Annotated in this window: 50 protein-coding genes and 6 tRNA genes (1 of these 56 running past the window's edge); 43 read left to right on the top strand and 13 right to left on the bottom strand. The window is 63.8% G+C overall.

Annotated elements, in window-relative coordinates:
• On the bottom strand, window positions 1-1,157 hold the 5' portion of the coding sequence (tkt, locus tag F7D09_RS03665) for a transketolase (RefSeq protein ID WP_152234060.1). It extends 946 nt beyond the left edge of the window; 1,157 of the gene's 2,103 nt are visible here — the first part of the coding sequence; its start codon is at window positions 1,155-1,157; its stop codon lies off the left edge, out of view.
• 342 nt (window positions 1,158-1,499) lie between these two features.
• On the opposite strand from tkt, the gene hrcA reads away from it, so the two are divergent.
• Window positions 1,500-2,735, top strand: a complete 1,236-nt coding sequence (gene hrcA, locus F7D09_RS03660; RefSeq protein ID WP_152234059.1) for a heat-inducible transcriptional repressor HrcA — start codon at window positions 1,500-1,502, stop codon at window positions 2,733-2,735.
• A 51-nt stretch (window positions 2,736-2,786) separates the two neighbouring features.
• Window positions 2,787-3,938 carry a molecular chaperone DnaJ gene (gene dnaJ, locus F7D09_RS03655; protein ID WP_152234058.1) on the top strand — a complete coding sequence of 384 codons (1,152 nt, stop codon included), beginning with the start codon at window positions 2,787-2,789 and terminating at the stop codon, window positions 3,936-3,938.
• A 127-nt stretch (window positions 3,939-4,065) separates the two neighbouring features.
• Here dnaJ and F7D09_RS03650 read toward each other — a convergent pair whose 3' ends face one another.
• Window positions 4,066-4,854, bottom strand: coding sequence for a fructosamine kinase family protein (locus F7D09_RS03650; protein ID WP_152234057.1), 789 nt, complete (start codon window positions 4,852-4,854; stop codon window positions 4,066-4,068).
• Window positions 4,855-5,069: 215 nt separating this feature from the next.
• Here F7D09_RS03650 and uppP point away from each other — a divergent pair, with 215 nt between their 5' ends.
• A complete protein-coding gene (gene uppP, locus F7D09_RS03645; RefSeq protein WP_152234056.1) occupies window positions 5,070-5,999 on the top strand; it encodes an undecaprenyl-diphosphatase UppP in 930 nt (309 codons plus the stop codon).
• Window positions 6,000-6,163: 164 nt separating this feature from the next.
• On the opposite strand, the gene F7D09_RS03640 is transcribed toward uppP, so the two are convergent.
• Window positions 6,164-6,997, bottom strand: a complete 834-nt coding sequence (locus tag F7D09_RS03640) for a PAC2 family protein (protein ID WP_193312308.1) — start codon at window positions 6,995-6,997, stop codon at window positions 6,164-6,166.
• 142 nt (window positions 6,998-7,139) lie between these two features.
• Between F7D09_RS03640 and F7D09_RS03635 the strand changes: the two genes are divergently transcribed.
• From F7D09_RS03635 to F7D09_RS03625, 3 genes are all read left to right on the top strand, one after another.
• Window positions 7,140-7,212: transfer RNA gene (locus tag F7D09_RS03635), tRNA-Gly, on the top strand.
• Between the two features lie 29 nt (window positions 7,213-7,241).
• Window positions 7,242-7,312: transfer RNA gene (locus F7D09_RS03630), tRNA-Cys, on the top strand.
• A gap of 62 nt (window positions 7,313-7,374) precedes the next feature.
• A tRNA-Val gene (locus F7D09_RS03625) sits at window positions 7,375-7,446 on the top strand.
• A 53-nt stretch (window positions 7,447-7,499) separates the two neighbouring features.
• Here the strand turns inward: F7D09_RS03625 and F7D09_RS03620 are convergent.
• On the bottom strand, window positions 7,500-9,062 hold the full coding sequence (locus F7D09_RS03620) for a proline-rich domain-containing protein (protein ID WP_226835918.1): 1,563 nt from the start codon (window positions 9,060-9,062) through the stop codon (window positions 7,500-7,502).
• 117 nt (window positions 9,063-9,179) lie between these two features.
• On the opposite strand from F7D09_RS03620, the gene F7D09_RS03615 reads away from it, so the two are divergent.
• The 15 genes from F7D09_RS03615 to F7D09_RS03545 all read left to right on the top strand — a co-directional run bounded on the left by F7D09_RS03615 (window position 9,180) and on the right by F7D09_RS03545 (window position 26,910).
• Window positions 9,180-9,252: transfer RNA gene (locus F7D09_RS03615), tRNA-Val, on the top strand.
• A 31-nt stretch (window positions 9,253-9,283) separates the two neighbouring features.
• Window positions 9,284-9,359 (top strand) — tRNA-Gly (locus F7D09_RS03610).
• A 1,247-nt stretch (window positions 9,360-10,606) separates the two neighbouring features.
• Window positions 10,607-12,652, top strand: a complete 2,046-nt coding sequence (thrS, locus tag F7D09_RS03605) for a threonine--tRNA ligase (RefSeq protein WP_152234055.1) — start codon at window positions 10,607-10,609, stop codon at window positions 12,650-12,652.
• Between the two features lie 335 nt (window positions 12,653-12,987).
• Entirely contained in the window at window positions 12,988-16,587 is a 3,600-nt protein-coding gene (locus F7D09_RS03600) for a family 20 glycosylhydrolase (protein ID WP_226835916.1), read from the top strand.
• 256 nt (window positions 16,588-16,843) lie between these two features.
• Window positions 16,844-17,602 carry a YebC/PmpR family DNA-binding transcriptional regulator gene (locus F7D09_RS03595; protein ID WP_152234053.1) on the top strand — a complete coding sequence of 253 codons (759 nt, stop codon included), beginning with the start codon at window positions 16,844-16,846 and terminating at the stop codon, window positions 17,600-17,602.
• Between the two features lie 5 nt (window positions 17,603-17,607).
• Complete coding sequence (gene ruvC / locus F7D09_RS03590) at window positions 17,608-18,189, top strand: crossover junction endodeoxyribonuclease RuvC (RefSeq protein ID WP_152234052.1); 582 nt, start codon at window positions 17,608-17,610, stop codon at window positions 18,187-18,189.
• Between the two features lie 144 nt (window positions 18,190-18,333).
• Window positions 18,334-18,954, top strand: coding sequence for a Holliday junction branch migration protein RuvA (gene ruvA / locus F7D09_RS03585; RefSeq protein ID WP_152234051.1), 621 nt, complete (start codon window positions 18,334-18,336; stop codon window positions 18,952-18,954).
• A gap of 6 nt (window positions 18,955-18,960) precedes the next feature.
• Window positions 18,961-20,049 carry a Holliday junction branch migration DNA helicase RuvB gene (gene ruvB, locus F7D09_RS03580; RefSeq protein WP_152234050.1) on the top strand — a complete coding sequence of 363 codons (1,089 nt, stop codon included), beginning with the start codon at window positions 18,961-18,963 and terminating at the stop codon, window positions 20,047-20,049.
• Between the two features lie 89 nt (window positions 20,050-20,138).
• Window positions 20,139-20,552, top strand: a complete 414-nt coding sequence (yajC, locus tag F7D09_RS03575; protein ID WP_152234049.1) for a preprotein translocase subunit YajC — start codon at window positions 20,139-20,141, stop codon at window positions 20,550-20,552.
• Between the two features lie 138 nt (window positions 20,553-20,690).
• Entirely contained in the window at window positions 20,691-21,272 is a 582-nt protein-coding gene (locus tag F7D09_RS03570; protein ID WP_152234048.1) for an adenine phosphoribosyltransferase, read from the top strand.
• A 110-nt stretch (window positions 21,273-21,382) separates the two neighbouring features.
• On the top strand, window positions 21,383-22,588 hold the full coding sequence (sucC, locus tag F7D09_RS03565; RefSeq protein WP_152234047.1) for an ADP-forming succinate--CoA ligase subunit beta: 1,206 nt from the start codon (window positions 21,383-21,385) through the stop codon (window positions 22,586-22,588).
• Window positions 22,585-23,514: a succinate--CoA ligase subunit alpha gene (gene sucD, locus F7D09_RS03560; protein ID WP_152234046.1), complete on the top strand. Its 930-nt coding sequence runs from the start codon at window positions 22,585-22,587 to the stop codon at window positions 23,512-23,514. The genes sucC and sucD overlap by 4 nt, the downstream gene beginning before the upstream one ends.
• Window positions 23,511-24,917, top strand: a complete 1,407-nt coding sequence (locus F7D09_RS03555) for a cell division protein PerM (RefSeq protein ID WP_152234045.1) — start codon at window positions 23,511-23,513, stop codon at window positions 24,915-24,917. The genes sucD and F7D09_RS03555 overlap by 4 nt, the downstream gene beginning before the upstream one ends.
• Window positions 24,865-26,496 (top strand): bifunctional phosphoribosylaminoimidazolecarboxamide formyltransferase/IMP cyclohydrolase, encoded by a 1,632-nt coding sequence (gene purH / locus F7D09_RS03550; protein WP_152234098.1) that lies wholly within the window; start codon window positions 24,865-24,867, stop codon window positions 26,494-26,496. The genes F7D09_RS03555 and purH overlap by 53 nt, the downstream gene beginning before the upstream one ends.
• A gap of 117 nt (window positions 26,497-26,613) precedes the next feature.
• A complete protein-coding gene (locus F7D09_RS03545; RefSeq protein ID WP_152234044.1) occupies window positions 26,614-26,910 on the top strand; it encodes a DUF3017 domain-containing protein in 297 nt (98 codons plus the stop codon).
• Between the two features lie 178 nt (window positions 26,911-27,088).
• Here the strand turns inward: F7D09_RS03545 and F7D09_RS03540 are convergent, their stop codons facing one another.
• A complete protein-coding gene (locus tag F7D09_RS03540) occupies window positions 27,089-28,048 on the bottom strand; it encodes an MIP/aquaporin family protein (RefSeq protein WP_152234043.1) in 960 nt (319 codons plus the stop codon).
• Window positions 28,049-28,267: 219 nt separating this feature from the next.
• On the opposite strand from F7D09_RS03540, the gene F7D09_RS03535 reads away from it, so the two are divergent.
• The 15 genes from F7D09_RS03535 (at window position 28,268) to F7D09_RS03465 (ending at window position 42,109) form a co-directional block, all read left to right on the top strand.
• The gene (locus tag F7D09_RS03535; RefSeq protein WP_152234042.1) at window positions 28,268-29,041 is read left to right on the top strand and encodes a pseudouridine synthase; all 774 of its coding nucleotides are present in this window, start codon (window positions 28,268-28,270) and stop codon (window positions 29,039-29,041) included.
• Complete coding sequence (gene der / locus F7D09_RS03530) at window positions 29,038-31,170, top strand: bifunctional cytidylate kinase/GTPase Der (protein ID WP_152234041.1); 2,133 nt, start codon at window positions 29,038-29,040, stop codon at window positions 31,168-31,170. The genes F7D09_RS03535 and der overlap by 4 nt, the downstream gene beginning before the upstream one ends.
• A gap of 161 nt (window positions 31,171-31,331) precedes the next feature.
• Window positions 31,332-33,419 (top strand): bifunctional indole-3-glycerol phosphate synthase/tryptophan synthase subunit beta, encoded by a 2,088-nt coding sequence (locus F7D09_RS03525; protein ID WP_152234040.1) that lies wholly within the window; start codon window positions 31,332-31,334, stop codon window positions 33,417-33,419.
• 35 nt (window positions 33,420-33,454) lie between these two features.
• The gene (gene trpA / locus F7D09_RS03520; RefSeq protein ID WP_152234039.1) at window positions 33,455-34,324 is read left to right on the top strand and encodes a tryptophan synthase subunit alpha; all 870 of its coding nucleotides are present in this window, start codon (window positions 33,455-33,457) and stop codon (window positions 34,322-34,324) included.
• A gap of 122 nt (window positions 34,325-34,446) precedes the next feature.
• A complete protein-coding gene (lgt, locus tag F7D09_RS03515; protein ID WP_152234038.1) occupies window positions 34,447-35,493 on the top strand; it encodes a prolipoprotein diacylglyceryl transferase in 1,047 nt (348 codons plus the stop codon).
• Window positions 35,494-35,564: 71 nt separating this feature from the next.
• A complete protein-coding gene (rpe, locus tag F7D09_RS03510; protein WP_152234037.1) occupies window positions 35,565-36,230 on the top strand; it encodes a ribulose-phosphate 3-epimerase in 666 nt (221 codons plus the stop codon).
• A 223-nt stretch (window positions 36,231-36,453) separates the two neighbouring features.
• Window positions 36,454-36,717 (top strand): phosphoribosyl-ATP diphosphatase, encoded by a 264-nt coding sequence (locus tag F7D09_RS03505; protein WP_152234036.1) that lies wholly within the window; start codon window positions 36,454-36,456, stop codon window positions 36,715-36,717.
• A gap of 90 nt (window positions 36,718-36,807) precedes the next feature.
• Window positions 36,808-37,659, top strand: a complete 852-nt coding sequence (hisG, locus tag F7D09_RS03500) for an ATP phosphoribosyltransferase (protein WP_152234035.1) — start codon at window positions 36,808-36,810, stop codon at window positions 37,657-37,659.
• A gap of 14 nt (window positions 37,660-37,673) precedes the next feature.
• Window positions 37,674-38,330: a CDP-alcohol phosphatidyltransferase family protein gene (locus F7D09_RS03495; protein ID WP_152234097.1), complete on the top strand. Its 657-nt coding sequence runs from the start codon at window positions 37,674-37,676 to the stop codon at window positions 38,328-38,330.
• Window positions 38,331-38,349: 19 nt separating this feature from the next.
• Window positions 38,350-39,333: a DUF881 domain-containing protein gene (locus tag F7D09_RS03490; RefSeq protein WP_152234096.1), complete on the top strand. Its 984-nt coding sequence runs from the start codon at window positions 38,350-38,352 to the stop codon at window positions 39,331-39,333.
• 8 nt (window positions 39,334-39,341) lie between these two features.
• Window positions 39,342-39,674 (top strand): small basic family protein, encoded by a 333-nt coding sequence (locus tag F7D09_RS03485; RefSeq protein WP_152234034.1) that lies wholly within the window; start codon window positions 39,342-39,344, stop codon window positions 39,672-39,674.
• A gap of 3 nt (window positions 39,675-39,677) precedes the next feature.
• A complete protein-coding gene (locus F7D09_RS03480; protein ID WP_152234033.1) occupies window positions 39,678-40,505 on the top strand; it encodes a DUF881 domain-containing protein in 828 nt (275 codons plus the stop codon).
• A 5-nt stretch (window positions 40,506-40,510) separates the two neighbouring features.
• Window positions 40,511-40,948 carry an FHA domain-containing protein gene (locus F7D09_RS03475; RefSeq protein ID WP_152234032.1) on the top strand — a complete coding sequence of 146 codons (438 nt, stop codon included), beginning with the start codon at window positions 40,511-40,513 and terminating at the stop codon, window positions 40,946-40,948.
• A 42-nt stretch (window positions 40,949-40,990) separates the two neighbouring features.
• Complete coding sequence (locus tag F7D09_RS03470; RefSeq protein ID WP_152234031.1) at window positions 40,991-41,701, top strand: MerR family transcriptional regulator; 711 nt, start codon at window positions 40,991-40,993, stop codon at window positions 41,699-41,701.
• Between the two features lie 6 nt (window positions 41,702-41,707).
• On the top strand, window positions 41,708-42,109 hold the full coding sequence (locus tag F7D09_RS03465) for a C4-dicarboxylate ABC transporter (RefSeq protein WP_152234030.1): 402 nt from the start codon (window positions 41,708-41,710) through the stop codon (window positions 42,107-42,109).
• 196 nt (window positions 42,110-42,305) lie between these two features.
• Here the strand turns inward: F7D09_RS03465 and F7D09_RS03460 are convergent, their stop codons facing one another.
• The 6 genes from F7D09_RS03460 to F7D09_RS03435 form a co-directional block, all read right to left on the bottom strand.
• A complete protein-coding gene (locus tag F7D09_RS03460; protein WP_152234029.1) occupies window positions 42,306-43,031 on the bottom strand; it encodes an HAD hydrolase-like protein in 726 nt (241 codons plus the stop codon).
• 71 nt (window positions 43,032-43,102) lie between these two features.
• The gene (locus F7D09_RS03455) at window positions 43,103-43,450 is read right to left on the bottom strand and encodes an RNA polymerase-binding protein RbpA (protein ID WP_152234028.1); all 348 of its coding nucleotides are present in this window, start codon (window positions 43,448-43,450) and stop codon (window positions 43,103-43,105) included.
• Window positions 43,451-43,546: 96 nt separating this feature from the next.
• Window positions 43,547-46,123 (bottom strand): DEAD/DEAH box helicase, encoded by a 2,577-nt coding sequence (locus F7D09_RS03450; protein ID WP_152234027.1) that lies wholly within the window; start codon window positions 46,121-46,123, stop codon window positions 43,547-43,549.
• A gap of 75 nt (window positions 46,124-46,198) precedes the next feature.
• The gene (locus tag F7D09_RS03445) at window positions 46,199-46,519 is read right to left on the bottom strand and encodes a hypothetical protein (RefSeq protein WP_152234026.1); all 321 of its coding nucleotides are present in this window, start codon (window positions 46,517-46,519) and stop codon (window positions 46,199-46,201) included.
• A gap of 5 nt (window positions 46,520-46,524) precedes the next feature.
• Window positions 46,525-48,456 (bottom strand): helix-turn-helix transcriptional regulator, encoded by a 1,932-nt coding sequence (locus F7D09_RS03440; RefSeq protein WP_152234025.1) that lies wholly within the window; start codon window positions 48,454-48,456, stop codon window positions 46,525-46,527.
• A gap of 177 nt (window positions 48,457-48,633) precedes the next feature.
• Window positions 48,634-50,061 (bottom strand): UTP--glucose-1-phosphate uridylyltransferase, encoded by a 1,428-nt coding sequence (locus F7D09_RS03435; RefSeq protein WP_152234024.1) that lies wholly within the window; start codon window positions 50,059-50,061, stop codon window positions 48,634-48,636.
• 909 nt (window positions 50,062-50,970) lie between these two features.
• Here F7D09_RS03435 and F7D09_RS03430 point away from each other — a divergent pair.
• Window positions 50,971-51,044 (top strand) — tRNA-Pro (locus F7D09_RS03430).
• Window positions 51,045-51,289: 245 nt separating this feature from the next.
• Window positions 51,290-51,586 (top strand): hypothetical protein, encoded by a 297-nt coding sequence (locus tag F7D09_RS11090; protein WP_226835913.1) that lies wholly within the window; start codon window positions 51,290-51,292, stop codon window positions 51,584-51,586.
• Window positions 51,587-51,762: 176 nt separating this feature from the next.
• On the opposite strand, the gene F7D09_RS03420 is transcribed toward F7D09_RS11090, so the two are convergent.
• Window positions 51,763-52,779 carry a lipocalin-like domain-containing protein gene (locus tag F7D09_RS03420; protein WP_152234023.1) on the bottom strand — a complete coding sequence of 339 codons (1,017 nt, stop codon included), beginning with the start codon at window positions 52,777-52,779 and terminating at the stop codon, window positions 51,763-51,765.
• 50 nt (window positions 52,780-52,829) lie between these two features.
• The gene (locus F7D09_RS03415; protein WP_152234022.1) at window positions 52,830-54,209 is read right to left on the bottom strand and encodes a DHA2 family efflux MFS transporter permease subunit; all 1,380 of its coding nucleotides are present in this window, start codon (window positions 54,207-54,209) and stop codon (window positions 52,830-52,832) included.
• Between the two features lie 218 nt (window positions 54,210-54,427).
• Between F7D09_RS03415 and F7D09_RS03410 the strand changes: the two genes are divergently transcribed.
• From F7D09_RS03410 to F7D09_RS03395, 5 genes are all read left to right on the top strand, one after another.
• A complete protein-coding gene (locus F7D09_RS03410; protein ID WP_051922767.1) occupies window positions 54,428-54,973 on the top strand; it encodes a TetR/AcrR family transcriptional regulator in 546 nt (181 codons plus the stop codon).
• Between the two features lie 67 nt (window positions 54,974-55,040).
• Complete coding sequence (locus tag F7D09_RS11085) at window positions 55,041-55,214, top strand: hypothetical protein (RefSeq protein ID WP_193312307.1); 174 nt, start codon at window positions 55,041-55,043, stop codon at window positions 55,212-55,214.
• Between the two features lie 15 nt (window positions 55,215-55,229).
• Window positions 55,230-55,610, top strand: a complete 381-nt coding sequence (locus F7D09_RS03405) for an MFS transporter (protein ID WP_152234021.1) — start codon at window positions 55,230-55,232, stop codon at window positions 55,608-55,610.
• Between the two features lie 153 nt (window positions 55,611-55,763).
• Window positions 55,764-56,288: an MFS transporter gene (locus F7D09_RS03400; RefSeq protein WP_152234020.1), complete on the top strand. Its 525-nt coding sequence runs from the start codon at window positions 55,764-55,766 to the stop codon at window positions 56,286-56,288.
• A complete protein-coding gene (locus F7D09_RS03395) occupies window positions 56,285-57,172 on the top strand; it encodes an ABC transporter ATP-binding protein (RefSeq protein WP_226835911.1) in 888 nt (295 codons plus the stop codon). Before F7D09_RS03400 ends, F7D09_RS03395 begins: the two co-directional genes overlap by 4 nt.
• The last annotated feature ends 499 nt before the right edge of the window (window positions 57,173-57,671 follow it).

Genomic DNA, 57,671 nt, shown 5'->3' with positions numbered 1-57,671 from the left:
GCGTTGAGGACGGAGCCGGAGGCGCCACGGGTGGCGACGCCCTTGCCGACCTCGAAGGTGGCCTCGAGATCGTCGAGGGCCTTGTCGAAGCCTTCCGGCAGCTCGCCGGCCTTCAGACGGTCGTACAGGGCGGCCTTGTCCGGGTTGGCCTTGCGCCAGGCCTCGTACTTCTCGTCCCATTCCTTGTGGGCCTCGAGGCCGCGCTCGGCGACCTTGCGGGCGTGGGCGAGGGCTTCCTCATCGATCTGGAAGGACTGCTCCGGGTCGAAGCCCAGGATCTTCTTCAGGCCGGCGACGGCCTCGGCGCCCAGCTTGGAGCCGTGCGAGGACGGGTCGTTGGTCTTGCCCGGGGTCGGCCAAGCGATGAGGGAGTGGATCTTGATGAGCTTCGGCTGGTCCGGAGCGGCCTTCTCGGCCTTCGCGATGACCTCGGCCAGGCCCTCGACGTCCTCCTTGTAGGAGCCGTCGGGCTGGATGAAGCTGAACTCGTCGGTGTACCAGCCGTAGGCCTGGAAGCGCTTGAGCACGTCCTCGGCCAGCACCAGATTGGTGTCGCCCTCGATCTGGATACGGTTGGCGTCGAAGATCACGGTCAGGTTGCCGAGCTTCTGGTTGGCGGCCAGCGAGGCGGCCTCGCCGGAGATGCCTTCCTCGATGTCGCCCTCACCGCAGATCGCCCAGATCTTGTGGTAGAAGGGGGATTCTTCCTTCGGGGTGTCCGGATCGAGCAGGCCGCGCTGGAAACGCTCGCCGTAGGCGAAGCCGATGGCGGAGGCGAAGCCCTGGCCCAGCGGGCCGGTGGTCATCTCGATGCCAGGGGTCAGGCCGTACTCCGGGTGGCCCGGGGTGCGGGTGTCCGCGCCGCCGCGGAAGTGCTTGAGGTCATCGAGGGTAACGCCGTAGCCGGAGAAGTACAGCTGGACGTACTGGGTGAGGGAGGCGTGGCCGCCGGAAAGGATGAAGCGATCGCGGCCTTCCCAGTTGGGATCGTTCGGATCGTGCTTGATGAAATGCTGGTACAGCGTGTAGGCGACGGGCGCCAGGGAGACAGGGGAACCGGGGTGGCCGCTTCCAGCCTTCTCAACCGCATCAGCCGAAAGGACCTTGGCCATCTTGATGGCGCGCTCGTCCAGTTCGGTCTCCTTGAATTCGGTCATGTCTGTAATTTTCCTTCCAATACTTCGGGCACCACGCGCCCGGCTTGTGCCGGGTCATGCATACCCTCACATTGCACTCACCATAGTAATCGCCCGAACCGACGAATCGGTTCGATTTTGGCGTGTTTTGGTAAGTTTTGTTATGGTAGCGCTCACAAAGATGTGCGGCGATGTGCTGTACGCGTGAGGTTCATCCGACGTTCACCTGAAGCGGCGCACATGGCGGGCCGCTCGGCGCTTCCTCTGTGAACGAACGCGTTAGCACTCGTTGCCGATGAGTGCTAAAAATGGATGTCACAGTGGACCATGACCAGACACGAGCACGGCCGGAAGGAGGATGCCATGGTGCAATCCAGAAGGATGATGGTGCTGCGAGCCATAGTAGAGGACTACATTCGCTCGCAGGAGCCCGTCGGGTCGGCCGCGTTGGCGCGCAAGCACGACCTCGGCGTCAGTTCGGCCACCATCCGCAACGACATGGCGGCGCTCGAGGACGAAGGCTATCTCATCCAGCCGCACACGTCGGCGGGACGCGTGCCCACGGAGAAGGGGTACCGGTACTTCGTCGACCGGATTTCCACCGTCGTGCCGTTGTCGGCGGCCCAGAAGCGTGGCATCGAGACCTTCCTCTCCGGTTCGGTCAGCCTGCAGGACACGCTGCAGCGCGCCGCCCGCCTGCTCTCCGGCATCACCGGGCAGGTCGCGGTAGTGGCGTCCCCCTCGCCGGCGCGCGCCAAGGTCAGGCGCATACAGATGGTCCCCGTCTCCACGAACGTGCTGCTGGCGGTCGTCGTCACGGATGCGGGCGGCGTCGCGCAGCACACGATGACCGTGTTCCCCCAGCCCGATGACCGGACCGTCGGCGAGATGACGGAATCCCTCAATGCGGCATGTGTTGGCCTGTCGTTCGCGAAATGCGCGGTCAAGGCGCGTTCGCTGGCGGTCGCAACCGCGCCGGAGACGGTCATGCGCGGGCTGTATGCGGCCATGGCGAACGTGTTCGACGCCATGGGCGACAACGAACGGTCCGGCGAACTGTACATGGCGGGGGCCTCGCATCTTGCGCATCAGCCGGACGTGGCCCAGCTCGCGCCGCTCTTCGACGCGCTTGAGGAGCAGGTGGTGCTGATGCGGCTGATGACGTCGCTGTCCGAGGAGGCCGATGCCAACGGTGTCGGCGTCGCCATCGGCTCGGAGACGCATACGCCGGGGCTGCTTCACGCCTCCGTGGTGACCTCGGGGTACGGCGGCCTGCCATCGAACGCCGAATCCGATGGTGCGAAAGACGCCGGTTCCGGCCAGCGTCAGATCGGTCACAGTCGGTCGCATGACGACCATGCCGGCGTAGCGGATGACAATGTACCGGATGTCGGTGTGCCCGATGTCGGTGTGCCCGGTGACGACGTGCCTGGTGACGACGTCGCAAATACGGACTCGGGCGCGCCGATCGCGTTCGTCGGGTCGATCGGCCCCACGCACATGGATTACGTGACGACCATCGCGGCGGTCCGCGCGGTGGCCCGGTATCTCACCCGGATACTCGCGGGGTCGCCGGGCCCGGCAGACCCGGCGGACTGACAACGCCTTATGGCACAATGACTTGGCAACACCAACAAGAAAGAACAGGCAGTGGCAGATTACTACGAGGTGCTGGGCGTCGAACGATCGGCCAGCGACGAAGAGATCAAAAAGGCGTATCGGAAGATGAGCCGCAAGTATCATCCCGATATCGCCGGCCCCGAATTCGAGGACAAGTTCAAGGAGGTCAACAACGCGTACGCCGTGCTGTCCGACCCTGACAAGCGGCGCATGTACGATTCCGGCGTTGATCCCAACGACCCCAATTCGGCAGGCGGCTTCCCGGGCGGCGCCAGCTTCGGCATGGGCGACGTGTCCGACATCTTCGGACAGTTCTTCGGCGGATCGTTCGGCGGCGGATCGCAGGGTCCCGTGCCGCGTACGCAGCCCGGCCGCGACGCGCTGGCCAACGTCACCATCGACCTCAAGACCGCGGTGTTCGGCGGGACTGCGCACGTCAAGATCAACACCTTCAGCCTGTGCCAGGTGTGCGGCGGCACCGGTGCGGAGCACGGATCCCAGCCGGTCACCTGCCCCGACTGCCATGGGCAGGGATTCCGGCAGAAGGTCGTGCGCACCATGCTCGGCCAGATGATGACCTCCTCGCCGTGCGAACGTTGCGAAGGCCACGGCACCATCATCGAGCACCCCTGCGCCTCATGCATGGGCCACGGCCGCGTGCGCGCGACACGTCAGGTCGGCATTACGGTCCCCGCAGGTCTCAAGGACGACTCGCGGCTCCGCCTCGCCAACCAGGGCGAGGTCGGCGAAGGCGGCGGCGCGGCAGGCGACCTGTATGTGGACGTGCACATCAAGTCGGACAAGCGCTTCACCCGTCAGGGCGACGACCTTCACTGCTGGATTTCGGTGCCGATGAGCTGGGCCGTGCTCGGCCACGACATCGACATCGAGACGTTCGACGGCAAGCGGTCGATCACCATCCCCGCAGGATGCCAGCCCGAGGACACCGTCACCATCAAGGGGCTCGGCGTCGGCAAACTGCGCCAGTCGGGGGAGCGTGGCGACCTCGTCGCGCATATCGCCGTGCATATTCCCACGAAGCTCGACGAGCGGGAACGCGACCTCATGCAGCAGTTCTCCGAGAGCCATGACTCGTCCGCCGCGCATCTGTCGCAAAGCTCGCGTCCGGCCACCCCGAGCCGCAAAGGCTTCTTCTCCAAGCTGAAGGATGCGCTGAGCTGAGCGTGATGACGAAAACGGCCGTTTCGCCTTGCGAGAGCAGGGCGGAGCGGCCGTTTTGATGATGGGGTCCGTTTCCGAGATTTAGGGAAGATCCCGAATTCTGATATTCGGGAGCAATGCAGTCTGGTTACAGCAACGAACGGCACATCGCGCGGAACTCGCTCACATAGCCGCCGCCGAAGAACACACAGTGACCGGCAATCGGGTACAGCTGCCACAGGGTCAGCCGATCCTGCCAGCCGGCCTTCAGCGGGTGGACGCTCTGGTATCCGTCCATGATCTGCGTCAGATAGCTCATGCCGAACAGGTGCAGCATCGCGATGTCCTCCTCCCGGTGCCCGCCGTGTGCCGCAGGGTCGATGAGCACGGCCTGCGCGTGACCGGAATCGGCGGTCCACATCACATTGCCGCTCCACAGGTCGCCATGGACGCGCGCCGGCTTGTCGTCTGCCGCCCGTCCAAGCAGCTCCGGCAACTTGTCCACGATTCGCTGGGCGAGCGTTATGTCATCGGTGTTGAGTTCGCCACGGCGGATTCCCAGCTCCACCGTCGGCAGCAGACGTCCTTCGGCGAAATAGGTCGCCGGACCGGTCCATTCGCCGGTCGCCATCGGTACGGGATCCTGCAACGGCCCGAAATAGCAGGTGCCGTCATAGCCGGCGGGTGCGGAGCCGAAGAACTCGGCGCCTGCGTCATGCATGCGGGCGAGCGCCGCGCCGAAGTCGTACGCGGCCTTCGCAGTGGGGGAGCAGGATTCCACGCGTTCGATGTCGAGATGGTCCTTGCCCCAGTCGTACACGTCGACCACGCGCGGTCCGCCTTGGGCCTGCGCCTCGCCAAGCCATTGCAGGCCGCGTCCCTCGCATTCGAAGAAACCTTCCGGCGCCCACATCCTCGACTTGCGATACTTTGCCATGATTGCCCTCCTTGTGGTCTTCTCATGCGGGCCGCCAGCCTGCAGCCAGACGGCGGGCAGACGGCGGCATCGGCTTGGCCCCATGCGCAACGGCCTGGGCCCTCACCTTTGTATTGTGGGTTTTCTGTACGACAATCAGTCTCTTTGCGCTTTGTTAGAGGGCATTGAGTACCCTTATCCACGGTAACGAGACGACAATCCAATCAAGAGGGATCATGAATTTCTTCCAGGCGATCATTCTCGGCATCGTGCAGGCGCTCACGGAGTATCTTCCCGTGTCCTCCAGCGCCCACATCCGCATCATCGGCGACCTGATGCTCGGTTCGGATCCGGGTGCGGCGTTCACCGCCATCATCCAGATCGGCACCGAGCTGGCGGTCATCCTGTATTTCCGGCATGACATCATCAACATCCTGTCCCACTGGTTCGGCTGCCTGTTCGGCAAGAACGGTGCCGACCTCAAGTCCCGTATGGGCCGTGGCGACAAGTACGCCACGCTCGGCTGGAACATCATCGTCGGCTCCATCCCCATCGTCATCCTCGGCTTCACGCTGCAGAACGTGATCGAGACGAGCCTGCGCAACCTGTGGATCACGGTGAGCGTGCTGTTCTTGTTCGGCATCCTGCTGTGGGTCGTCGACGCCCGCGCCCGTCAGATCCGCACCATGGACGATATGACGAACCGTGACGCCTTCCTGTTCGGCCTCGGCCAGTCGCTGGCGCTGATCCCGGGCGTCTCCCGTTCGGGCGGCACCATCACCGTCGGCCGCGCTCTCGGCTACACCCGCGAGGCAGCCGTGCGCCTGAGTTTCCTCATGGCCATTCCCGCGGTCGTCGGCTCCGGTCTGCTGGAGGCCGTCAAAGCGGTCAAGAACTACAAGGACGATGCGATGTTCCCCGGCTGGGGGCCGACCATCGTCGCCACGATCGTCAGCTTCCTGCTCGGCTACATCGTCATCATCGGATTCCTGAAGTTCGTGTCGACGTTCTCCTACAAGGCGTTCGCCATCTACCGCATCGCGTTGGCCGCGGTGGTGGCCGTGCTGCTCCTGTTCGGCGCGCTCAAGCCGTATGAGGTCGAGTCGGCCAAGTCGGCGAGCGTCGTCGAGCCGGTCAGCGTGGTCATGGTCGTTGACCAGGCGTGACCGCGCTCGTGCCGCGGCGGCAATGCGGCGACACGTAGGCTTATGAGACTGCGGCATGAGAGATACGGATAAGGCCCGTGCGATGAATCAACCGGTTCATCGCACGGGCCTTATCCGTATCCGTCGTTGTTGTGACTGTGCGGCTGGCTGAGAAGCGGCACGGCCTACAGTTCGCCGTGGCGGAGGAACTCCTCGGCCTCGCGCACCAGCTGTTCGGCGGCGGGCGCGCCCAGATGGGCGATCTTGCGTGCCTTGTCGCTCATGTCGTAGTCGTGTTCAAGCCGCTGTACGTATGCCGTCAGCTCGTCGTTGCACTGCATGAGCGCGGTCGCCTTGCGCCGCCATGCATCCGCCCGTTCCAGCAGGTCGCCGCAATCAAGCTCGATGCCGATGATCCGCGAGAGCGCCTGCAGCATTTCGATCGTCGCCTGGGCGCACTCGTCGCCGCCCAGATATTGCGGAATCGACGCCCACATGGATGTCGTGGCGAATCCTTCGTCACAGGCCATGCAGTCGAGGACCGTGGGGATGCCCACCGGACCGCTGTATTCCCGATCCATCTCGCACTGGCATTTGTCGCTGCTGATGTCCAGCGGCAGCGGGCGTGTATGCGGGCAGTCGGCGAACATGGATCCGAGCGTCACGATATGGCGCACGTCAAGCTCCTCGGCGATGCGCATGCTTTCATGACAGTAGTCGCGCCACCGGTAGTTCGGCTCGGGGGCGATCTGCGCGAATACCGTATGCGTGGCGTCGAGCCGGATCTCATAGAACGTGGTCTGCGGCCACAGCAGCCGTCTGCGTCCCGTCACGTTGCACAACATCGGCCGGGCGACCTGATAGTCGTAGTAGCCGTCGCAGCGGATGTGCCGCACCTCGTGGGAGTCGTAATGCGAGACCAGATGGCGGACCACGTTCGTGGCCGCCTGGTTCGCGTCGTTCCATCCCTCGAACGCCGCTATCATCAACGGCTCGGGCGCTGTCGCTTCTTCACTCATACCCACCAATCTACCGGTTCCCGGCCGTCTTCCCGCCCGCTTAAGCCACGGGTGAAGAACAGCCGAAAACCGCGCGACACGCCGGATTTGGCAAAACCGTTCATCTCCCGTATAGTTTCTATTCGTTGCCTGAAAGCAATACGCGGACATAGCTTAGTTGGTAAAGCGCAACCTTGCCAAGGTTGAGACCGCGGGTTCGAGTCCCGTTGTCCGCTCTAAGGTCCGATGAGTTGACGACCTTTGCGGTGGGTTAGCCAAGCGGTTAGGCAGCGGCCTGCAAAGCCGTATAGACGAGTTCGACTCTCGTACCCACCTCGCATGATGACGAATCCCATTCCATTTTGATTTGCGGTGATTCGTCATGTGCACAATGACCCGGGCGGTTGGCGCAGAGGTAGCGCACTTCCCTGACACGGAAGGGGTCACAAGTTCGAATCTTGTATCGCCCACCCTTCATGTTTTGGGCGGATCATCGCCGTATTTCTCTTCTCCCACGTCGGTATCAGTTCGTCTGGCATTGCCCGTTGTGAATGAGGTCGGCGGCGTGATCGGTAAAGGAATCCATGGCGTACTGGTTGTGCCCGTTGGATCGCGCGTAATCGATGCTTTGCTGAATCAGCGTGCGGTCGGCGCCCATGTACCGCACCGCATAGCTGTTGGTCACGCCTTCGGCTCTGTTCACGCCGTTCTGCATGACCACTGACGGTTCGATCGTCCCGCAGCGCACGTGGATCGCATGATGCGATATCTCATGACGTACGCCGGCCGCGGGCGCATACGTCATGTTCCAATCGGCCATGTCGCGGTTGCCGTAGATCACGTTCGGGGTCGACGGGCAGTAGAAGCCGAACGTCTCCGACTTGGCGAGCGCCTTGTTGCTGCCGTTGTCGGTTCCGACGAAACCCGGGCACTGCCGGAACCCCTCGTCGATGTTCCAGCTGAGCGTCATGCCGGCTCGTTCCACGAGTTTCTGCGCGCTGGCGGCGTTCCCGTTGCCCAGGTTGTTCGGCGCGGAGGCGACCTGCTTCTCCCGTTCGTCCCATGAGGGCGCCAGCTGTATCGATTTGCTGCCGTCGACCGCATACTGTTTGCCGTCGTTGCCGGTGACGTCCATCGTCACGCCAAGCGCCTCGCCCTTGTTGAAGCGCGCCTCTATCGTGTCGATGGTCGTGCGGTACCGTTCGATCTTCTCGTCCAGGGACGTCGGGTCTTCGCTGGTTGTGGACGCGTTGTCCTTGATGTCGTTGCTGATGCCGAGGAGTGCGGCCGCGAACCCGGTCATGTAGTCCGAGCCCTCCTGCGTGTCGGGGATGCGATGCCTGATCATGAACATGGTCGGGTCGCCGAGGATATCCTCCTTGTATTGGGCGAGTTTGCCGTCGATGTAGTCGACGAGGGTGTCGTAGCCGGGCCGCTCGTCCATGCGATAGACGGGCGTGGGGTCGGCTTCGTCGGTGTTGTTGCGGTTGTCCGCGCTACCGCCTGTGTCGTCGTCCTGTTGCCGGCGCGGAGTTTGCGTGGAGGTGCCGCTACTGTTCGTGGTCGTGGAGCTGTCGTTGTGCGAGAGCGCGGAAATGCCTGCGGCGATCAGCAGGAACAGCAGTGCGGGGATGACCAGCGTCGCCGTGATGATGGCGGCGATGCCAGCGCCGCTCAGTCCGCGATGAGGGCTGACGGGGACCTGAGCCCGGTAATATGGTCCGCCGCCGTACGGCTGGCCATAGCTGCGGCTGTATGGCGAGGCCGGTCCGGAGGATTGCCACGGTCCGTTGGCCTGTCGGGGGTCGTTCTGCCGCCACGGGCCGTTCTGTGGCAGTGGCCGGTGCTGGGCCTGACCGCCGTACGGAGGGTACGGGCCGTATTGGTTGCCGTGTGCGTTGCCGCCGGCTGCTGGGCCGCCGTTCCGATATCCGGACGTCGCGGGGGAGTGCGCGCTCGCAACGCCGTCATGGACACGTGCCGCGTCGCCATGGTCGCGCCGGTATGGATGCGGTTGTCCGTCGGGCTGCTGCGGCCCGTTCTGCTGGTAGCCGGTCATGCGTCCCCCTCCGTCATTGGTTGCCATCGATTATGCCCCTGTCGTAGGTCTTGTTCAAGTCGCCGGATCGTATGGAATGAGCCGCGACGCGCCGATGGTTGCACATCCGGGGAACATCCTGTAAGTTATTCACTCGTTGCTTTTGGGTGATTGGCGCAGCGGCTAGCGCACTTCCTTCACACGGAAGGGGTCGTAGGTTCGATTCCTACATCACCCACTGGATTCCGCTTCTCACGGCGAAATCCTCTGCGGACATAGCTTAGTTGGTAAAGCGCAACCTTGCCAAGGTTGAGACCGCGGGTTCGAGTCCCGTTGTCCGCTCCAGATCACAGACGAAGGCACGGGGCCGCGGCGAGGAGCCGCGGCCTTTCTTCGCATCCGGGCCGGTTTCGCCGTGGGTTAAGGGGTTAATGGGGTTAAGTAAAGAAACGTGGGTCTTCTTTGCGTGTGTCGTCGGCGTGTCGGGATCTAGCGCTGGCGTCCGGCCCAGCCCTTCCGGACGGTTGGCGCGTTTTCATAGGCGCTGATGACGGCGGTGGGCGGCTGGCCTGACCGTGCCCCGGGCTCAGGCCCCTCCTGTACGGCGGGCTCCTTTTCGTCGCACTCCAATGGCCGGGCGTGACAAGCGATAGGGGCGCGGTCCTCCCGCCTCATGGCCGTGCTCGGGCGGCATGTGTCGCGCCTCTAGCGCCGCGCGTGGGACGCTGCGGCGGAACCGCCCGTTTTCGTCCCGCGTCCCATTGGCCTGTGGGACGGGAGATGTTGTGACCGGTCACTCGTGCTCGCGTCCCATGATTCCGTGGGCCGGGATGGCGTGTGACCGGTTGCATGGGTTGTCGTCCCAATGTGCCGTGGGATACGCGGCCTGAAACCGTGGTTTCGTCCCCGCGTCCCATTGGCCGGCATGTGAAGCGGCGTGGTGCCGTCCCCTGAGGTCTTCGACGATTTCACTGGATGGCGGCAAGCGCTTGTCCTGTGATCGGCGGCGTGGCGAGCTTCGCGGCGGTGCGAACGGGCGCGGTCATCGTGGCGATGAGGCTGTGCGGACCGCGGACGATCCCGTCTGCGGCCGTCCCGCTGCAGGGGTTCACGGAAAACGGGGCGCTGTTCCGTAATTTCTTGCGCTGCCCGCAGCTGAGCGCAAGATAATACGGACGCTGGGGCTGTTTTCCGTGATATGTTGCGCTGGGAATCCGTCAGCGCAAGGATTTACGGACACTGGGCTGAATTTCCGTAATTTCTTGCGCCGGGATGGACCAGGATGCGCCGGGAACGGTTCGGGATGCTCCGGAATGCGCCGGGGCGGCCCGGGATGGGGTGTGATGCGGCGGAATGCGCTGGGATGGTCCGGGACGCGCCGGCGACGGCAGCGATCGGCTGTCGCCGTGAAAACGATTCAGACGCGGTGTCCCATGGTTTCGCAACCTTCCATTCACCATCCGTTTGTCGCACGTCCGCCTGCACGGGCGGTCGTGCGGCTTTGTCTGCCCGCAACCCTATCGTTGCCCATGTTGATTACCAGTCCAGGCCTGCCCATTGGTAACGCGGGCCCCGATAGCAAAGGACACATCATGGCGCAAAGCTCCATCTCCATCACAGTCAACGGCGTACAGAAGGAGGTGGAAGCTACCACCACCGGCGTCGAACTCTTCGCGGACGACAAGGACATCATCGCCGTCCGCCTCAACGGCGAACTGCGCGATCTGTACACGCCTCTCGCGGACGGCGACACGGTCGAATCCGTCGCCATCGACTCCGAGGACGGCCTCGGCATCATGCGCCACTCCGCCACCCACGTCATGGCGCAGGCCGTGCAGGAACTGTTCCCGAACGCCAAGCTCGGCGTCGGCCCTATCATCAAGGACGGCTTCTACTACGACTTCCAGGTCGACCAGCCGTTCACGCCGGACGATCTGAAGAACATCGAGAAGCACATGCAGCGGATCATCAAGTCCGCACAGTCCTTCCGCCGCCGCGTCACCACCGAGGAGGAGGCGCTCAAGGAGGAAGCCGGCCAGCCGTTCAAGATCGAGCTGATCGAGGACAAGGAAGCGCACCTCGACCCGTCCACCGCCACCGAGATCTCCGGCAAGGAGCTCAGCTTCTACGACAACGTCGACCGTGACGGCAACGTCGTGTGGAAGGACCTGTGCCGCGGGCCCCACCTGCCCAACACCCGCTTCATCAAGGCGTTCAAGATCGAGCGCTCCGCCGCTGCCTACTGGCGTGGCAGCGAGAAGAACCCGACCATGCAGCGCATCTACGGCACCGCGTGGGCCACTAAGGAGGACCTCAAGGCCTACCAGACCCGTCTCGAGGAGGCCGCCAAGCGCGACCACCGCAAGCTCGGCGCCGAAATGGACCTGTTCTCCTTCCCGGAGGAGATCGGACCTGGCCTGGCCGTGTTCCACCCGAAGGGCGCCGCGGTCATCAACGCGATGGAGGACTACTCCCGCGAGATGCACCGCAAGTACCACTACAGCTTCGTGCAGACCCCGCACATCACCAAGGGCGGCCTGTACGAGACCTCCGGCCACCTGCACTGGTACAAGGACTCCATGTACCCGGCGATGCGTCTGGATGAGGAGCGCGACGCCGACGGCAACATCACCAAGCAGGGCTTCGACTACTACCTCAAGCCGATGAACTGCCCGATGCACAACCTCATCTTCAAGTCCCGCCAGCGCTCCTACAAGGAGCTGCCGCTGCGACTCTTCGAGTTCGGCACCGTGTACCGCTACGAGAAGTCCGGCGAGGTCCACGGCCTGACCCGTGTGCGTGGCCTGACTCAGGACGATTCCCACATCTACTGCACCCGTGAGCAGATGAAGGGCGAGCTGACCAACCTGCTGACCTTCGTGCTCAAGGTGCTGCGCGACTTCGGTCTGGACGACTTCTATCTGGAGCTGTCCACCAAGGACGAGCACAAGTACGTCGGCAGCGACGAGATTTGGGAGGAGGCGACCAACACGCTCGCCGAGGTCGCCAAGGACTCCGGCCTGAACCTCGTGGCCGATCCGGGCGGCGCCGCGTTCTACGGCCCGAAGATCTCCGTGCAGGCCCGCGACGCGATCGGCCGCACCTGGCAGGTGTCGACCATTCAGCTCGACTTCAATCTGCCCGAGCGCTTCCAGCTCGAGTACATCGCGGCCGACGGCACCCATCAGCGTCCGGTGATGATCCACCGTGCGCTCTTCGGCTCCATCGAACGCTTCTTCGCCGTGCTGCTCGAGCACTACGCGGGCGCCTTCCCGGTGTGGCTCGCCCCCGTGCAGGTGCTCGGCATCCCGGTCGCCGACGAGTTCGCGCCGCACCTGGCAGGCTTCGTCAAGAGCCTCGAGGACGAGATGGTCCGTTGCGAAATCGACTACTCCGACGACCGCTTCGGCAAGAAGATCCGCAACGCCTCCAAGTCCAAGACGCCGTTCATTCTCATCGTCGGAGAAGAGGACATGAAGAACAACGCGGTCAGCTTCCGCTTCCGCGACGGCAGCCAGCTCAACGGCGTGCCGGTTGACGAGGCGAAGGCCAAGATCCTTGACATCATCAAGAAGCGCGCCCAGGTCAACTCCCTCGACGACTTCAACGCAGCGCTCGCCGCGCCGGTCGAGGACTGACCTGACCGTCAATCCCGCTGATGCGTCCATAGGGGACGTCGGCAGGGAGCGGTCATGAGACGGCCAAGGGCTGCCATCCGATTATCGGATGGCAGCCCTTTTTCTATCGGCGGGACGAAGCCGTGAGCCTGACGATCGTCCCTGCGGAACGCGACGCCCTATTTTGTTCACTTTATTAACATAATCCGCTGTTTCATGCTATATTCAGATGAGGGCTGTAATGCCGCGGCCTGGGCGACAGCGCAGAGCCGGATGCGATTCAACAGGGAGTCGCATCATAGAAGACAGAGAAAGAGTCAACCCATATGAGCATGAGACATGGTCTAGCGCGATTCATGTCGGTTGCCTGTGCATCGGCGATGCTGCTGGTGCCGGCGACCTCCGCGCTGGCGCAAAGCGGCGCAGGTGCCGCGACCGCGGCGGAAAGCTCCGCCACCACGGCATTCAACCTGGCTACGGTGGCCACCGTCACCGCCTCGGGCCGTGAGGTCGCAGGACAGTTCGGCCCCGAACTCGCGGCGGACAACAAGGACCTTCCCGAGAACGCGACCAATCCAAGCGTCCACAACGCGGCCGGCGCATCCCGGTGGAGCGCGAACGGCGGGAACGGCCCATGGTGGCTCGCCTACGAATTCCCCGGAGAAGCCACCATCTCCAGTGTGAACATCGCATGGGGCAACACCTACGCCACCGACTACTCCATCCAGACCTCCGACGACGGCACGACATGGAAGGACGTGAAGACGGGCCTCAAGGCCACCGACAAGGGCCAGTGGGTCGAAACCACGTTCGACACGCCGGTCAAGACCCGTCACATCCGCATGGTCGCCACAGCGAAAAGCCAGTCCTGGTCGCTCTCCGTCTGGGAGATGCGCGTCATGGGCACCGTGACCGCCGACGAGGCCGATCCGCTGAGCTCCATCACCCCCAAGCCGCTGTACGCGAAGTCGTCCGACGGCGACGCGTTCGTACTGACCGACAAGACCTGCGTCTCCGTCAGCGACAGCAAGCTCGACGCAGCGGTCGACGTGCTGCGCGACAGTCTCTCCGGCTCCTACGGGCTGGAGCTTGCCGACGGCAAGGACTGCCCGATCACGTTCACCCTTGACAAGACGCTCGACGTCAGCTCGCACGTATCCGGCGAGCAGTCCATCCAAGCCGACGAGTCCTACACCATCGACTCCGACAAGGACGGCGTGACGGTCAAGTCCCGCACCGTCACCGGCGGCATCTGGGCGGCCCAGACCCTGCTCCAGCTCGTCGGGCCCTGGGCCGGCTCCCCGGTGAAGCTCGCCTCGCGCGCATCCATCCCGGCGGCCACCATCGCCGACGCGCCACGCTACCAGTGGCGCGGCCTGCTGGTCGACCCCGCGCGATCCTTCTACCCGGTCGATGAGGTCAAGCAGATGATCGACACCATGTCGGCCTACAAGATCAACACGCTGCACCTGCACCTGACCGACGACGAAGGCGCGCGCATCGAAATCACCAACGAAGGCCGGGCCGACGGCGACACCACCGACTACACGAAGCTCGCCGAGAAGTCCAGCCAGCTCGGCTTCCCCTCGGCCTTCCCCAACAACGCATGGTCCCCGGCGGTCGACGGCCGCCACGGCTACTACACGCAGGCCCAGTTCATCGACCTGGTGACCTATGCGGCCAACCGAGGCGTCGCCATCATCCCCGAAATCGACGGACCCGGCCACTCGCTCGGTCTGCTCCACGGTCTCAAGGAGCTCAACACCGGCAACTCGAACCCTAAGCCGGAAGCCGGCAAGGACACGCCCGACCTCACCAAGGACACGCAGAGCAAGAGCAGCCTCGCCACCGACGCGGACATCACGTACACGGTCCTGGCCCACATCATGGACCAGCTTGACACCATGATCGACAAGGGCATCGCCGCATCCTCGGTGCCCGCCTCGGAAGTCAAGAGCACGTACTTCCACATGGGCGGCGACGAGCTGTTCCTCGGCGGCGGCGGGACCGACAAGGCCCAGCGCCTGCAGACCTACCTCGGCCGCACCGGCAAGCTCATCACCGACCGCAGCAAGACCGCAGTCGTATGGAACGACGGCCTCGCCGCAGTCGACACGATCCCCGAAGGCTCCGTCGTGCAGAACTGGGACGGCTCGCACGTCTCCGAAATGCAGAAGCTGCTCAACGAGCGCAACGGCAAGATCGTCATGTCGCCCGCAGCCAACACGTACTTCCCGCAGAAGCCCGGCAACGAACTGACCGGCGTCAGCTGGGCGTGCGGCGGCGCCTGCACCACCAGCAACTTCTACAACTGGAACCCCACTGCCTCGGCAAACACCACCGAAGACAAGGTCCTGGGCGTGGAGAACGCGCTGTGGAGCGAGCACCTGCGCTCCCTCAACGACGCCGAACTGCTCATGAACACCCGACTCATGGCCACCGCCGAAGTCGGCTGGACCCAGCAGAACCTCAAGAACTACGGCGACTGGAGCAAGCGCGCCGCCACCATCGGCATCAGCCTGATGAACCGCGGAGCCAACTTCCACAAGGCCAGCGAGATCAACTGGGAAGGCTCCTACGCTGCGGTCGACTCTGCCGCGCAGAAGCTCGAGAACGGCAAGGTCCTCATCGGCCGTTATGCCGAGCCCGGACTGACCTCCACCGACGGTCTGCACGTCACCGCCACCTACACGGCGGCCGACGGAACCGTCAGCGAGCTGCCGGTCGAACTGTCCATGAAGACCGCGTTCGGCCAGCAGAGCAAGGACAGCGCCGGCAAGCTTGTCGTCAACAGCGCGCACATGAACTCGGTCGTCGACGTGACCGCCACGCTGCCGGCCGACGAGCTCGCCTCGGCAACGGAGAGGACCGGCACCATCGACGTGACGGTCAAGTCCGACAGTTATGCGCTTGGCGTGACGTCCTCCATGGGCATCGCGTTCAAGGGCGGCAAGGTCGTGCAGGCGTGGACCGGCGAACGTCCGACCACCGATCCCGAGCCGGCGCCGGTGATCACGTCGATCAAGGCGTCGTCGTCGCAGAAGCCGCAGGTGGGCGACCTGTTCGACGTCTCGAAGGTGACGGTCGTGGCCACGAAGAGCGACGGCAGCACGGTCAGGCTCGAGTCCGCCGACTTCGGCGCCGACGTGGCGTACGCGGACGGCACCGTGGTCGAGCCGGCCAAGGGCTTCCCGAAGGCAGGCACGGTGACGGTGAAGGTGTACGTCAAGGGCAACAGCGCCGTGTCGGACACGTTCCAGATGACAGTCACGGCCAAGCCCGTCGAAGTGAACAAAGCCGACCTCGAAGCCAAGATCAAGGACATCGAGACCGAAAACCTCGACGAGGCCAAGTACACGGAGGAATCTTGGTCTGTGCTCGAGGACGCGCTGTCTAACGCGAAGAAGGTCGTTGCCGATGCCACGGCCACGCAGCAGCAGGTCGACGACGCGCTCAAGACCCTGACCAACGCCCGCAGCGGACTCGCCGAGAAGACGGATCCCGAGCCGGATCCTGATCCGAACCCCAAGCCGGATCCTGAGCCGGCGCCGACGATCGTGTCGATCACGGCGTCGTCGTCGCAGAAGCCGCAGGTGGGCGACCTGTTCGACGGCTCGAAGGTGACGGTCGTGGCCACGAAGAGCGACGGCAGCACGGTCAGGCTCGAGTCCGCCGACTTCGGCGCCGACGTGGCGTACGCGGACGGCACCGTGGTCGAGCCGGCCAAGGGCTTCCCGAAGGCAGGCACGGTGACGGTCAAGGTGTACGTCAAGGGGCACAGCGCCGTGTCGGACACGTTCGAGATGACCGTGACCGCCAAGCCGGACACGCCGCGCAAGCCCGGCGCGCAGATCGCCACGACCGGAGCCGACGTGCTCGCGCTCGTGTTCGCGGCGATACTGACCGCAGGCGGCGCCGTCGTGCTGATCATGCAGCGCCGACGCTGGCTCGGCTGAGCGCATGACGCCGCCTTGCGCATGCCGCTGATAGCCGGCGCGCGCAAGGCGGGTCGCCGATAGCCGTGTGGCGGGTCGTATCACCTCCTCCGGCCCGTCACCCCGTTGAACCCCACCAATGACGGTGGGGTTCAACGTTTTTCATGCCCTGCGCCGACGCGGCGAGCCCCTGATGCGAGCCGTCGCCCGAAAGTTGTCTGCTTACCGCTTTAGAATGGTTCCGTTTGTCAGTATCCGCATATTTTGTAGGAGCATTATGTCAGGGCATTCCAAGTGGGCGACCACCAAGCACAAGAAGGCCGCCATTGACGCCAAGCGCGGCAAGCTCTTCGCCAAGCTCATCAAGAACATCGAGATCGCTGCCAAGATGGGCGGCGGCGACCCGGACGGCAACCCGTCCCTGTACGACGCCATCTACAAGGCCAAGAAGGCGTCCATGCCCGCCGACAACATCAAGCGCGCCGTCAAGCGCGGCTCTGGTGAGGAAGCCGGTGGCGCCAGCTACGAGGACATCGTGTACGAGGGCTATGCGCCCGCCGGTGTCGGCCTGATCATCGAGTGCCTGACCGACAACCGCAACCGCGCCGCCGCCGAGGTGCGTTCCACCCTGACCAAGGGCAACGGCTCGCTGGCGACCAGCGGCTCCGTGAGCTTCAACTTCGAGCGCAAGGGCCAGATCGAGGTCCCGAGCGAAGGCGTCGACTTCGACGACCTGTTCGAGAAGGCCGGCGACGCCGGCGCCGAGGACGTCATCGATGACGGCGACGTCTACACCGTGGTCACCGACCCCTCCGACCTGCACACCATCCGCAAGGCCCTGCAGGACGCCGGTTTCGACTACGACTCCGCCGATATGGTCATGCGTCCGAAGAACGAGGTCTCGCTGAGCCTCGAAGACGCCCAGAAGGTGTCCAAGCTCATCGACAACCTTGATGACCTCGATGATGTGCAGAACATCTATTCCAACTGGACCGCATCCGACGAGGTGATGGCCCAGCTCGCGGACGAGGAGTAATCCGCGTGATCATCCTAGGCGTCGACCCCGGGCTCACACGCTGCGGGGTCGGCGTGATCGAAGCCGGCGCGAACCGCCGGCTTTCGTTTATCCACGTCGACGTCGTACGATCTGACCCTCATACCTCACAGGACCTGCGACTGCTGACCATCTACCAGGGCCTGTGCGAGAAGATGGACCGTTTCATCCCCGACGCCGTCTCCATCGAGCGTGTGTTCGCGCAGGAGAACCGGAACACGGTGCTAGGCACCGCGCAGGCCGCCGGCGTCGCCATGCTTGCCGCGGCGCAGCGCGGCATTCCCGTTGCGCTGCACACGCCCACCGAGGCGAAGCTTGCGTTGACCGGCAACGGCAAGGCCCAGAAGATCCAGATCGAGCGCATGGTCACCAAGGTGTTGGGCCTCAATACGCTGCCTACCCCGGCAGACGCGGCAGACGCCCTGTCGTTGGCGATATGCCATGCGCTCAGGCCGCAGGGCGCCCTGCAGGGCGGAGAACGGGAACAGCATCTCACGGCGGCGCAGCGACAATGGGCGCAGGCCGCGCAGAAGGCCGCGCGACGCGCCGGGGTCCGCGCCGGCATGTAGCATGAATCGAACACATGTATTATTCTTTTGGATAGTGTCGGTTGCAAGACGCCGTTGCCGGCTGCGATGACGTCATGGCGCCGACGGCACGCCGATGCCGACGGTTCGGCGGCGCCATGACGGACGGCATGAAAGGATGGGGTGATGATCGGCACATTGCGTGGACGGGTCGAGTCCATCGAGACCGGATATGCGGTCATCGAGGTGCATGACGTCGGCTATGAGGTTCGTATGCCTATGGCGGACCTGGCCGCGTTGCATACCGGCCAGGAGGCCCATGTGCACACGTCGATGACGGTCAGCCAGGACGCCATCACCCTGTTCGGGTTCCTGTCGCTCGCGTCGAAACGCATGTTCCTTCAATTGCAGAAGGTCAGCGGCATCGGCCCCAAAGTCGCGTTGTCGCTGCTCTCCACGCTGCCGGCCGACCGGCTCGCCCAGGCCGTGACGCAAGGTGACGCTGCGGCGCTTGCCAAGGCTCCCGGCCTTGGCAAGAAAGGCGCGCAGAAGATCATCCTCGAGCTTGCCGGGCGCATCGACCTTGACCAGCTTGATACCGGGGCGGAGCCGTCTGGTGAGCTTGACCGCGACGACGGGGCCGCGCAGGTCGTCGAAGGCCTGGTGTCGCTGGGCTGGCGGCAGCAGACCGCGCAGGATGCGGTACGTCAGGTATGCCGCGAACAGGGCATCACGCCGCCGATCACCGGCGACGACGTGCCGCGCGTACTCAAACTGGCTTTGTCGTCCTTGGACCGGGGGAGGTGACGGTATATGGCGAACTTGAGAGACGAATCAGGCTCCGAACAGCGTAACACCGGGGTGGCGGAGGATTCGCTGCGCATGGTGTCCGCCACGGCGATCAACGACGAACCGGTCAGCGACGAGGAGCTGCGTCCGCACGCGCTCGACGGGTTCATCGGTCAGCCGCGCCTCAAGGCGCAGCTCCAGCTGTTCCTTGATGCGGCGCGCAAGCGAGACACGGCACCTGACCACATTCTGCTTGCCGGCCCTCCCGGACTGGGCAAGACCACGCTCGCCATGATCGTCGCCAACGAACTGGGCGTGCCAATCCGCATCACATCCGGCCCGGCCATCCAGCACGCCGGCGACCTCGCATCCATCCTGAGCTCGTTGGACGCCGGCGAAGTGCTGTTCATCGACGAGATACACCGTCTTCCCCGGGCTGCCGAGGAACTGCTATACATCGCGATGGAGGACTTCCGCGTCGACGTCATGGTCGGCAAAGGGCCCGGCGCGTCGTCCATCCCGCTGACCCTGCCACGGTTCACCGTGGTCGGCGCCACGACACGTGAAGGCATGCTGCCGTCTCCGCTCCGGGCGAGGTTCGGATTCACCGCCCATCTGGATTTCTATCCACATGACGAGCTGGAGAAGCTGATCGAACGTTCGGCCGGCGTGCTCGGCGTCGTGCTCGGCGCAGGATCCGCCGCCGAACTGGCGCTGCGTTCGCGTGGCACACCTCGTATCGCCAACCGCCTGCTGCGCCGCGTACGCGACTGGGCGATCGTGCACGACCTTGACGAGGTCAACGTAGGCGACGTACGCGAGGCGCTGGCGCTTTACCAGATCGATTCGGAAGGCCTCGACCGTCTGGACATCGCCGTGCTCAACGCCATCGTGCGAAACTTCAACGGCGGTCCTGTCGGGCTCAACAACCTCGCCGCCATGGTGGGGGAGGAGTCCGAGACGGTAGAGACGGTCTGCGAGCCGTATCTCGTGCGCGAAGGATTCCTGATCAGGACGCCGAAAGGCCGTGTCGCCACGCCGAAGGCGTGGAAGCATCTCGGACTTCAGCCACAGGATGGTCAGACGGCCGATGATGTCAGCAATCTCTTCTAACATGAAGTATTTGTTGATTGACGTGACCGGGTACCGTCTTCGGGGAATCTGGCTATTGAACTCACAACGACAAACCGCAAGGAGCTAACATGCCGCAAGGTTCATCCTCATATTTCATCATGATCATCTTCATCGTGCTTATGGCGGGCATGATGTGGTGGCAGTCGCGCAAGGCCAAGCAGCAGCAGAAGGAGATGAAGGACTTCCGCGCATCCCTGCAGCCGGGAACCGAAGTGATCACCATCGGCGGCGTCATCGGCAAGGTCGTCTCCGTCGACACCGAGTACGAGGAGATCGTCATCGATTCCGAAGGCTCCAAGCTGCGTTTCTCCTTCCGCTCCATCAGCAAGCAGTACACGCGTCCCGCGTTCATCCATGACGATGAGGTCGACGAGAACGGCAACCCGCTGCCGAAGGACGACGACGCCGACAAGGCGCAGGTTCCGGTCGAGACCGCAACCGTGTCCGAGGGCGCGAACGCTTCCGACTCCGAAGCCAAGTAACGAACCACACGAGCCGGCGGGCGAACCGCTCAGGGACTGATCGAAACTGTTCACCCGCCCGGCTTGCAGGAAAGAAAGGCGATGGCCTCACGGCCGCGCCGCAAATCCGTATCCAGTCGAATCGACAGGCGGCACAAGATGACACAGTCCGATATCACCATCGAAGATCTCAGCAAAGTCGGCCAGGAGGATGCCGAATACCTGGTCTCGCTGATCAGAACGATTCCGGGATTCCCCAAGGAGGGAATCAAATTCCGCGACTTCATGCCGGTCCTCGCCGACGCCAAAGCGCTGCGCATCCTCATGAAGGCGCTTGAGGCGGCACTGCCCGTGCCGGCCGACTCATTCGATTCCATCGCAGGCCTCGAAGCCCGCGGCTTCCTCTTCGGGCCCGCCCTTGCCGTATACCTCGGCAAGGGGTTCATCGCCATCCGCAAGGCCGGCAAGTTGCCGCCCGAAACGATCGGCGAGGAATACGACCTCGAATACGGCACCGAAAAGGTAGAGATCGAGACCAACGCCATCGAATCCGGCCAACGCGTGCTCATCGTGGACGACCTCATCGCCACCGGAGGCACCGCCAAGGCCGCCATGGACCTGGTACAGGCAGCAGGCGGCACAGTCGTCGGCTTCAGCTTCGTCATGGGCCTGGATGGCCTTGACGGACTCGACAAGCTTGACGGACGGCCGACGAGCACGCTGGTGTCCATGCCGGCCTGACCGCCTGACGTGAGGGGAGACCTGACTGGCCGGCCCTGCAAGCCGAACGCCATGCCGGCATGGAGCATGGCACACCATCCAACAACCGTCACATAGCGAGGCGAACGCATATGGATCTTTATGAATATCAGGCGAGGGAGCTGCTGGAAGAGCAGCAGATCCCCGCGCCACGGGCCATCTTCGCCCAGAACTCGCATGAGGTGGCCGAAGCCGCCGACAGCATCGGATACCCGTGCGTCATCAAGGCGCAGGTCAAGATCGGCCACCGAGGCCAGGCCGGAGGCGTCAAACTCGCGCACAACCGTGACGAGGCCATCCTGCTCTCCGAATCCATCCTGCCCATGACCATCCACGGGCACAAGGTCAATGGAGTGCTCGTAGCCGAGGCGAAGAACATCATCCACGAATACTACGTGTCCATCTCCGTGGACCGCACGTCGCGCGATTACGATGTCCTCGCCACCGCCAACGGCGGCACCGAAGTCGAGGAGATCGCCAAGGAGCATCCCGAATCGGTCAAGCGCCTGCACATCAACGCGCTCGGCGACTTCGACGAAGAGGCCGCGAAGCGCATGGCAGACCAGATCGGCTTCTACCATGCCGACGCCGAGCAGGCGGCCGACATCCTGCTGAAGATGTGGAAGTGCTTCAAGGACAACGATGCCACGCTGGTCGAGATCAACCCGCTGGCGAAGATCGGCGACCCTGACGACGAGTCAAGCAAGTCGCTGTGCGCGCTCGACGCCAAGATCTCGCTCGACGGCAACGCAGCGTTCCGCCACGACGGGTGGAAGCGCTTCGACGACCCCACGCAATCCGATTCGTTGGAGCGGGAGGCGGCGGAATACGGGCTGCATTACGTCCATCTGCATGGTCAGGTCGGCGTTATCGGCAACGGCGCAGGACTGGTCATGAGCTCGCTCGACGCCGTCTCCGGCGCCGGAGAAAGCCAGGGCACCGGCGTCAAGCCCGCCAACTTCCTGGACATCGGCGGCGGCGCGTCCGCGGAGGTCATGAAGCATTCCCTGGCCATCGTCCTGTCCGACAGCCAGGTCGAATCCGTGTTCATCAACGTGTACGGCGGCATCACCTCGTGCGAGCAGGTCGCCGAAGGCATCATCCAGGCGTTCGACGAGCTGCACAGCTCCAAGCCTCTCGTGGTGCGGTTCGACGGCAACGCCGCAGCGGAAGGACTGCGCATCCTCGCGCAGGCGAACAACCCGAACATCCACGTCGAAGACACCATGGAGGAGGCTGCGGCAACGGCAGCAAAGCTCGCCGCCACCGCCCTCGCATCGAAGGAGGCCAAGCGATGAGCGCATTCATCGAAGAAGGCTCGCCGGTCATCGTCCAGGGCATGACCGGCCATCAGGGCATGACCCATACCGCAAGGATGCTCAAAGCGGGGACGAACATCGTCGGCGGCGTCAACCCGCGCAAGGCCGGCACCAGCGTCGTGTTCGAGTCCTCCCGCGACGGCGAAGACGTCTCCGTGCCTGTGTACGCCACGTGCCAGGAGGCACGCGAAGCCACCGGAGCCGTGGCGAGCGTGGTGTTCGTCCCCCCGCGATTCGCCAGGGGGGCCGTCGTCGAAGCCATCGAGGCGGGAATCACGACCATCGTGGTCATCACCGAAGGCATCCCGGTCGCCGACAGCGCGTACTTCGTGGAGCTCGCGCTCAGCAAGGGCGTGCGCATCATCGGCCCCAACTGCCCGGGACTGCTCACACTGCCAGCGCCCCAACATGAACATGGCGTCAACCTCGGCATCATCCCCGACGGCATCGTCCGCCGCGGTCCGCTGGGACTGGTATCCAAGTCCGGCACGCTGACCTACCAGATGATGGGGGAGCTCAGCGACATCGGATTCACCGCCTGCGTCGGCGTCGGCGGTGACCCGATCGTCGGCACCACGCTGCTCGAGGCGCTGCAGGAGTTCGAACGTGACGACGCGACGAAGGCGGTCGTCATGATCGGCGAGATCGGCGGCAACGCCGAGCAGGACGCCGCCGCATGGGCCTCCGAACATATGACGAAGCCGGTCGTGGCGTACATCGCGGGCTTCACCGCCCCTGAAGGCAAGCAGATGGGACACGCGGGAGCCATCGTCTCCGGAGGCAAAGGCACGGCGCAGGACAAGAAGACCGCGCTCGAAGCCGTCGGCATTCCCGTCGGACGCACGCCCGGTCAGGCTGCCGACCTTATGCGAGACGTCCTGCGCGAGCGTCACCTGACGGCATGACGGAACGCATACGAGCATGGCTGAAAGGCCTGGCGGTGGCGGCGAGCGCCATGGCCTTGTTCTCCATCGTGCTTGGCTGCTTCCTCGCCCTCATGCTGCTGGTCATCTCCATGGAGGAAGGCGGACAGAACCTATCCGCCTCCACCGTGAACCTGACCAGGACCATGATCCTGCTCAGCCAGGGCGTCGGATTCGAGAACGGCACAGTACGCCTCACCATCATGCCCCTGCTGCTCACCGTCATGCTCATCGCACTCATCTGGTCGCTGGCGAACCGCATATGCACCGACATCAGGGCATACATCAGCGGGCTTGTGCTGTGGGAGGTCCTGACCGTGATGGAGGCCAATGGCCTTGACGTCGGCCTCACCGACATCATGCCGGTCATCATCCTCAAGACGGCGACGGTGTTCACCATTGGATTCGGCTTGGCGGCCATCCCAAAATCCGCGGTGTTCCAGCGTCTCATGACCTTCATGGCGGGGCATGTCTCGCCTCCGGTCGGGCGAACGGTCATCATCGGCATCCTTCTGGGTTTCGGCATGATGCTGTTGTACCTGCTCGCCGGCCTTATCACCGTCGTGGTGTGGATCGCGCTCAACCATTCGGCGGTGGCCGCGCTCTATGCCTATGGCGGCATGGAGACCGGATCCAGGATCCTCACCACCATCGCCATGCTCGCATGGCTGCCGAACCTGTGTATCTGGGCCATGTCGTGGCTGTTCGGCGCAGGGTTCTCGATAGGCGAGCTCGGCACGTTCACGTTATGGGTCGGCCAAGGCCGGTCGTTGCCGCCGTTGCCTGTCTTCGGCCTGCTGCCGCAGCCCGTGGATAACCAGACGATCCGATTCCTCGTCGTGCTGATTCCCCTTGCCGTAGGATTCATATGCGGTGTGGTCTCGATGCTCGCACGTCACGGGTTCCATGTAGTGCTGCCCAAGGGCGCGGACAAGGAGCAACGTCGCGGCCTCATTCTGGAGATGGCCTATCCGGCGGGCGGATTCTGCCTTGCCGGCGTCATCATCTCGCTGCTGTCGTCCATGCTGTTCGCCGTGTCCAACGGGTCGCTTGGCAAAGAACGGCTCGCCTCGGTGGGCGTGGACGTCATGACGTCCGCGCAGTCCGTCGGCCGCCCGAGCGCCATGGGCCTGTGCCTGGCATGGGGCCTCGTCCTGATTGGCGTCGCAATCGCATTCTCGATACGATGGATGATAGGGCGAACAACGGCCGGCACGGCGACACAATCCGCGCAGGCGAACCAGCAGGGCCGCCCGGTGCGTCGCACCGTCAGCGGTCTCAACACACAATCGTTCCACGAGAACCAACAACAACCATCCAAGGAGGAGCATGATGAGCAGCACGAACCGACCGATACGCCGGGCTCTGGTATCCGTCTTCCATAAAGAGGGCATCGAGGTACTGGCCGACGCGTTCATCAAGGCGGGCACCGAGGTCGTATCCACCGGATCGACGGCCAAGAAACTCGCCTCGCTGGGCGTCAACGTCACCGAGGTATCCGAAGTGACCGGATTCCCGGAGAGCCTTGACGGACGAGTCAAGACGCTTGACCCCCACATTCATGCCGGCATCCTCGCCGACATGACCAACCCGGAGCATGTCGAGCAGCTCAAGCAGCTCGGTATCAAGCCCTTCGATCTGGTCGTCGTCAACCTGTACCCGTTCGCCGACACCGTTCGTTCCGGAGCCGACGAAGCCGCCACCATCGAGAAGATCGATATCGGCGGCCCCTCCATGGTCCGCGCCGCGGCGAAGAACAGCGCCACCGTCGCCATCATCACCGACCCGAAGGATTATGCGCTCGTCGCCTCCCGCATCGTCGACGGCCGCGGATTCGACCTCGCGGAGCGCCGTTGGCTTGCCGGCAAGGCGTTCGCCCACACGGCCGCCTACGACGCGACCATCGACGAGTGGACGTCCAAGCACTGGCCGAAGCCCGAATCGATCGACGTCCCCGACACCGATGATGACGGCAACGAGGTGAACGCCGGCAAGTTCCCCGCCGCCTTCACCCGCACCTGGGACCGCTCTCATGTGCTGCGCTACGGCGAGAACCCGCACCAGCAGGCCGCACTGTACATCGACCCGCTTCACCAGCAGGGCTTCGCCCACGCCGAGCAGCTTGGCGGCAAGCCGATGAGCTACAACAACTACGTTGACGCCGACGCCGCATGGCGTGCGGTCTGGGACTTCGCCCCGCAGATCGCGGTCGCCGTCGTCAAGCACAACAACCCGTGCGGCCTCGCCATCGGCGCCACCGCCGCGGAAGCACACAAGAAGGCTCACGCGTGCGACCCGATGAGCGCATACGGCGGCGTCATCGCCTGCAACACGACCGTCACCCTTGAAATGGCCGAAAGCGTGCGGCCGATCTTCACCGAGGTCATCGTCGCGCCGGACTATGAGCCGGAAGCACTCGAGCTGCTGCAGACCAAGAAGAAGAACCTGCGCATCCTCAAGGTCGCCGAGCCGCCGATGACGCGCACGCAGTTCCGCCAGATCGACGGCGGCCTGCTCGTGCAGGACACCGATCTCATCGACGCCCCCGGCGATGATCCGGACGCCTGGAAGCTCGTCTCCGGCGAGCCCGTCGACGCCGAGACCCTCAACGACCTGCTGTTCGCATGGCGCGCCATCCGCTGCGTCAAGTCGAACGCCATCCTGCTCGCCCACAACCAGGCGACCGTCGGCATCGGCATGGGCCAGGTCAACCGAGTGGACTCCTGCCATCTCGCCGTCGAACGTGCCAACACGCTCGCGGACGGCGCCGACCGTGCAACCGGTTCGGTCGCCGCGTCCGACGCGTTCTTCCCGTTCGCCGACGGCGCCGAGATCCTCATCAACGCCGGCGTCAAGGCCATCGTCCAGCCTGGCGGCTCCATCCGCGACGAGGAGGTCATCGAGGCGGCGAAGAAGGCCGGCGTGACCATGTACCTGACCGGGACCCGCCACTTCTTCCACTGATCGGCGGCCGACGGCGCACCTCGGCGGCCATCGCGGCGCAGGAAGCCCCGCACGGCCGCCGGGTGTGTGCCGGCAGTCATGACGGCTGCCGGCGCAAGACATGATGGGAAAGGGAATATGCACGATCATCCGTTTGTCTCGGAAGCCCATGAAGGCAAGCCATGGTTCGAATGGATCGTCGTGGCCGTCGTGGTGGTGGCGTTGGCCGTGGCCTGCCTCGGCAATACGATGGCCGCGACGGTGATCATCGCGGCGACGTCCATCATCACCGCGGCGCTGCGTCTCGTCCTGCGCGACCGCAGCCCATGGAAGGTCCGCTCCGTCGCCTTCGACGTGATCATCGGGGTCGGCTTGGGATGCGGCCTGCTCATGCTGTATTTCGCGCCCAACATCATCGCGCTGCTGCATCGCTGACATTGCGATGAGCCGATACGCGGCAATCCAAGGGCATGACTGATCAGTGACCGCATGCAGGGAGACCCGCATATGGTTGTGGCCTCGTGACGAACCACTCGAGTTCGTCACGAGGCCACAACCATATCGGCAGTATCACTGCGGTCAGCGCCTGACCTCAGGACCTGCCGAGGGTTCCTCAGTCCTTCTTCTCGTCATCATCCGGCGTCGCATCCTGCGAGGAGTCGGCGGCGGAATCCTCGGACTCCTCAGACGAGGCCTCCGCATCGGCGATCTGAGCCGGCTCATCGGCCGCCTGATCATCCGACTCGACGGTGGCATCCACAGCGGAGTCAGCCGAGGCGGGCTTCTTCGCCGTATGCTTCGACGACATGTCGGCGATGATCATGACCAGCGCGACGATGGCCGCGGCAAGGATGGACGCCACCCAGAAGATCCACAGCTGTTGCAGCGGCTCGGCCGACAGCTTCTGGTTCTGCGCGAAGATCGCGATGCCGGTCGCGCGCGCGGGGTTCAGCGCCGAACCGGTGATCGTGTACGTCATGGCGACGCCGACGCCATAGGCGGCGCCCACGGCAGGCGCATACGAGTGGTCGGGACGGCCCGAACGGTCCGTGGTGCGCATCGCGGCGGCGATGATGATGATCGAGGCGATCACCTCGACGATGATCGCCAGGTTGATGCCGAAGCTCACGCTCGCCTGGCTGGTGGTGGCGTTCGAGACGGAACCCGCGTCAAAACCGTTGACGACGGGGGTCAGCCACGTCTTGATGGTCACCTTGTCGGAGGTCGGAAGAATCCACTTGAGCAATCCGCCGGCCGCGATGGCGCCAAGCACCTGGGCGACCACGTACAGGATGCCGTCAAGCACCTTGGTGCGGCCGGTCAGCATGGCGGCGACCGTCACCGCAGGATTGAGCTGCCCGCCGGAGATCGCCCCCAGCGCCACGGTGACGGCGAAATACGCGAACGCGGTTCCGACCGCGATGAAAGCCAGATCGAGACCGTAGATGGCGGTGCCGAACGTGCAGATCATATAGATCGTAAAGCAGACGAGGAAGCTGCCTGCCAGCTCGGCCGCGACGCGCAGCGGCAGCGCGAACGTCGTACGGTCTTCGTTCCTGTGTTCTTCAGTCATTTGTCATTTATCCTTGGTCGAGACGCCCTGTGGTCAGGGCGTCGGTTATCCGTCCGCGCAGGTCTTCGACCCGCCGAACGCGCCCCAGTCTATCAGGTGGGATACGATACAATACCGTATGTTTGCTGCGTTTCATCTGTGAAAACCATGGTTCGACACGGACGACTACGCGCCATCACCACTATATTGTCAGAACATTCCGGCCACGTTGGGAGAACGATGCCACACGAATATTCCCGCGCACTCAAAGCGCATGACGACATCAACGAAGGAATCCGCCTGCAGAAGATCCTGGCGCAAGCCGGGTTCGGATCACGACGCAAATGCGAAGAGATGATCACGGACGGGCGGGTCGAAGTCGACGGCGAGCTGGTGACCGAACTCGGCACCCGCGTCGACCCCAAGCGACAGCGCATCCGCGTCGACGGATCGCGCGTCCACCTCAACCCCAATCACGTCACGCTCGCGCTCAACAAGCCCAAGAAGGTCCTCTCCGCGATGGACGATCCGAAGGGCCGCTACACGCTCGCCGACATCATCGGCGACAAATACGAGCGCGTGTTCCACATGGGCAGGCTCGACTATGATTCCGAAGGCCTGATCCTCATGACGAACGACGGCGAGCTCAGCCAGCACGTCATGCACCCCAAATACGAGGTGGAGAAGACCTACATCGCCACCGTCGAAGGCCGTATCGGCGGCAACGTCTGCCGGCGCCTCGTCACCCAGGGCGTGCAGCTCGAGGACGGCCTGGTCAGGCTCGACCACTGCGCGATCATCGACGCGAACCGCGACATGACCATCGTCAAGGTCGTGCTGCACTCCGGCAAGAATCGCATCGTCCGCCGCATCTTCGGCGCGATCGGCTTCCCCGTCAAGCGGCTTGTGCGCACCCAGATCGGTCCGATCAAGCTCGGCGACCTCAAGCCCGGCTCCTACCGCGTGCTCTCCCAGGTGGAGGTGCGCTCCCTGCAGAAGGAGGTCGGACTGTGATCCGAGTCGCAATCGACGGCCCTGCGGGAGTCGGCAAATCATCGACCGCCAAGGCGCTTGCCCGCCATTTCCGTTACGCCTATCTCGATACCGGCGCCATGTACCGCGCCAGCGCGTGGTGGTGCCTGCACCAGGGCATTGACCTTGACGCGCCCTCCATCGACGAGCAGCAGGTGACCGAGGCCGTCGCCGAGTTCTTCACCGGAGACCATTTCTCCATCGGACTCGACCCCGATGCGCCCAAGGTGATGGCGGACGGCGAGGACATCAGCGAGGCCATCCGCTCCTCCGAAGTGTCGTCGCACGTCTCCAAGGTGTCGGGCATCATCCCCGTACGCCACCTGCTGATCGCCGCGCAGCGCGCCACCATCCTCGGCGAGAACGCCGCAGACTCGTTCTCCGAGGGTCGTGGCATCGTCGCCGAGGGACGCGACATCACCACCGTGGTCGCCCCCGACGCCGAAGTGCGCGTGCTCATGACCGCGCGCGAGGAGGTCCGTCAGGCGCGCCGCACCGGCCAGTCCGCGGCGGTCTCCGCCGTCGGCGGCGAAGACGTCGCCGCGCGCGACCGCGCCGACTCCAAGGTCACCAGCTTCCTGACCGCAGCCGACGGCGTCACCACCGTCGACAACTCCGACATGGACTTCCAGCAGACGCTGGACGTGCTGGTCGGCCTCGTCGACGACGCCATCGAAACGCAGGAGTACGAGCAGTTCGCCGCCAACCTCGCCGACTACGATCTGGACGAGACCGACGAGCAGCTCATCGCAGGCTCGCGCCTCGGCGACCAGGACGCGCTCCCCGCCGCCAAGCCGGTCGGCGTGCTCGCCGTGGTGGGACGGCCGAACGTCGGCAAGTCGACGCTCGTCAACCGTATCCTCGGCCGCCGCGCCGCCGTCGTGGAGGACACGCCCGGCGTCACCCGCGATCGTGTCAGCTACGACGCGGAATGGGCTGGCACCGACTTCAAGCTCGTCGACACCGGCGGCTGGGAGGCCGACGTCGAGGGCATCGCCTCCGCCATCGCCTCGCAGGCGCAGATCGCCGTCCAGCTGTCGGACGCCGTCATCTTCGTCGTGGACGGCCACGTCGGCCTCACCGACACCGACGAGCGCATCGTGCGCATGCTTCGCGCCAGCGGCAAGCCGGTCACCCTCGCCGTCAACAAGGTGGACGACGCGGCCAGCGAATACATGACCGCCGAATTCTGGAAGCTCGGCCTCGGCGAGCCGTACGGCATCTCCGCCATGCACGGCCGCGGCGTAGGCGACCTGCTCGACACCGCGCTCGACTCTCTGAAGAAGGCCGACAAGACCTCCGGGTTCCTCACGCCGGGCCACCTGCGCCGCATCGCGCTGGTCGGCCGCCCGAACGTCGGCAAGTCCTCGCTGCTCAACCAGCTTGCGGGGGAGCAGCGTGCGGTCGTCAACGACCTCGCCGGCACCACGCGCGACCCGGTCGACGAAATCATCCATGTGGACGGCGAGGACTGGCTGTTCATCGACACCGCAGGCATCAAGCGGCGCCTGCACAAGGTGTCCGGCGCCGACTACTACTCGTCGCTGCGCACGCAGGCGGCCATCGAACGCTCCGAGCTCGCGCTGGTGCTGTTCGACTCGTCCCAGCCGATCTCCGACCAGGACCTCAAGGTGATGAGCCAGGCCGTCGACGCAGGCCGTGCGGTCGTGCTCGTGTTCAACAAGTGGGACCTCATGGACGAGTTCAGCCGCCAGCGGCTGGAACGCCTGTGGAAGACCGAGTTCAACCGCGTCACATGGGCCCAGCGCGTCAACCTGTCCGCGAAGACCGGCTGGCATACGAACCGTCTCGCCGACGCGATGCGCGGCGCGCTCGAATCCTGGGACAAGCGCGTCCCGACCGGACGCCTCAACGCCTTCCTCGGCCAGGTCCAGTCCGCCCACCCGCATCCGCTGCGCGGCGGCAAGCAGCCGCGAATCCTCTTTGCGACACAGGCCTCCACCCGGCCCCCGCGGTTCGTGATCTTCGCGACCGGATTCCTCGAGCACGGCTACCGACGGTTCCTCGAACGTTCGCTGCGCGAGGAGTTCGGCTTCGAAGGCACGCCGATCCAGATCTCCGTGAACATCAGGGAGAAGAAGCGCCGGTAGCGTGACCGGCGACGTGAACGTGCACGGATACATCAGCAGGGGCGGCCCGCCGACTTGGATGACAAGTCGGCGGGCCGCCCACGATGTAGGACGGGAAGGGCGGATGTCGTGCATCGTGGCTTACAGTGACCCATGATCGACCACAATCACAAGGGAGCATCATGTCGGTACTGGACGAATTGGTGGCGGGGGCCCTGGAGGACCAGCGCGCCCGCGAGCAGAGCGTGTCATTGGATGACGTCAGGAAAGCCGCTCTGGCGGCCCCTGCCCCAATCGACGCGACCCGATGGCTCAAGCGCGCCGACGGCATCCCCGTGATCGCCGAAATCAAGCGCGCGTCCCCCTCCAAAGGGCATCTCAGCGACATCCCCGACCCGGCCGCGCTGGCCCGCGAATACGAACGCGGCGGCGCAAGCGCCATCTCCGTGCTCACCGAAGGCCGACGGTTCCTGGGGTCGCTTGACGACCTCGACAAGGTGCGCGCCGCCGTGCACATCCCGGTGCTGCGCAAGGACTTCATCGTCACCGACTACCAGATCTTCGAGGCGCGCGCCCACGGCGCCGACCTCGTGCTGCTCATCGTCGCCGCGCTGGACGATGAGCAGCTCAGGCACCTGCTCGGTCTCGCGCATGAGCTGAAGATGACGGTGCTCGTCGAAACCCATACGCGCGAGGAGATCGAGCGTGCGATCGCCGCGGGCGTGAAGGTCATCGGCATCAACGCCCGCAACCTCAAGAACCTCAAGGTGGACGTCAACAAGTACGCCGAACTCGCGGCGAACCTGCCGGACGACGTGATTCGCGTCGCGGAGTCCGGCGTCTTCGGCGCCGTCGAAGTCGAGGACTATGGGCGCGCCGGCGCGGACGCCGTGCTGGTCGGCGAAGGCGTGGCCACCGCCGACGACCATGAACTTGCAGTGGAACGACTAGTGAAGGCAGGAGCAAGAGTGAAAGCATCCGAAACCACCCCGTTGAGCGAACACCACGGACCCTACTGGGGACAGTTCGGCGGCCGTTACGTGCCCGAGGCGCTGATCACCGCGCTGGACGAACTCGAACGCGTCTACGACGAGGCCAAGGCCGACCCCGAGTTCCACAAGGAGTTCATGACCCTCCAGCAGCGCTACGTGGGCCGTCCGAGCCCGCTGACCGAAGCCCCGCGCTTCTCCAAGCTGGTCTCCGACAAGACCGGACTCGACGCGCGCATCTTCCTCAAGCGCGAGGACCTCAACCACACCGGCGCCCACAAGATCAACAACGCGCTCGGCCAGGCCCTGCTCGTCAAGCGCATGGGCAAGACCCGAGTGATCGCCGAGACCGGCGCCGGCCAGCACGGCGTGGCCACCGCCACCGTGTGCGCCATGCTCGGCCTCAAGTGCCGCATCTACATGGGCCAGATCGACGCCCGCCGCCAGGCGCTCAACGTGGCCCGCATGCGCATGCTCGGCGCCGAGGTCGTCGAGGTCACTCTCGGCGACAAGATTCTCAAGGACGCCATCAACGAGGCGCTGCGAGACTGGGTCACCAACGTCAAGGACACCCATTACCTGCTCGGCACCGTCGCGGGCCCGCATCCGTTCCCCGAGATGGTCCGCGACTTCCAGAAGATCATCGGCGAGGAGGCCAAGCAGCAGCTTCGGGACTGGTACGGCATCGACCATCCGGACGCGGTGTGTGCGTGTGTGGGCGGCGGATCCAACGCGATCGGCGTGATGAACGCGTTCCTCGACGACGAGCGCGTGAACCTGTACGGCTACGAGGCGGGCGGCAACGGCCCCGAATCCGGCCGCCACGCCATCCGCTTCGCGCCCGGCACCGGCCAGCTCGGCATGTTCCAGGGAGCCAAGAGCTACCTGCTCGAGACCGATGAGGGCCAGACCCTCGACACGTACTCCATCTCCGCCGGCCTCGACTACGCGTCGGTCGGCCCGGAGCACGCGTGGCTCAAGGACATCGGCCGCGTCAACTACTCGTGGGCCACCGACGAGGAGGCCATGAACGCGTTCCGCGACCTGAGCCAGACCGAGGGCATCATCCCCGCCATCGAAAGCTCCCACGCGGTCGCCGGCGCCTACAAGGCCGCCGCAGACCTCAAGGCCAAGGGATACGACAAGGCCGTCATGATCGTCAACATCTCCGGCCGAGGCGACAAGGACATGGCCACCGCCGGCAAGTGGTTCGGCTACCTGACCGACGACCAGGCCGCCGCGCTCGACGTGACGGGCGCGCACGGCAACGCCGTCGCCTGAACGCAACCGGACACACGGACTACAAGGAGACCATTATGACGAACGAAGCAACCACTCCTTCCGGCCAGCCGCTGGGCATCAGCCACAAGCCCAGCCAGACCGAAGCCATGTTCACGAAGCTCAAGGCCGACAACAAGCCGGCCTTCATCGGCTATCTGCCGTACGGGTTCCCCGACCCCGACACGTCGCTCGACGCGCTGCGCACCATGGTCGAGCACGGCGTCGACGCGGTGGAGATCGGACTACCGTACTCCGACCCGGTCATGGACGGTCCGGTCATCCAGGCGGCAAGCCAGATCGCGCTGCATAACGGCGAAACCATCAGGCGTGTCTTCGAAGCGGTCGAAACCGTGGCGAACGCCGGCGGCGTTCCACTGATCATGAGCTACTGGAACCTCATCTACCATTACGGCGTCGAACGGTTCGCCGCCGACTTCGAGAACGCGGGTGGCGCCGGCCTCATCACGCCGGACCTCATCCCCGATGAGGCGGGGGAGTGGATCGAGGCGTCCGACCGTCACGGGCTCGACCGCATCTTCCTGGTGTCCCCGGACTCCGCCGACGAGCGCCTCGACGTCGTGTCGCGCAACGCCCGTGGATTCGTCTACGCCGCCGCCCGCATGGGCGTCACGGGCGAACGCGCCACGATCGACGCCTCGCCGGAAGTGCTCGTCGAGCGTACGCGCAAGGCCGGTGCGGCGAATGTGTGCGTCGGCATCGGAGTGTCCACCCCCGAGCAGGGCGCCAAGGTCGGCTCGTACGCCGACGGCGTGATCGTCGGATCCGCGCTCGTGCATACGCTGCTGAACGATGACAGCCGCACGGCGAAGGACGCCTCCGAAGGGCTGCGCGACCTTGCCGCCAAGACGGAATCGCTGGCCGCAGGCATCCACGGTGCACGCTGATCGCCGAGGATGTATCGTTATAGCGTATGTCCCGCCGCCGCTTACGGACGCTGTCCGTCGACGGCGGGACTGTCCATGCAGCCTGTCCCGAGATACGGGCAGGCGAATGACGGAGGTGTGAGTTGAACCTTGCCTATATCCCCTCGCCGGGATTCTCGAAATTCACCATCGGGCCGGTCACCATCCACATGTACGCGATCTGCATCCTCATCGGCATCGTGTTCGCCGTGTGGATCCTGAGCGTGCGTTGGAAGAAGGACGGCGGCACGTTCGACCAGGTGCTTGACACGACGCTCGTGGCCGTGCCATGCGGCCTGGTGGGAGCGAGGCTCTACCACTGCATCACCACGCCGGAGGCGTACTTCCCGCCCACCGGCAATCTCATCAACATCCTCAAGGTGTGGGAAGGCGGCATGGCCATCTTCGGCGGCATCGGCGTCGGCGCGCTCGCCGCGTTCCTCTGGTGCCGTCACCGCCGTTATCCCTTCGCGCTCCTCGCCGACTGCATCGCACCCGCGCTCATGGTCGCCCAGGCCATCGGCCGCCTCGGCAACTGGTTCAACCAGGAGCTCTACGGCATGCCCACCACGCTGCCGTGGGGCCTCAAGCTCAACGACGCCGACGCCATCGGCAAGACCGAGATCTGCTATGACGGTCAGCCATGCCCGAGCGGCACGCTGTTCCACCCCACGTTCCTGTACGAGATGATCTGGAACCTCGTCGGCGCCGCCATCATCGTCTGGCTCGGCCACAAACTCGTCACCGTGCTCAAGGCGGGGCAGCAGTTCGCCATGTACATGATGTGGTACGGCCTTGGCCGCACCTGGATCGAAAGCATCCGCATCAACTACTCGTCCATCGTCCTCGGCCTGCGCATCAACGTGTGGACCGCGATCATCGTGTTCATCCTCGGCTGCATCCTGTTCGTGGTGCTGTGGAGGCTGGGGCCGGACACCGCCGACCTGACGGGGCGTCTGCAGGCGGTGACCGCCGAGGAGGCCGCGCGGCTCGAGCATCAGGGCGACGGACACGCATCCGGCGAGGCATCGGACGATGCTGCCGGCCATGCTGCCGACGTTGCGGACGTCTCCGGGCAGACGGCCGACGGCGACGAAGCGAAGCGTCCCGAAACCGGCGAACCCGAAACTGCACCTTCCGATAACCGATAATTCATCCAACCCACCGACGATGGCGGTGCGGCAACGTACCCTCGTCGTTCTGACACCCTAGAATGAAAGCCATGACTATTCAAATCGCACCCAGCATCCTGTCCGCTGATTTCTGCAACCTCGAGCGCGACCTCAAGGCCATCGCCAACGCCGATCTGGTTCATGTGGACGTGATGGACCATCACTTCGTCCCGAACCTGACCCTCGGCGAGCCGATCGTCAAGCGCATCTGCGAGGTCACCGACCTGCCGGTCGACGTCCATCTGATGATCGAGGATCCGGACCGCTGGGCACCCGAATACGCCAAGCTCGGCGCAGCCTCTGTGTCGTTCCACATGGGAGCCACCCACGCTCCGGTGCGTCTTGCACGCCAGCTGCGCGACATGGGCTGCAAGGCCTGCTTCGCCGTGCGCCCGGCCGAGCCGGTCGAACCGATCTTCGACATCCTCGACGAGTTCGACATGGTGCTCATCATGACCGTCGAACCGGGCTTCGGCGGCCAGAAGTTCCTCGACAACCAGATGGGCAAGGTCCGTCGCCTGCGTGACGAGATCACCCGACGCGGACTGTCCACCCGCATTCAGGTGGACGGCGGGGTCAGCCCCAAGACGGCGCACATCGTCGCCGAAGCAGGCGCCGACGTGCTCGTCGCCGGCTCCGCCGTGTACGGCGCGGAGAACCCCGCCCAGGCCATCGACGACATCCGCGACAAGGCCGAGGCGGCGTTCCGCGCCTGACGACCCCAGTCCCGCAGTGATTTCAGAGGTCACCGTCGTCGGGCGGCCACTCCGTGCGACGCCTACGACGGTGACCTCATCCGAGTCGGCAGGCCCATGCGAACGCGAGCGTTCGTCACAGGGCAGGCCGGCACGATCGCCACGGACCATCAGATACCATCATCGGCTGTCTTACGCCACAGGAAACCGCACAGCCAGCCACCCACGAGAGGAACAAGCATCCATGAAGACTTTTGAATCGCTCTTCGCCGAACTGTCCGAGAAAGCCGCCACCAAGCCGGCCGGGTCGCTCACCGCCGACGAACTCGCCAAGGGCACCCACTTCATCGGCAAGAAGATCGTCGAGGAGGCGGGGGAGACCTGGATCGCCGCCGAATACGAGGGTGCCGACCGTACCGCCGAGGAGATGAGCCAGCTGCTCTACCACCTGCAGGTCATGATGATCGACCGCGGCCTGACCCTGGAAGACGTATACAAGTACCTGTAAACGGTTAAGCCGCCGAATCGCCGACGGACAAACACTAGGAGAGACCGGGCGTCGAAGGGACGCGCGGCAGCTTCACCCGAAGGAGAAACCATGCTGAGAATCGCCGTACCCAACAAGGGCATGCTGTCGGAACCCGCCTGGAACATGCTGCAGGAAGCCGGCTACCGGCTGCGCTCGAATCCGCGCCAGCTGGTCGTACAGGATCCCGACAACGATATCGAGCTGTTCTATCTTCGTCCGCTCGACATCGCCGTGTACGTGGGACGCGGCACGATCGACGTCGGCATCACCGGCCACGACCTGCTGCTCAACTCGGGGACGGAAGCCGAAATGCACATGAAGCTCGGCTTCGGCGCATCCACCTTCCGCTTCGCGGCCCCCAACGACTCGGATTTCCAGACGCTTGAGGACATCCAAGGCAAGCGTGTCGGCACCTCGTTCGACAAGCTCGTCCACGACTATCTCACCGAGCACGGCATCGAGGCGGAAACCATCCACCTTGACGGCGCCGTCGAATCGTCCGTCCAGCTTGGCGTGGCCGACCTCATCGCCGATGTGGTCTCCACCGGCACCACGCTGCGCAACGCGGGACTGCGCATCTTCGCCGACCCCATCATGCACTCCGAGGCGGTCCTCATCCGCTCTCCGCGACTCGACCCCAAGGACGAGCGCCTCACCGTGCTCAGCAGGCGACTGCAGGGCGTGCTCACCGCCCAGCGGTACGTGCTCATGGACTACGACATCCCGGTCAGCAAGGTGGCCGCGGCAGTCGCGGTCACGCCGGGCTTCGAAAGCCCGACGGTCTCCCCGCTGCACGACAAGCAGTGGAACGCCGTGCGCGTGATGGTGCCCAAGGCAAAGGTCAACCAGCTTATGGACAAACTGTATGAGGTCGGTGCGCGCGCCATCATCGTTACCGCGCTGCAAGCCTCCCGCATGTGAACGGCGAACGCCTCATGGGTAGCAGCATCAAGCGCGTAGGACGCGAATACAGCGAGAAAATCAAGGAAAAGTTCAGCCAGGACTACAGTCCGGAGCCTCGTGACATCTACTTCACGATCCCGAACCTCATCAGCCTGCTGCGCATCATCTCCATCCCGATCATCGCCTGGTTTGTCGCCGACCATCGCATGGTCCCCGCGTTGATCGTCCTCGCCGTGTCCTCGCTGACGGACAGCCTTGACGGCATCATCGCGCGAGCCTTCAACCAGGTGAGCAAAATCGGGCAGATCCTCGACCCCATCGCGGACCGGCTGCTCATCATCTGCAGCGTGCTCGCACTCGGCATCGCCGGCATCATCCCCTGGTGGATGATCATCATCATCGCCGCGCGTGACGCATGGATGCTGTTGCTTGTGCTGCTGCTCGCCCAATTCGACTATGGCCCGCTTCCCGTGCATTTCGTAGGCAAGGCCGGCACGTTCATGCTGATGGTGTCCATCGTCGCACTGATATTCTGCGACATCTGGGTCAACCCCTTCGTGGACCTGCTGCAGTTGGCGGCGCTGGCCGCAGGAATCTGGGGCGTCGGACTGTACTGGCTCGCCGGATACATCTACAGCCGACAGGGCATATCCCTGTTGATGAAGGAAAAGCGTGCGCATGGACGCTGACGACATGGGTGCCGACAGTATGGGCGCCGACGATACCGATCAGCCGCCGATTCCGGTGTCGTTCCCGGTAGAGGCGGAGAACAGGCCCGTCAAACGGCGGGCGGTGTTCTCCGCCTCCGTGGCCCAAGCCGAATCCCGTCATGCCCATCATGCACGGGCAGACGCCTCTGCAGGTCGTCGTCGCCGGCGTCTTCATGACGACTCGCTCAAGCTCATCGACGATCTGACCAACCGGCCGATGGATCCGCTGTTTTCCGATTCACGGCTCGACCAGCGCCCGCGGTCACGGATTTCGATCTGGCTCACCAAGGCGCTCGTGTTCGTGATGTGCATCGCGGTCGGCTTCTACGGCTTTCTTTTCATCGAACGGCTGCATTCGGATCCGAGGAAGATCGTCCGGCAGTCCCTGGCCAGCGAACTGCGCGAGACGACCTCTCGCGCGAACACGCTCACCAATCAGGTCAACCAGCTGCGCACGCAAGTCACTGAACAGTCGAAAAAGGTCGGCGCGACCACCACCGATCCGACGTCGCTGAACGACGAGATGCTCAACGGCATAGTCACCGTCACCGGTCCCGGCGTCACGCTCACCCTCGCCGATCCCATGGCAGCGGGTTCGGACGGTGCCTCGAATCCGCGAGAGGGCTCGGGCAGCCAGATCCGAGTCGTTACCGACGCCGACCTTCGCCTGCTGGTCAGGCTCCTGTGGCAGGCGGGTGCCGAGGCCGTCGCCATCAACGGCAATCGTCTCGGCGTGCAGACCTCGGTACGCAAGGCCGGCTCCAACATCCTCGTCGGCGTCACCCCGGTGACCAGCCCATACCATATCAGCGCCATAGGCGACAGCTCGGCGCTTGCGTCGGCGGTCAGCAAGTCCACGCAGAAGGCGCTGTACGATTCGTTTGCGCAGGCCGGCATCTACCCGCAGGTGAGCCGGGAGAATTCGATTACACTGGAAGCCGCGGCCTCCGGCGAACTGACGTATGCAAGGAAGGATGAGTGACGAGATAAATGGCAGCTGTTCTGGGATTGATCATCGGCGTGGTGCTGGGCGTGTTCGTCAAACCGGACATCCCCATCATCCTGCAGCCGTATCTGCCGATCATGGTCGTCGCCGCGTTGGACGCGCTGCTCGGCGCCGCGCGCGCCTATTTCGAGCGCAGCTTCTCCGACAAGGTCTTCGTCATCTCGTTCATCTCCAACGTCGTCACCGCGACGCTGCTCGTGTTCCTCGGCAACCAGCTCGGCGTCGGCTCACAGCTGCAGACCGCGGTCATCGTCGTGCTCGGCATCCGCATCTTCTCCAACGTATCCGCCATACGACGGTTCATCTTCAAGGGGTGACCCATGGCACAGGAGAACAAGACCCCGGACATCCTCACGCAGCTGCACGCCCAGCATGCGCAGGACAAGAAGAACGACCGCATGGAGACCGGTTCGTTCCCAATCGTTCGCAAGAAGGCGAAACGTCGGGGACCCTCACGCGGCAGCTCCACGAAGATGCACCTCGCCACAAGCGTGATGGTGCTCATCATGTGCGCGCTGCTCGGATACGGGTACATGATCCAGATCAACAATTCCGACGCCACGTACGAAACGCTCAGCGAAGACGAACTCACCCGTCTCATCAGCGAGACGGGCTCCCAGGTGACCAGTCTGGAACAGCGCAAAACCGAGCTCACCAACCAGCTGGAATCCCTCAAGGCCGCCGCCGACAAGACCAAGGAGGCGGAACGCATCGCCAAACAGAACGAGGAGACCAACGGCATCCTCGCCGGCCGCCTGCCGGCCACGGGCAAAGGCGTGTCCATCACCATCTCGCAGGGCAGCAAGACCAAGATCGACGCGGCCATCATGTTCAAGCTCATCGAGGAACTGCGCAATGCCGGGGCCGAGGTGATGGCGCTGGACACCGTCCGCATCGTGACACGCACCTATGTCAGCGACACGGCCGACGGGCTCGAATGCGACGGCGTGTCGCTCAAGGCGCCGTACACGATACTGGCGATCGGCGACCCGCAGAACCTGCAGAACGCCGTCAACATCGCGGGAGGCGTCGGGTCCAGCCTTAAGGTAAAATACGGTGCAACAGTGAGTGTCACGGCTTCGGACGACATCAGAATCGACCAAATCCGCAAGACCACCGACAATAATTACGCAAGGGCGGTAGAATAACGTTTATGACTGATCCGATTCCAAGTGCAGGCGAGACGACCATCATCGGCCTTCCCGCGATTCAAATACCGGTTACTTCGACAGGGGATCGTCCTCTGACGCAAGAGGACATCGAAACGATAGCCCGGCTTTCCCCCGGAACGGCGCTTCTCGTATCGACGCGAGGCGCGGTATCCGGGTCACGGTACCTGCTTGACGAGGATGAGGTGAGCGTCGGACGAGATTCCAGGGCAGACATCCTGCTTGACGATTCCACCGTGTCGCGCGCCCATGCCGTGTTCCGCAGGACCGGGGACACGTTCACCGTCTACGACGCCGGAAGCCTGAACGGCACGTACGTGAACCGCAAGCGTGTGGACCATCAGGAACTGCGCAACGGCGACGAGATCATGATCGGCAAGTTCCGCCTCGTGTTCTTCACGAAGTCGGCGGTCGTCGGCTGACCGGCTGCCGTCTGAGCGGGGGAGCGACGTAGGAGGAGACGCATGGATGACAAGCGACCGTCCACGACGGCAGGTGCATCCATGCGTCTTCATATACCGCTGGAACAACGTGAGGACCTGAGCGCCGAGCATGCCGTGCAAGGCGAGTTGTTCGACATCGGCGCCGACAGGGGAGAGCTACTGGGATACCGAGGCAGCGTAGCCTCAAAGGTCGCGGGCATCACCTATCGGCAACTCGACTATTGGGCGCGCAAGCAGATCGTCGAACCATCCATCACACCTTCGCATGGTTCCGGGTCGAGACGGTTGTACTCGTTCAAGGATGTGGTCGTGCTCGCCGTCTCCAAGAAGCTGCTCGACCTTGGTGTGAACCTGCAGAACGTCACCACGGCCATCGGATTCCTCATGCAGCGCAGCAGCGCCCAGCTGGAGCACACGACCATCATGTGCGACGGCGAGCAGGTGCACGAATGCACGACCAGCGATCAGATGGTCGAACTGTTGGAGAGCGGCAAGGCGGTGTTCGCCGTGTCCGTAGGGTCGATGTGGCATAGGATACACGACATGCTCCAGCATGAGGAGCATGTCGACCTTGAAGCCGGCCCTGCCGTCGCGGCTTCCGCGAGGTCGACGCCCATACGTCCCATTGACGAGCTCACCGCCGCGAGGATGCGGCGCAAGCTTGCGCTGCAACGTGAAGTGCGCGCCGAAGCGAGAGCGCGGGAACGCGATGCCGTCGATGCGGTACGATGATGAGCTATGACTGATTTGCTTCCGCTGATGTTGTGGGTGTTCGCCGTCGTTTGGATGCTTGCCGTATGCGGCATCACCATCGCACGTTGCCGTTTCCGTACCGGCGAACGCCATCCGCAGGTCGAGCTGGTCAGCTGGACCATGGTCGAGGCGCAGATGGTGTCGGTGCTGTTCGCCGGTATCCCGTTCATCACGTATCTGCTGATTGAGGATGAGTTGAGTCCTGCGTTCCGCAGGTGGTACGAGATGGTCGTGTGGCCCGGGTGCGCTATCGTGATTGTGCTCGTGTTCGCAGAACTGGTGTTCATGTATGTGCAGGCGCGTCGCGCGCAGTTCACGTTGATGGACCGTGTGCTGCGGGGCGTTTCACGGCGAAAGGATTCTGCCTCACATTCCGCAATGCGGTAACAGGCCATATATGCGGAGGATTAATGGGGGGGGGGATATGAGACATGTGTTTTTCTGACATAACGTGCATTATCGGATAATAGTGGATATGCGAACATGCATACCACGGATGACCACGCTGCATACGACAACGCCCGTCGTCCGTAAGCTGATACTTCTTACGGACGACGGGCGTTTGCCGACTACCGGTATCTCGTTATCGGGCGAAATACTCGTCGACCGCGGCGGTGAGCTCATCTACATGGTCGATGACGCGATACGCGCCATGCTGTTCCAGTTCGCCGGGCTCCGCATAGCCCCAGCGGCATCCAAGACAGTCGAGTCCGCAGGCGATGGCGCCGTCGACGTCGGTCCAACGGTCGCCGACCATCAGCGCCTTGTCGCCGGCGGACTTGTCGAAGCCGATCTGTTCGAAACAGTATCGGATGACCTGATCCTTGTCGATGCGGGAGTTGTCGGTGCTGGCGCCGTACACGCCGTCGACCAGTTCGGTCAGGTGGAAATGGTCGCAGACGGGCTTCGCCTGATACTCCGGCTTGCAGGTGGCGACCGCCAGGTAATAGCCCTCAGCACGCAACCGGTTCAGCTGTTCGGGGATGCCGTCGTACACGCGGTTGTAGAAGCGTCCCGGAACCTTCTGACCGGGGTTGTTCGGATCGTCGAACACGGGCTTGTCGGCATAATACTCACGGTAGATACGCACGCCTTCGTCCAGTAGGTCGTCAGGCATATGGTTGCGCTTGAACGATTCGATGATGGCCGGGCCGATGAACCGATGCATCTCGGCATCGTCGGGCACGGGCAGTCCCAGCTCCTCGAACGCCTTGACGGCGCATGCGATGATGCCGGGATCGGATTGCGTCAGCGTGCCGTCCAGATCCAGCAGCACGACACGTTTGCCCTGACCGTTCGCTTCTGTCATGGTCTCTCCCCCAATGCTCTCTTGGTCGCTATCGTCGTTCGGCCGCCAACGCGCACCGTACGCGCTTCATGTCACTCGTAGTCGGGAATCCAGCCGCTGCGATGCATCTCGAGACGCTTCTCCAACAGCGCCTTCAGCTCGTCCTCGGAACGGCGCTCCAGCAGCATGTCCCAGTGGGTGCGCGTCGGCTTGGTGATTTCGTTGGCCTCCTCGTCGCCGTCGCCCTCACGGTGCGCGACGGTGCCGCAACGGCACTCCCACTCCTCGGGAATCTCCGCGCCTTCGGCAAACGGCAGGATGGTTCGATGCCCCTTCGGACAGATGTACGCGACCTCGGTGCGTGCCGCAAAATCGACGTTATCATCCGATTCCAACGACTTCGCGCCGATGCTCATGCCTCTCAGACTGCGTTCCGCCATCTGGCTTTCCTCCTTGCTTATGTGCTGGTATCACGGTACAAAACAGTTCGGACGTCGCGGTTATTCCCGCAACGTCCGAAAACGTTCGGCGTCCGGTCATTCGACGCCGCTGTAGGCGACGATGCCGCGGCTGACGAGCTCCATCGCCTCGTGGGCGGTCTCGGCGAGCTGTTGCGCCTGTTCGGGCAGGTACGGCCGTGCCGCCGCGATCTGTTGCAGGATGTCGCTCAGTCGCTTCGCATTGCGTACGAAATCGCCGCCTGTCAGGTCCTTGTCGCGCAGCACGGCGTACAGTCCCCGACCGTCGGCCCATTCATGGATGATGTCCACGATGCCGAAGTTCAGCGTCGGCGGCTGGCTGAGGTCCTCGTCCTCGCACAGGTAGCCGATGTCCTCGCGCAGACGGCGCAGGGCGATCGCGGTATGCCGCACCACACCGTCGACGCCGCCCGGCCAGTAGCGCGGCTCGTCGCCGAATCCGCCGCGGGCCTCGAACACCAGCGATGACAGGACGGCTGCCAGCTCGACGGCATCGAGCCCGTCCAGCAGGCCGGCGCCGATGGCTTCGGCGAGCACCAGGTCCTGTTCGCTGTAGATGTGGCGCAGCAGCTGGCCGCGTCCGGTGAGTCGGACGTCCTGTGTGGAGTCCTGGCCGTCGTCGTGACGTTCCAGATAGCCGAGCTGCAGCAGGATGTTGCAGATGTGGTCGAACTGCCGTGCCACGGAGCCGGTGCGCGAGTCGTAGCGTTGCTGAAGTCGCTCGTATTCGCGCGCTTCGCGCATCCAACGGTGGCCCCATTTGAGATGCTGCTGCAGGTCAGGGCAGGAACGGCACGGGTGCGAACGGTCCTGCTCCTTCAATGCAGCGATCCGCTTGTCGAGGTCGCGGAACGCGGCCTTTCGTTCGGCGTCGTCACGGAACGGGGTCTGCTTGAGACGCCGCCGCTCGTTCTTCTCCAGATCGGACAGCTGCATGCGGATGCGCAGCAGCGACGCGAAGTCGCCGTGTTCGCAGGCGAACGCCTGCTCGTAGCCGTCCAGCGCCTGGCGCAGCGTCGTCATGCGCGATTCCAGCTGCCATGCGGACTCGTTCGCCTCCCACTGGGCGAACGAATGGTCAAGCGTGGCGCGTGTGGTCGCATAGTCGCTCGTGTTGAGCAGGTTCACGGCCATGTTGAACGTGGCGTGGAAGCTGGAGTGCAGCGGGTACACGCGCTTGCTGGACAACGCCGCCGCGGTGGCCGGCACGAAACCGCGATGGTCGACGACGATCGCGTGGCCGATGGTGTCGATGCCGCGGCGTCCGGCGCGTCCGGTCAGCTGGGTGAACTCCCCCGGCGTCAGCGGCACATGTCCGGTGCCGTCGAACTTGTCGAGCTTCTCCACGATGACGCAGCGCGCGGGCATGTTGATGCCGAGGGCGAGCGTCTCGGTCGCGAAGACCATCTTCACCAGGCCCTCCTCGAACAGGCGCTCGACAATCTGGCGGAACAGCGCCACCATGCCGGCGTGATGCGAGGCGAAGCCCTCCTCCAGCGCGAAACGGAACCGGGAGAACTGCAGGGCCTTGAGGTCCTCCTGGCTGAGCTGGCCGTCGACCATCTCGTCGACGATGTCGCGGATGCGTCGCGCCTCGTCCTCGGTCGTCAGCTCAAGCCCCGCGTTGATGCACTGCTCGACCGCCTGGTCGCAGCCGTTGCGGGAGAAGATGAAGTAGATGCCTGGCAGCATGTCGAGATAGTTGAGCTCGTCGACCACTGCCCAACGGCGTGGCGTATACCGTTGGATGGCGGCGGGGCGGGGCGCGCGGCCGTGACGGCGGCCTCCGCGCGTGCGGTCGTCGTCCGGGCGCGCTCGGCGTGCGGCCTTGCGGTCCAACTGGTCGAGACGGTCCACGAGACGCGCGTTGAGCTTGGTGGTCTGGTCTCCTTTGCCATCGCGCTGATACAGGTCCAGCAGCTCCGGCTCGGTGTGTTCGTCCGCCTGCACGAGCACATGCTGTTCCAACGGTACGGGACGACGTTCGGAGACCACGAGTTTCGTGGAGCCGCGCACCGAGGATATCCAGGCTGAGAAGTCCTCCACGTTCGACACGGTGGCGGACAGGCCGATGATTCGCACGCTGGACGGCAGGTGGATGATCACTTCCTCCCAGACGGGTCCGCGGAACCGGTCGGCGAGGTAGTGGATCTCGTCGAGCACCACATACCGCAGCGCGTTGAGCGTGGTCGAGTGCTCGTACAGCATGTTGCGCAGCACTTCGGTGGTCATGACGACGATGTCCGCTTCCGAGTTGATGGAGATGTCGCCGGTGAGCAGGCCCACGCGGTCCGCGCCGTACGCGTTGACCAGATCATGGTACTTCTGGTTGCTGAGCGCCTTGATCGGCGTGGTGTAGAACGCTTTCGTGTTCTGCTGTTGGGCGAGGAACATGGCGAAATCGGCCACGACGGTCTTGCCGGCTCCGGTTGGCGCGGCGACGAGCACGTTGTCTCCGCGTTCGAGGGCGTCGATCGCCTGCTGCTGGAAATCATCAAGGTCGAACGGCAGCAGGCCCGCGAAACGTGCCGCGAGACTGCGGTCATGCTCCCTACGCCGCTGGAACGAGGCGTAGCGTTGAGCCGGTGACATGGACTTCTGCGCGTCGGATTGCTGCCGATGATGACGGGCCATGTGATACTCCCCCAATCAGTCCCAATCAGTGGTTGACGGTCCGGGTGAAACCGGCTGGCGGCCGTCGGTAACGGTCTATTGATTGAACCGCGACCAAGCCGCCCATCGTTGTGCGTGACGTTCCCGTTTCGCCGCGCTGCGACGCATCTTCTCGGCCTGGGTGGCCTCATAGCGGGATGCGGCGACCTCGAGCGGCTGGGTGAACAGCGGCGGTTCAGGCTCATCGGATCCGCCACTGGAGACTTCGGACAGGGCTGCCAGCGGACGTCCCACGCGTTCGCCGATGTCGCCGAGCGTCTTCAGTGCACGATAGCCGTGCAGGAGCGCATAGGCGATGCCGATGACGATCATGGCAAGCATGAAGAGCGCGAGGAGCAGCCAGACCCACCAAGGCATGAGGGTCACTCCCCTTCCGTCGTCTCGTCGTCCTCGTGCGTTCCGAGGCTCAGCTCACGTTGCGCGCGGGCTACGATCATGGTGCGCAGCGTCTCGGGAGCGACCGCGGTGATGTGGCGTGCATGGGCGACGCAGAACGCGACGAACCAGGAGTCCGAGGAGACGATGACGTGCACCTTCTCCCCTGGGCTGCACGGTTCGACCGTCGCGCCAGGCAGGGACTTGATGAACTGCAGTCCCGGCTGGTCGGTGACGAACACGGCGGGCGTGCCGTTGTCGAAGCTCCACTTGCGCAGTTCGGCGACGGGCATGTCGGGGATCTCGACGTGACAGGTCGGCTCGACGACCTCGGCGCGTTCGATGCGGGCGAGGCGCAGCACCTGCCAGGTGCGCGGCTTGCCGTTCGCCTTGTTGATCGGATGCTCCTTGGAGACGAAGCGTTTGCGGTCCTCCGGAGTGGCGTCCATGACGTCGGTCCATACGGCCGCGTAATACACGCCTTCGTCCACGAAGATCTTCGAGGGCGCGACGATCTTGCGCCGCGTGCGGCCCGCGCCGTCCGTGTACTCCATGTCGAGCAGGGAGTCGGTGGAGATGGCGCGCTTGACCACGGAGAAGCTGTGCGGTTCGAGCTCATATCCGGTCAGGCTCAGCCACGGGGTCTCCCCCGGCTTGACGAGCTGACGTAGACGCTGGTACAGGGACGCGGCCTTCTCGCGCTGTTCGTCAGGCAGCAGCGGCGAGTGGGCCAGATAGCTCACCGAGGCGGTCAGCATGCTCAGATACTGCGGCGAGATGCCGGCCAGACGCTCCAGGCCGAGCGAGTTCGTCGCCGAGACGATGCCCTCGGCGTCAAGCAGCGACCAGTCGATGTCGAAGAACTGGCTGCCCGCCATCTCACCGTCGTCGGAGACGGTCGTCAGCGTGTTGATGTCCTTGTGGATGACGTTGACGAACTTCTTGAGCTCGTCCTCCGACTTCGCATGGCCGATGAACCGTTCGGCCAGTTCGGCGAGCGAGAACTCCTCACCCAGATGGGCGGAGAGGAACAGCATGAGCCGCAGACGGCGGTCGACCTCGCTGCCGGTCTGGAACGAACCGGACTTCTTGGTGTGCGTCTTCTTCAGCTCGTCGTCGTCCTGCGGTGCGTCCTTGCCGCTGATGGACGGGGTGACGACGGTGGAGGCCGACTGTCCGGTGGTCTTGTCCGCGAGGGTCATCTGGGACGCGGCCTGAAGACGGCGGTTGAACGCGTCGACGGCCTCCTGCGGGCTGACGATAACCGCGCCGGGGTGTTCGAGGACGAACATGGCGAGGTCGTCGGAATCGGTGTAGGCGACGTTGATGTTCTCGCCGTCCACGTCCACGGTCGCGGCGAACCTGCGCTGATCGACGACCTTCACCAAAGCCGGCGGAATGGTCTGCGTGCCGAGGCCTGGCGCGATGGAATCAAGGCCAAGGCCGGGGATCGGCGTCTGCGGCACGCGCGGCGTCGTGCGGGACGTATGCTGCGGCGCGGGCTGGGACTGCGTTTCGGACACGGAGATGGAGCGCGCCAGATAGTTGGCCGCGGCGAGCACCGGCAGGTCCTCCTGCTCGAAGCGCAGGCGGATGCGCGGCTCGTCGCCGAGCTGCAGACGGTAGGAGGCGAAGTCCTGCCCCTCCGACTTCGAGGAGTACTCGGGCTGGCGTGATTCGATGGCGATGCCCATGGCGGCGAGCTTGGCACGGTCGCGCTGGAATTGTTTCGCGAACGCCGCCTTGGCGGCCTGGTCGGCAAGCTCCCCGTACGAATCGGCGTATGCCTTGACGCGCTGGGCGATCTGCCGGCTCGTCAGCCACTGCGGGAAGGCAGACGACAGCACGGCCAGCACATCCAACTCATGTTTGCCCCATTTGTCGGAAAAGCGGCGTCTCCCGTTCGATCCTTCAGCCATTAGTCCTCACGTATCGTTAGCATTTCAGATATCTATGCGCTCTCACGCACCTTCTCTCCATAATAGAGGCTTTTATCGCAGGTGCGTTACATTTCTCCAAAAAAACCGTGTTTTCGTGTCGGCCCGCCCGTCTGTCGCCAGTCGGAGCTGACCGGACCGACACGAAAACACGCTCCGTCACACCCAGTCGTCGGGCTCGATGCCCATCGGACCGACGTATTCGCCGTTGGGCACGTAGCTCGGCTCCTCACGGTCGTCGAGCTTCGCGTCGGCGAACATGATGACGTCGCGGCCGAACGTCCAGTCGCCCTTGATGGTCACCGAGTTGGCTGCGGCCAGCGAGGGCACGTTGTACGGGAAGTGCTCGTTGAAGTCCTCGATGTTCTTGTAGTAGCGCGGGTCGAGGTCGACGTTCGGGAAGATGTAGTTGCCGTCCTCCATCTCGTAGGAGTCCGTCAGATGGAACCGGTCCGAACGCATGATGAACAGGTCGTTCGTGGTCTTCACCGGCAGGAAGCGCATGCGGTCCACCTGCACGCAGATCGCGCCGTCGAACAGGCCCACCGCCGCGCCCATCGCGGTCTCCAGCTGCACGACCTTGGTTGAGTCGGGGTCGGTGGGGTCCACGGTCTTGTTGTTGATGATGACCGGCAGCGGCAGCACGCCGTCATGCTCGGCAAGCATGTCGCGCAGCGCGTCGATGCGCACCCAGATGTTGTTCGTGTTGAAGTACGGGTGCTTGTGGATGTCCTGGGCGCAGGACTTGTCGTCCGGGTGCACCTGCGACATCTCGCGCAGTATGAGCCGGCCGGTCGCGTGGTCGCGCACGATGTGACCGCCCTTGCGGTCGGCGTACGTGCGGTTGGCCACCTCGACCATGAACGGCGCACCGGTGTTCTCGAAGTACTGGGCGAGCGTACGCGACGGGCGGGCGCCCAGGTTGTCGGAGTTCGAGATGAACAGGTATTCGAAGCCGTGCTCGTGCAGCACGTCGAGCAGGCCGGACTCCCACAGCGTGGAGAACAGGTCGCCGTGGCCGGGCGGGCACCATTCCAGCCCGGGGTTCGCGGGCCAGGACACGGGCTCGCCGGTCGCGACGTCGATCTTCGGCTCCTGATGCTGGATGATCTCCAGCGGGATTTCGGTCTGCTTGAACTTGCGCTGGTGCTTGAGCACCTTCATCGTGTCGGCCGAGGTGCGGAACGAGTTCATGAACGTCAGCGGCAGCGGCACGTCCAGCCGGGTGCGGGCGGTGAGCACCTGGCCGATGATGATGTCGATGAAGCGCATCTGCTTGGCCTTGTGGCGGCGCACCGGTAGCAGCGATTTCGCGCACTGCAGGCCCATGGAGGTGCCCAGGCCTCCGTTGAGTTTGAGGAACGCGGTCTTGGCGAACGCCTGCACGGCCTTGTCATGGTCGATGGTCTCGTAGACGTCGTGGAAGCTGGGGACGCCTTGCAGCGGCTCCACGTCGGCCTCGCGGATCCAGGTGTTCTCCTTGGCGTCGGTCCACACGTTGTAGGCATGGCGGAACTGCGCGATGGCGACGTCGCTCATCCCCTTGTCGTGCATTTTTCGTGCCGAATGCTCGAACACGTCGTTCATGCAATCTCCTTTGCTGTTTTCGCTCGGTCCTTCTTGCGGATGCGGATTTCGGCTCGGGTGTCCGATCCGTTGTGTTCCGCCTCTTCTGTCTCTCGTTGGCGGTCTGCCTGGCCGCTCCCCGTGAACAATGTATTCCAGTGTAGCCCATGGATGCGGGGGCGGTCGATATGGGGATGTGTTGCTTGGTGAAGATTGGGTTAAGGGCGTGCGGTGGAGATGTGACCGCTCGCGGAGTGGCTGGGATGGGGTGTGGTTGGAGTGGGTTGCGGCGGTGCGGATGCGGGTATGTGATGACGCTCGTCGCGGTCGGGGCGCGGCGTGGCCGGATGGTGTGCCATGTGCGAGTCGTCCGGGGGCGATTGCATGGCTGGCCGCTGCTCTACGCCGGTCTGACCTTGGCCGAATGGTACGGGAGGTGGAGATTGACGTTTTTCGGCGTCGCGTCCCACGGCAGGTTGGGACGCGGGGTCGTGTGAGCGGTGACATTGCCTTGCGTACCACGAAATCCTGGTACATGAGACCATGTAACCGGTTGCAGGGGCTCGCGTACCAAAGGCAGTTGGTACGCGAGCTTGAAAACCGTGTTTTCGGCGTTGCGTCCCACGCTGTGATCTAGCCACCTATCCCCTATCGGCGTTACGGCTCACCCGTTCTTCCCCGCGATTCGGCGATGCGCGGGTGCAGTCCGTCTGCATCTCATGAGTCGGTCGGGCCGTGGGCGTCTGCACTAGGGGCCGTGCCGTGCGTTCGGGTTGCGTGCGATGCGGTGGAAGGGCCTCATCGCGCGGCGTGCGACTGCAGGCTGGGGTGCAGCATTGCAATAAGACTCGCCGATTTTGCTTTTTCCGCGGGGTGTGCTAATTTATCTTTCTGTTGCTTTTAAGCAATTCATTCACTCAGTGTGACTGACGGACCATAGCGCAGTTTGGTAGCGCACTTGACTGGGGGTCAAGGGGTCGCGGGTTCAAATCCCGCTGGTCCGACAAACAAGCCCGGAATCCCAACGGTTCCGGGCTTTTCTGTATCCTGCGACATGCCGTGTTCTTATCCGATTGCAATTACGGACACAACGGGACGCGCTCCTGCCCCGACGCGATCATATGGCGGGCGTGTCGTCCCGAGGCCGCGTGGTCTGCGTTCATCCGACGCGAACCCTACCGCATAGTTTCTTCACACGGTTTTCGTCGAGAGATGCCGTTCGCGCTGCCTGACTGAGTAGATGTCCTGATTGTCGAGGAGCCCACGCGCCGAAACCGGCACCGCCGGCATCCTCACCCTCGTCGCGCCCGCCTTGGTGCAGGCCGTTCAAGAAGTACATCCCCGCCGACTACGTGGGCCTGACCAGCCTCGGTGTGAGCATCCGCTCGGCGTCATCGCCATCGCCGCCACCAACGGCTTCCACGGCTACGGCTGGGGCATCGTCCTCACCGGCGTCATCGGCGTCGCACAAGCCGTCTACACAATCGTGAACCAGGCGTTCAGCGGCAAGCTCAGCAAAGACCATGAAGCCGAATACACTCAATGATTTAAGCCCGTCTCGTGTTGCCATGCACGAGACGGGCTTTTTCTTGTGTGGGAACCAACCTAAAGGTTATTGAGTATCCATCCCGAATCCCTTGTTCACAGGATCGTCGGTTTTTCTTCGGCGGGTCGACGGAGTTGGTCCGATGCTGGTTGATTCAGGAAGGCAGGCTGGTGCTGTCAGTTCCATCCGCCGACGAGTTCGAGGCAGCAGTGGCCCGTCACCGAGTGTCCTCGGTAGGTGCCGACCACTTGGCTTGCGCCTTCGTATTTGCGTCCTGAGGGGTTCGGCGAGGCGATTTCCTGTTCGTCCATGATGGACGTGACGGTGAGTTTCGCTTCCCATTCGGGGATGGAGACGGTCCATCCGGTCGGATATTTCATGCCTGTCGTGGGACTTTCCCACACGTTGAAGGAGTCGTCGACCATCGGATCGACGCCGGTGAAGGATTGGGTGCCGTCTTGGTGCAGGACGCTGGCCCAGCAGTGTTCGCTGCCGGTGGCCAGTTCGGTTACGCCCCATAGGCTGATCACGTCGGGATCGTTGTCGAAGCAGAGGTTCATCCACAGCCATTTGCAGTTGTAGCCGTCCTTGAGGCTTCTGCCTTTGGGCATGCCGGCGAACTGACGGTCCATCCATACCATTCCCTCCACCTCGTGGCGCTGGCCGTCGAGAGTGATGACGCCTTTGGCAGCCATGTGCGGGAACGAGTATTGGTAGTTGGGTACCCCGGCGATCTGGAAGTAGCCGGTGCCGAGGCTGTAGAGCGGGTATCCGGTGCCGTGCAGGTCGAGATAGATGGATCCGTTCGGCATGGCCGATGCGATGCGCATGTTGTCGAGGTCGCCTTCGATGACGTCCTTGTCGGTGTGGATGTGCAGTCCCTGGCCTGCGACCTGTCCTCGTCTGACCTTGTAAAAACGGTCCTCGTGGCGGTAGACGTGCCCGGTCTCGTCGGTGATGGACAGCACGCTGTTGATCATGCGCACCGGCAGGTATTTGGAGAGCTGCAGGACGCTGACGTGGTACATGAAGTCAAGGGTGTGTTCGTTCGTCTCGAAATGACCGACCCAGAACCATGAGTTGCCGGCTTTGTCGGTGCGGATGAAGGTGTCCCGGATGGGGTCCACCAGCGGTTCGGTGCCGTGGCGGAAGGTGCGGATGTTGTGGGTCAGCGAGTTGTTCGTGGTGTTCATTTTGTCTCGTTTCGTTTGGTTCTGTGTTTGTCGTTGCGTTGTCGGTTCGGTCACTGTCCGGCGAGGGTCCGTTTCGTCGCGTCACGGTGAGTCCGCGTCGTCAGGAGCGCCGTGATGAGGGCGGCCGCGAGGATGACGGCGATGGCGGCGAATGCCAGCGTCGAGCCGAGTATGGATTGCGCGTGTTCGGTGGCGGTGGGCGCGAGTGTGGTGGACAGCGCGGAGATGGACACGATGAGGGCGGTGCCCATCGAGGAGGCGATCTGTCCGACGGTGTTGGTGACGCTCTGTGCGTGTCCGATGTTCTCGTTGTCGAGCGCGTTGATGCCCCAGGTGTTCACCGGGGTCATGGCGAACATGAGTCCCGCGTAGAGCACGGTGTAGGCGCATGCGGTGACGACGACCGAGGCGTCGGCGCCGAGCAGCGTCATGAGCACGCCGCCAATGGTCATGACCGTCAGGCCGGGCAGGGCGACCTTGCGAATGCCGTATTTGTCGAACAGACGGCCCGAGACGATGCCGCAGCATGCGCCGATGAGGGCGCCGGGGAGCATGGCGAGCCCGCTGGCGGTGGCGGATGCGCCGAGCACGGTCTGGATGAACATCGGCACCATGACGTTGCATCCCATGAGGGCCGCCTGCATGCACGCCACGATGATCACCGAATGCGCGTAGGTGCGGTTGTCGAGGATGCCGACACGCAGCATCGGTTCCTTCGCCTTGAGCTGTCGGCGTGCGAACACGGCGACGAGCAGTACGCCGATGACGATCAGCGCGACGGTGAGCGCCATGTTGCCGGTGGATGTGAACGTGGACAGTCCGTACAGCAGGCATGCCAGGCCGACCGAGGAGAGCAGCACGGAGACGGGGTCGAACGCGCCCGGTTGGAATCCGTCGAAGTTGCGCAGGTAGACGGCGGCCAATGCGATGACGACCAGCGAGACTGCCGCCATGATGACGAACAGCGTGCGCCAGCCGAACGAGTCGATGATCACGCCGGAGATGGACGGGCCGAGCGCCGGGGCGAAGCCGACGACCAGTCCGGTGATGCCCATCGCCGTTCCTCGGCTTTCCTTGGGGAACACGAGCAGGATCACCGCGGTGACCATCGGCATGATGGCGCCGGTGCACAGGGCTTGCAACACACGGCCGACCATGAGCAGGGGGAAGGTCGGTGCGAACGCGGCGACGAGGCTGCCGGCCGCGAACAATGAGATGCAGCCGATGAACAGCCTGCGGGTGGAGAAGCGTCCCATGAGGAACGCGGCGAGCGGGATGACCATCGCCTCGACCAGAGAATAGCCGCTGGACAGCCACTGAACGGTGGTGGAATCCACCCCGAGGTCCTTCATGATGGACGGCAGCGCCGGCGTGACCACCGACATGTTGAGCACGGCCAGCAATGTGCCCATGAGCAGCACAATGACCATGATCCATTGTTTTCTGTTGATGCCAAGTTTCACAATAACACTCCGATAAACAATAGTTATTGATTAATCAACGAGCATCAATTATTATCGAAACGTAACGGATGACAACCACCGATATGCGATATTTCTCGCTTATTCGACGATTCGCCTGAATCGTCGAACAACCCACGGCTTATGGGACGGAGCGGGAATGACGCTACCGATAGAACGAAAGGAGCATGGTGACCGATCTGCGCATCGTCAAAACCCGCAAAGCAATCCGCGAGGCGTTCCTGCGCCTACGGGCATCAGGAGTTCCGGTCTCGAAGGTCAAGGTCAAGGGCATCTGCGACCTTGCGCTCGTCAACCCGAGCACGTTCTACAAGCATTACCTCGACGTATACGACCTCAACGACAAGCTTGAGGACGAGACCATCGACGCGATGCTGGAGCATTACCCCGACAAGGACAAGATCCTGTCCGATCCACCCGCATTCCTCAATGGCTGGAGACCGGCCATCGACAGCCAGATCGACGATCTGCGCGTCCTGTTCGCAGGCCGCCCCGAAGCCATGTTCCGCAAAATCGAATCGACGCTCGTCGAACGTTACTCCGCCCGAGCAGCGAACGAACGCGAGCGCATCGCCGCCGTCTTCTCCATCGCCGGGGCCCTCCACTCGCTTGGCCTGCTCAAGCTGGAAGGCGGACAAAGCGACGACGAGATCATCGCGGCGGTCGTCGAAAACCTCAACGCCATCGCCGCTCGGATCCCCGACGGACGATAACGAACACCCCCTATACGAATCAACGGCATCATCACACGGATACTCTTTAATCACCTAGTCGATCATCATGGAACAGATAACAGAACGTCATCCCATCCCCTCGTCGGCATCGCGATTCGCCGCATCGATACTGACCGCGCTGGTCTTCGTCGTCGCGCTGAATCTGCGAGCCCCGCTCACATCCGTCGGCCCGCTGCTGCCACGGATAGGGGCGTCCGGACATCTCAACGCGACGATGTAGGGTCTGCTCGGCTCGTTGCCTATCCTCGCGTTCGCCGCCGTCTCCCCGATGGCGCACCGGGCCGCCGGACGCATCGGCATCGAACGCACCGTGCTGGCCGCGATGGTGTTCCTGACGCTCGGCATTGTGATCCGTTCGGCATGCGGCACTATCGGACTGTGGGCCGGCACGTTCGTCATCGGTTGCTCGATCGCGGTGGGCAACGTTCTGGTGCCGGCCATAGTCAAACGCGATTACCCCGGTCACGCATCACTTGCCACCGGCATGTACTCCGCATACATGACCGGCATGGCCGCGTTCGCCTCGGCCGTGACATTGCCCCTGTCCGATGCAATCGGGTGGCGGGGCACGCTCGGCATCTGGGCCATTCCCGCCGGAATCGTCACGCTGCTGTAGCTGTGGCGTTCACGGGCGAATGCGCGAAGGACGACCCCGGCTGCGAAGACCGCCGCCGATGCGCAGCCCCGCAGCCGACGGAGTACGGCATCGGAGACCCGACTCCGAGTCTCCATGTGGAAAAGGCCGGAGGCATGGGCCGTCACCCTGTTCATGGGGCTGCAATCCGTGAACTATTACGTGTGCGTCACCTGGCTGCCCACCATCGAGGTCTCCTTCGGCGTGCCCGCCGACCGGACCGGCTGGCATCTGGCGGTCTTCCAGCTCGTCGGCATCGTCATGGGACTGCTCATCCCCGTGCTGCTGAAGGGCGACAGCCAGGTCGCCGCAGTTGTCGTCGCCAGCGTGCCATTGGCCATCGGCGCGCTCGGACTGGCATTCGCGCCGCGGCTTGATCTGCTGTGGATCATCGTCACCAGCATCGGCTCGGGATGCTCTCTGGTCGTGGCACTCTCATTGATCGGATTGAAGACCTCGACCACCGAGGAGCCGACGCAACTGTCGGGCATGGCTCAATGCGTCGGATACCTGCTCGCCGCGGTCGGTCCCATGTTGGCCGGAACGATCTACGACATCACCTCGGGATGGCGGACGGTGCTCATCATGCTGGCCGTACTGGCCGTCGCACAGACCGCCATCGGCATCATCATCGGACGGAATATGGAAGTGGGGCGATGACTATGCTCGGCGAAACAACCCACGACGCAATGGCACTAGCCCGGTCGGTGGGCTACTATCGCAATCGGCGGCTAATCCTTGCCGACGTGAACCTCACCATTGCCACCGGCGGACGATGGGTGCTGTTCGGACCGAACGGAGTGGGAAAATCCACACTGCTGGAAATGATCGCGATGCGCACCTACCCCAACGTCGGCGGACTGCGCGTCTTCGGGGACCGAACAGTCGCGGGCTCGGACCCGGAGCACCGTCGCACCCGCATAGCCATCGTCTCTGCGGCGTTCGGGCACAACATCGGGTCGGGAATGAACCCGCTCACGGTCGTCGCCTCGGGGATTCCACGAGGAATGAAGGATTCGGCCGACGAGGCATACGAGAAGGCGTACGCGATGATGCGCCGACTCGGCATCGCATATCTGACCGGCAAACAGTGGCGCAACCTGTCCGAAGGCGAGCGCACGAGGGTGATGATCTCCCGCGCGCTCGTCTCGCCGGCGGATCTCCTGATCTTCGATGAACCGACCACCGGCCTTGATCTGGGTGGCCGTGAAACGGTGTTGCGAGAACTGTCGGCGCTGGCCTCGCGAGGGGACGAGCGCACGATGCTACTCGTCACGCATCGGGTGGAGGGCATCCCCGCCGGATTCGACCATATCGCGATGATGGGCCGAATGATGGAACACGAGTGCATGACATACCTCGACACGCATCCGTGCATCTACGCCACACTTGACGGCAACACGACACCGGGAACCATCACGTTCACCGGACCACTTGACGAAGGACTTACCGACGAACGTCTCGAATCGATGTTCGGCGTCCCGCTACACGTAGAGCAAACCGGGCAGCGATGGAGGGCCTCGCACCGGCTGCGTTTCGCATGAGCGGTCCGAATGAACGCCTCGTCGCCGGTTCCAGTGCTCCTCAGTCGTTCCGTCTCATTTGACTGGGGAACACTGGTGCCGTTGTGGACACAACCGGAACACAATGACCGCGGAGAACAGCGAAATCAGCGGCAATCAACGAATCTCGTGAGCGTCACCAAAACGGCGTCATTGCAACAAAAACGAGATTAACGAAGCTCACGATAATCAGCGAAGCGACCTCTCAAAAGAACAAGGGGTCGCGGGTTCAAATCCCGCTGGTCCGACGATTTAGCCCGGAATCTGAACGATTCCGGGCTTTTCGTTTCTCTCCTCCCCTTTTATCCCTTAACCCTAAGTGAAAGTAGGCCCCCGTAAAAGGTCGGCGGGGCACGGTAGTGCCCGATTTCTTGCGCACTTTGGTTCTCGCCCGTCCCTGTGACGATGATCAGTTCGCTTCGTGTACGTTCTCACCGAGTCGGGACATGTCGAGGTAGCGGCGCGTCGACCACTCGCTGGA

It is taken from the genome of Bifidobacterium leontopitheci (assembly GCF_009193355.1).
GTDB lineage: Bacteria > Actinomycetota > Actinomycetes > Actinomycetales > Bifidobacteriaceae > Bifidobacterium > Bifidobacterium leontopitheci.
This window is presented reverse-complemented; position numbering and strand designations above follow the sequence as displayed.

Bases quoted from the DNA above. Each gene is read 5' to 3' on its own strand.
- hrcA (WP_152234059.1), top strand. From the start codon at position 1,500: ATGGTGCAATCCAGAAGGATGATGGTGCTGCGAGCCATAGTAGAGGAC.
- F7D09_RS03650 (WP_152234057.1), bottom strand. From the start codon at position 4,854: ATGGCAAAGTATCGCAAGTCGAGGATGTGGGCGCCGGAAGGTTTCTTC.
- uppP (WP_152234056.1), top strand. From the start codon at position 5,070: ATGAATTTCTTCCAGGCGATCATTCTCGGCATCGTGCAGGCGCTCACG.
- F7D09_RS03640 (WP_193312308.1), bottom strand. From the start codon at position 6,997: ATGAGTGAAGAAGCGACAGCGCCCGAGCCGTTGATGATAGCGGCGTTC.
- F7D09_RS03620 (WP_226835918.1), bottom strand. From the start codon at position 9,062: ATGGCAACCAATGACGGAGGGGGACGCATGACCGGCTACCAGCAGAAC.
- thrS (WP_152234055.1), top strand. From the start codon at position 10,607: ATGGCGCAAAGCTCCATCTCCATCACAGTCAACGGCGTACAGAAGGAG.
- F7D09_RS03600 (WP_226835916.1), top strand. From the start codon at position 12,988: ATGTCGGTTGCCTGTGCATCGGCGATGCTGCTGGTGCCGGCGACCTCC.
- F7D09_RS03595 (WP_152234053.1), top strand. From the start codon at position 16,844: ATGTCAGGGCATTCCAAGTGGGCGACCACCAAGCACAAGAAGGCCGCC.
- ruvA (WP_152234051.1), top strand. From the start codon at position 18,334: ATGATCGGCACATTGCGTGGACGGGTCGAGTCCATCGAGACCGGATAT.
- ruvB (WP_152234050.1), top strand. From the start codon at position 18,961: ATGGCGAACTTGAGAGACGAATCAGGCTCCGAACAGCGTAACACCGGG.
- yajC (WP_152234049.1), top strand. From the start codon at position 20,139: ATGCCGCAAGGTTCATCCTCATATTTCATCATGATCATCTTCATCGTG.
- F7D09_RS03570 (WP_152234048.1), top strand. From the start codon at position 20,691: ATGACACAGTCCGATATCACCATCGAAGATCTCAGCAAAGTCGGCCAG.
- sucC (WP_152234047.1), top strand. From the start codon at position 21,383: ATGGATCTTTATGAATATCAGGCGAGGGAGCTGCTGGAAGAGCAGCAG.
- sucD (WP_152234046.1), top strand. From the start codon at position 22,585: ATGAGCGCATTCATCGAAGAAGGCTCGCCGGTCATCGTCCAGGGCATG.
- F7D09_RS03555 (WP_152234045.1), top strand. From the start codon at position 23,511: ATGACGGAACGCATACGAGCATGGCTGAAAGGCCTGGCGGTGGCGGCG.
- purH (WP_152234098.1), top strand. From the start codon at position 24,865: ATGAGCAGCACGAACCGACCGATACGCCGGGCTCTGGTATCCGTCTTC.
- F7D09_RS03545 (WP_152234044.1), top strand. From the start codon at position 26,614: ATGCACGATCATCCGTTTGTCTCGGAAGCCCATGAAGGCAAGCCATGG.
- F7D09_RS03540 (WP_152234043.1), bottom strand. From the start codon at position 28,048: ATGACTGAAGAACACAGGAACGAAGACCGTACGACGTTCGCGCTGCCG.
- F7D09_RS03535 (WP_152234042.1), top strand. From the start codon at position 28,268: ATGCCACACGAATATTCCCGCGCACTCAAAGCGCATGACGACATCAAC.
- F7D09_RS03525 (WP_152234040.1), top strand. From the start codon at position 31,332: ATGTCGGTACTGGACGAATTGGTGGCGGGGGCCCTGGAGGACCAGCGC.
- trpA (WP_152234039.1), top strand. From the start codon at position 33,455: ATGACGAACGAAGCAACCACTCCTTCCGGCCAGCCGCTGGGCATCAGC.
- rpe (WP_152234037.1), top strand. From the start codon at position 35,565: ATGACTATTCAAATCGCACCCAGCATCCTGTCCGCTGATTTCTGCAAC.
- F7D09_RS03505 (WP_152234036.1), top strand. From the start codon at position 36,454: ATGAAGACTTTTGAATCGCTCTTCGCCGAACTGTCCGAGAAAGCCGCC.
- hisG (WP_152234035.1), top strand. From the start codon at position 36,808: ATGCTGAGAATCGCCGTACCCAACAAGGGCATGCTGTCGGAACCCGCC.
- F7D09_RS03495 (WP_152234097.1), top strand. From the start codon at position 37,674: ATGGGTAGCAGCATCAAGCGCGTAGGACGCGAATACAGCGAGAAAATC.
- F7D09_RS03490 (WP_152234096.1), top strand. From the start codon at position 38,350: ATGGGCGCCGACGATACCGATCAGCCGCCGATTCCGGTGTCGTTCCCG.
- F7D09_RS03485 (WP_152234034.1), top strand. From the start codon at position 39,342: ATGGCAGCTGTTCTGGGATTGATCATCGGCGTGGTGCTGGGCGTGTTC.
- F7D09_RS03480 (WP_152234033.1), top strand. From the start codon at position 39,678: ATGGCACAGGAGAACAAGACCCCGGACATCCTCACGCAGCTGCACGCC.
- F7D09_RS03475 (WP_152234032.1), top strand. From the start codon at position 40,511: ATGACTGATCCGATTCCAAGTGCAGGCGAGACGACCATCATCGGCCTT.
- F7D09_RS03470 (WP_152234031.1), top strand. From the start codon at position 40,991: ATGGATGACAAGCGACCGTCCACGACGGCAGGTGCATCCATGCGTCTT.
- F7D09_RS03465 (WP_152234030.1), top strand. From the start codon at position 41,708: ATGACTGATTTGCTTCCGCTGATGTTGTGGGTGTTCGCCGTCGTTTGG.
- F7D09_RS03460 (WP_152234029.1), bottom strand. From the start codon at position 43,031: ATGACAGAAGCGAACGGTCAGGGCAAACGTGTCGTGCTGCTGGATCTG.
- F7D09_RS03455 (WP_152234028.1), bottom strand. From the start codon at position 43,450: ATGGCGGAACGCAGTCTGAGAGGCATGAGCATCGGCGCGAAGTCGTTG.
- F7D09_RS03450 (WP_152234027.1), bottom strand. From the start codon at position 46,123: ATGGCCCGTCATCATCGGCAGCAATCCGACGCGCAGAAGTCCATGTCA.
- F7D09_RS03445 (WP_152234026.1), bottom strand. From the start codon at position 46,519: ATGCCTTGGTGGGTCTGGCTGCTCCTCGCGCTCTTCATGCTTGCCATG.
- F7D09_RS03440 (WP_152234025.1), bottom strand. From the start codon at position 48,456: ATGGCTGAAGGATCGAACGGGAGACGCCGCTTTTCCGACAAATGGGGC.
- F7D09_RS03435 (WP_152234024.1), bottom strand. From the start codon at position 50,061: ATGAACGACGTGTTCGAGCATTCGGCACGAAAAATGCACGACAAGGGG.
- F7D09_RS03420 (WP_152234023.1), bottom strand. From the start codon at position 52,779: ATGAACACCACGAACAACTCGCTGACCCACAACATCCGCACCTTCCGC.
- F7D09_RS03415 (WP_152234022.1), bottom strand. From the start codon at position 54,209: ATGGTCATTGTGCTGCTCATGGGCACATTGCTGGCCGTGCTCAACATG.
- F7D09_RS03410 (WP_051922767.1), top strand. From the start codon at position 54,428: ATGGTGACCGATCTGCGCATCGTCAAAACCCGCAAAGCAATCCGCGAG.
- F7D09_RS11085 (WP_193312307.1), top strand. From the start codon at position 55,041: ATGGAACAGATAACAGAACGTCATCCCATCCCCTCGTCGGCATCGCGA.
- F7D09_RS03400 (WP_152234020.1), top strand. From the start codon at position 55,764: ATGGGGCTGCAATCCGTGAACTATTACGTGTGCGTCACCTGGCTGCCC.
- F7D09_RS03395 (WP_226835911.1), top strand. From the start codon at position 56,285: ATGACTATGCTCGGCGAAACAACCCACGACGCAATGGCACTAGCCCGG.